The following is a 55,301-nucleotide window of genomic DNA, read 5'->3' as shown; positions in this document are numbered from 1 at the left end:
CCACCAGCGACAAAATCAGCAACGCCCAGGGAAACGCCATCGCGCCCACCCGGTCCAGCAGCAGACCACCGAACAGTCCGCCCCCGGCAATGGCCACGTTCCAGGAAGTCGTCAGCATCGCCTGCACCACATCAACGTTCTCGCCCGCAGAATCTGCAGCCGCCGTCAGCAGCAACGTTGCCGACCCGCCAAATGACAGCCCCCACACCGCCATGCAGCCATACACCACCCAGGGCGACGACGCAGCCATGGCCAGCACCAGCGCGGTAAGCGAAAAAACCGCGAGGCTGATCAGTGCCAACCGGCGCAACCAACGGTCCACCAGCAGGCCAATCACCCAGATACCCACCAGCGAACTGACACCGAACACCAGCAGCACCAGGTCCACCCGTTCACCCAGGCCCGCCTGGGTCAGGAACGGATCGATATAGGTGTACAGAATGTTATGCCCCAGCATCCACGTCAGCACCACAAACAACACAGGACGCACGCCCTTCATGCTGAACACCTTGGCCAGGGGCAGGCGCTCGGTGTCGGGCTGGCCGGGACGGTCAGGCACGGCGACCATGATCCAGGCCGCCAGCAGCAACGCCAGGGCCGACATGATGCCGAACGAGGCGCGCCAGCCGATCAGGTTACCCAGCCAGGTCCCGGCAGGTGTGCCGAGCGACAACGCGACCGGGGTGCCAAGCATCGCGATCGCCAGCGCCCGACCTTGCAGGCGCGGGGTGACCAGCCCCCGGGCGTAACCGGCCATGATGCCCCACGCCAGGCCCGCCGCCATGCCCGCCAGGAAGCGCGACACCAGGGTCAGCCCGTAGTGACTGGAGAACGTCGTGACTGTGTTGAACAACAGAAATCCGCACACCGTCATCATCAGCACTCGCCGACGCCGCCAGCCGCGAGTCGCCACAGTCAGCGGAATGGCCGCCACGATCGAGCCCAGGGCATAGAGCGTAACCAGCTGGCCGGCCCACACTTCACTGACCTGCAACCCAGCGCCGATCTGCGTCAGCAACCCGGCCGGCAGGGTTTCGGTGAGCACGGCGATAAAACCGGTCATGGCGAACGCCAGCAGCGCAGCGTAAGGCAGCTTCTCGCTCTGGGCAGAGTGTTCGGTGCGCGCACGCTCGACGGCGGCCTGGTCTGTCATGACGGTTGCAGCTCCCTTTCAAGCGACATCGATTGTATACAACTTAACACTGTAACTGACTCGGATCACTGCACCGGTAAAAAATTCAGAAACAGCAGGCTCTGCGCGTAGTTCAGGCCGATCCGTCGATATCGCTCGTCGAGCATCTGGGTCAACAGGTCCAGGCGCGCAACGATCTTGCCGAATTCCACGGCGAAACTCAGGTTGCTGCCTTCCTCCGAGATCTCGTTGGAAAACAGCAAGGGTCCGCCCTGGGGGTTCTGCCGCTGACTGAGGATCCAGGTGGCTTTCTCGATGTTGCGCGCGGCGTTGTTGACGAAGGTCGGATTGATCGCATCCGTCATGTAGAACTCCAGCCGGTCGCCGTGGGCAGTCACCAGCATGCTGCCGATGGCATAGATGAACGCACCGACCCGGTCGCCGAGGAACTCCGGACTCATGGCATAGCTCAGCGCCGCCAGGTCCTTTCTGCCCCCCAGGGTGGGCAGCGGTTGCTGTTGCTCGATCGCCATGCGCACCTGTTTTTCGGCGATTCGAGCGTCGAGAAAGCCGGACTTTTTCAGCTCGTCGGGGTTGCGCAGGTACAGCTTGTTCATCAGCAGGTAGAGGCTGTCGAGGTTGTCGCGCATGGTCAGGGTGGCCATGCGGTCGACGCTGGTCTGGAGAAATTCCTGGGGTTTGCCTTCGCGAAACTGGCTGATGACGTCCCGTCCCTGCTGCTGGCTGCAACCGGTGACGAACAGCAGCGCCATGCAGGCGAGTAGCCGGCGTTGGCCGCGGATGTGCGCGGTGATGAGGGACAACAATTGGGCCATGAATTTTGCGACTTGGGCATTGGCCGGCGGTGGGGATCGCCGCGGGCAGGCCATGGATAGAGCCGCGAATGCTGAAAAAGTGCAGTGCCGACGGTCCGTAAACCTGCACGAAGGATGCGCCACTCAACAACGTCCACTGGCTGCGGTAGCCTGGAGCCTTGCAGCAATGAACCTCATGCCGTTCATGCTGCCGAACGTACACCAGCGGATTTTTCAGGAGGTTTGAATGCGCACTTTGCAATTGGCCGGCGTCGAGGTACCGGTCATCGGCCAGGGCACCTGGCGCATGGGCGAGGATTCGTCGCAATACGCCAGCGAAGTCGCGGCCTTGCGCCAAGGCATCGAGCTGGGCATGACCCTGATCGACAGCGCCGAAATGTACGCCGAAGGCGCAGCAGAGGAAGTGGTGGGCGAGGCGATCGCGGGTCAGCGTGACAAGGTCTTCCTGGTCAGCAAAGTGTACCCGCACAATGCCAGTCGCCAGGGCGTTCCCTTGGCGTGCGAGCGCAGCCTGAAGCGCCTGCGCACCGATTACATCGATCTGTATCTGCTGCATTGGCGCGGTCAGTATCCGCTGGAGGAAACTGTCGAAGCCTTCGAGCGCTTGCGCGAGGCCGGCAAGATCGGCCGCTGGGGGGTGTCCAATTTTGATCTGGATGACCTGCACGAACTGGCTGCACCGGCCTGCGCCACCAATCAGGTGCTGTACAACCTGGAAGCGCGCGGCATCGAATTCGACCTGCTACCGTGGTGCCAGCAACAGAGGCTGCCCGTCATGGCCTACTGTCCCATTGGCCAAGGTGGGCATATGCTGGCCCACGCCACCCTCGGACAAGTGGCAGCCCGTCACGCCGCGACACCGGCGCAGGTGGCACTGGCATGGATTCTGCGGCAGGACGGGGTAATCGCCATCCCCAAGGCGGTCCGGCCCGAGCACGTCAAACTCAATGCCCAAGCACACGACATACGGCTTGAACCCGGGGATCTGGAGGCGCTGGACCAAGTGTTTCGTGCGCCACAACGCAAACAGCGACTGGCCATGGTCTAGGCCATCGGTTTCATCAGAGGGCTTCTACATGAGAAGCACCGACCCGCTGGACTCCTTTAACCTGGACCGCTTCCTCCAGGCGCAGGACCCGGTGTTCGACTACGTCCTCGAGGAACTGGCTGCCGGCTGCAAGCGCCGGCACTGGATGTGGTTCATCTTCCCGCAGATCGCCGGACTGGGTGGCAGCGAAATGTCGCGGCGCTTCGCTATCCAGTCGGCCGCAGAAGCGATGGCCTATCTGGATCATGCAGTGCTGGGTGCACGGCTGCGGACCTGTACTCAATTGGTGCTCAACATCAAGCATCGGTCCATCGGTGACATTTTCGGTCACCCCGACAACCTGAAGTTTCACTCCTCCATGACCCTGTTTACGCAGTTCAGCCCCGGGGACAGTCTGTTCCATCAGGCCATGGACCGTTACTACCACGGCATTCCGGACGAGTGGACCCTGTCGCTACTGGACTCAAAAGAGCCCCAGTTGCCCTCCAATCAGGGTTGAAAAGTCGTCATCTACAAACGGCAGGATGGCGTCCGCGATCGGTTGCAGTTGCCGCGTGACGTAATGGTCATAGTCGACGGGCGCGCTGCGCACCTCCAGCGGCTCAGGCCCGGCTACGGTGATCAGGTAACTGATCCAGCCGCCGTTCTGGTACTGCCGAGGCCGGCCCTGCTGGTCGTTGTAGGCATCGGCGATGCGCGCCGCCCGCACATGTGGAGGCACGTTGCGCTCATAGTCGTCGAGGGTGCGGCGCAGGCGTTTGCGATAGACGAGGCGCTCGTCGAACTCGCCGGCCAGGGTCTTGCGCACGTAGTCGCGCACATAATCCTGATAGGGCTTGCGGTGGAATATCAGCGAATAGAGTTCCTGCTGGAATTGGCGGGCCAGCAGTGACCAGTCGGTACGCACCGCTTCAAGGCCCTTGTAGACCATCTCGTCGGTACCATCGGCACGGCGGACCAATCCTGCATAACGCTTTTTACTGCCCTCCTCCGCACCGCGAATGGTCGGCATCAGGAACCGCGTGTAGTGGGTTTCATATTGCAGTTCAAGCACGCTTTGCAGCCCATACTGCTGCTGCACGTGCCCACGCCACCACTGGTTCACGTGATCGACCAGGGCCCTGCCGATCTGCGCGGCTTCTTCCTGGCCATGGGCCCGACGCAGCCAGACGAAGGTCGAGTCGGTATCGCCGTAAATCACCGTGTGCCCCTGCGCCTCGATCAGCTGACGAGTGCGCAGCATGATCTCGTGCCCGCGCAAGGTGATCGATGAGGCCAGGCGCGTGTCGAAGAACCGGCAGCCGCTGGACCCGAGCACGCCGTAGAACGCGTTCATGATGATCTTCAGGGCCTGGGACAGCGGCGCGTTGTGCTCACGCTTGGCGGTTTCCCGGCCCTCGGCCACCCGCGAGACAATCGCTGGCAGGCAATGCCGGGTCCTGGAAAACCGCGCGCCGCGGAAACCGGGGACCGAGTCGTGGTCGTCCGGGTGCTTGAGGCCTTCGATCAGGCCGACCGGGTCGATCAGGAACGTGCGGATGATCGAGGGGTAGAGGCTCTTGTAGTCGAGCACCAGCACCGATTCGTAGAGCCCCGGCTGTGAGTCCATGACAAAACCGCCAGGACTGGCTTGCGGTGGCCGCCCGCCGAGGTTCGGCGCAACAAAGCCCTGGCGGTGCATCAGCGGCATGTAAAGGTGGGTGAAGGCCGCTACCGAGCCGCCGCTGCGGTCCGCCGGCAAACCTGTAACGCTGGCGCGCTCGAGCAGGAAGGTCAACAGCTCGGTTTTGGCGAAAATCCGCGTGACCAATTCGCAGTCCTTGAGGTTGTATTTGGCCAGGGCCGGCTTGTCCTCGGCGAACATGCGGTTGATTTCGTCCATGCGCTGGTAAGGCGTGCTGATCGCCTTGCCCTCCCCCAACAGGGTCTGGGCGACGTTCTCCAGGCTGAACGAGGGGAAACTCCAGGTCGCTGAGCGCAGGGACTCGATGCCGTCGATGATCAAGCGGCCCGCCGCTGCCGCAAAAAAGTGATTGCGGCTGCCATGTTCACGCCACTGCATCTCTTCGCCACCACGCCCCAGCTTGAGCGGCACCGCCAGGCGCCGGGCATGCTCGTGGAGCACCCGCAGGTCGAACTGCACGACGTTCCAGCCGATGATCGCGTCCGGGTCGAAACGGGCAAACCATTCGTTGAGTTTCTTCAGCAACAGGGTGCGTGACTCGCAGTATTCAAGTTGGAAGTCCACCTCGCTGTCGTCACCGTTGGGCGGACCAAGCATGTACACCTGACGCTCGCCACACCCTTGCAGCGCAATCGAGTAAAGCTCGCCCCGGGCGGTGGTTTCGATATCCAGGGACACCAGCCTGAGCGTGGGCCGGTAAGCCGGATCAGCTTTCATCTGCGCGTCGAGCACCAGTCCTTCGGCATTCGGCGTGCCACCGAAGACCACCGGTGCGGTGATGAAGCGCTCCATCATGTAGCGTTCGGGCGGTCGCACATCGGCTTCGAACATCTCGACGCCGACCTTGCGCAGGGCGGTTTCCAGGCGCATCAACTGGCCGTGCAGCTGACAGTACAGGCCGAGCACCGGGCGATGCTCGAAGTCCAGCAGCGCCAGGGGCCGTAGCTCGACGTTTTTTTCACCCTGTAGCACCTGCTCTGCCTGTTCCCGCTGTTCGGCGGGAATGAACGCCACCGACGGTTGATGGGGCAGGCGAATGCGCCGGGGACCGTTGTCGGTCGCCAGCCAGAACTCGACTTCCGTACCGGCCGGGGTGTCACGCCAATGCCGGGTCAGGACAAAACCCTGCTGTAGATCCACCAGTGCAGCCTCGATAACGATTCAGGTGGGGATTCTACGCGTATCCTCGTCACAGCTGCCGAGCCAGCGAGGTTATGTGGAGTTGGAATGGGAAAATGTATAAAAAAACAGCCAAATGACGTTTTTTGCATGATATCCGCCGCTTTGCGTCTTGCCCTCAACGCCCGGGTCTATGATTCTTCTAGAACAACGACAACACCAGAGTACCCACCATGAAAACCGTCGCCCAACTGCTCAAGTTGAAAGATCAGAAGAACCAGGAAGTGCACCAGATCAAGCCCGACCACATGGTGCTAGAAGCGTTGATGAAGATGGCCGAGAAGAACGTCGGCGCCCTGCTCGTGGTGGAAAATGACCAGGTGCTGGGGATCATCAGCGAACGGGATTACGCGCGCAAACTGGTGTTGCATGGTCGTTCCTCGGTGGGTACGCCGGTGCGCGACATCATGGTCTCGCAAGTGATCACCGTGGACACCCACCAGACCGTGGACACCTGCCTGGGCATCATGTCCGATAAACGGCTGCGTCACTTGCCTGTGGTCGAGAACGGCAAGCTGATCGGCCTGCTGTCGATCGGCGACCTGGTCAAGGAAGCCATTGCCGAACAGGCCGAGCTCATTCGGCAGCTGGAGCAGTACATTCGCGGCGAATAGTTTGGGTTCCCACCGTGGGTGATCCCGCTCGCGATGGAGTGTCAGTCGACCTCATTGGATCTGACATTCCATCGCAAGCAGGCGCGCTCCCACAGTATTGTTCACGTTGGCCAATGCCGGGCAAACACCGGTGCCAATGTCGGATGCCGATCGATTCGCTCCAGCCACGCATAAAATCCTGGCCGGGTGATGCGCAGATGTTCGCGGCTACCCGCCCAGCGACTGACCACGGCGGCCAGAACGTCCAGAGCGCCTGGCGCCTCGTCGCCCAGGTACAACTCGCCGGAAAACTGGTCGGCGAACACCTCCCAACTCCAGTGCAGGCGCTGGCGCGCGCCGGCTATGAGGTTCTGTCGGGACTTCTCATCCGACTCGTCCAGCCAGCGCTCGGGGTAGTCGATGATGCCGATCGCCGCATAACAATTGCTGACAATGAACGCCAGGCCGCGAATGGCCTGATCGCGTTCGGCGACGTCATCCGGCAGCAGGTTCGACTGGGGAAAGGTCAGCCCCAGGTGGATGAGGATCGCGGCGCTCTCGGTCAGGACGCTGCCGTCGGGCAATTGCAGGGTTGGTATCTGCTTCAGCGGATTGAGTTTCTCCAGGGCCTGCGCCGACTCTGGTGAGGCCTCGACATCGATAAAACGATAGGGAATCTCGCAGAGTTCCAACGCCGCCTCAATCGCCGCAGCGCCGGAGTTCCTGTGTCCGTAGAGCTGGTACATACACACCTCCTTTGCAGTTCTCTCTTTGTAGCAGCTGACTCGGCTCCTGCGGAAAAATTTCTTTTTTCGCCTCTGCATCCAAATCGCCCGGTGGCGGGTAGTACCTGTAGCAGCGCTGATGCTGCACAGCGGATTACCCACTTTCGGAGTGCTATCAATGAACGCCAAACAGCTGATGTGCCTTGCCGGTTTGCTTGCCACCACTACCGCCGCCTTCGCCCAGACCGGGTTGCCCGACAGCATCAAGGTGCCGGACGGGCACAAGGTAGCGATGGAGACCACCGGGGTCGGCGAGATCACCTATGAGTGCCGCGACAAGGCCAACGCCGCCGGCATGACCGAGTGGGTTTTCGTGGGGCCCAAAGCGGTGCTTAACGATCGCAGCGGCAAACAGGTCGGCACCTATTTCGGCCCGCCGGCCACCTGGCAGGCGAAGGACGGCTCGAAGGTCACCGGTACCCAACTGGCCGTCGCACCATCGACACCGGGTAACCTGCCGTACCAGTTGGTCAAGGCCAATCCGGCCGAAGGCAAAGGCGCGATGAGCGGCGTGAGCTACATCCAGCGCGTGGCCCTTAAGGGCGGCGTGGCACCGGGTACCGAATGCACCTCCGCCAACAAGGGCAAGCAGGAAGTGGTGAAGTACCAGGCGGATTACATTTTCTGGGCCGCCAGCTGATTCCGGCCCCCATCTCTAATCTCTAATAGACGCCTGGAATACTGCAATATTCTGGAACACATGCATGACCTGTGATCTGGGACACCTGCAATTTCTGTTACCTGGAACAGCTGTAGCAGCTGTAGCAGCTGTGGCAGCTGTGGCAGCTGTGGCAGCTGTGGCAGCTGTGGCAGCAAGGCTTGCCCTCGATGGCTTTCGGTCAGCAGACACAACATTTGCTGACAGAAAACCATCGCGGGCAAGCCTTGCGCCTACAGGGGGTATGTTTGTTTGCTAGATTGCATGCCAGGTCCCAACAATGGCTGAGCACAGTGTCCTTGCCCGAACCCTTATTCGATTACGAAGCACATCTGGCCGCCTGCGGGCGAGGCGATCGGCAGGCCTTGCGCGATTTATACGTGCAGGAGAGTTCGCGCCTGCTGGGCGTGGCCAAGCGCCTGGTACGCGACACCGCGCTGGCCGAAGATATTGTCCACGATGCATTTCTGAAAATCTGGAACGGTGCCGCGCGATTCGATCCCGCGCGAGGTTCGGCGCGGGGCTGGATGTACAGCGTAACGCGGCACCTGGCGTTGAATTTCCTGCGCGACCATCGGCGCGAAAGCCACGACGAGACCGAAGTGCCGGACGTTACCGAAGCTTTCGATGACCAGGCCGATTCCGGACGCATCCATCACTGCCTGGAGCAATTGGAACCGGCACGGCGCACTTGCATCGTGCATGCGTACGTCGACGGTTATTCCCACGCCGAGATATCACACAAGCTCGGCACCCCGCTGGGCACGGTCAAAGCCTGGATCAAGCGCAGCCTGACGGCGTTGCGGGAGTGCATGGGATGATCAGCAGACCTTTGAACGAAACCCCTGAAGAGCGCGACGAACTGGCCAGCGAGTATGTACTGGGCACGCTCTCGGGCGAGTTGCGAGCTCAGGTGCGCCTGCGCCTGGAGGGCGACGCCGAGTTGCGCACGGCGGTCGACAGCTGGGAACGTCGCCTGCTCGGCTTGACCGACCTCGTCGAGCCGGTGCTTCCTTCTACCCAATTGTGGCCGCGAATTGAGCGCAGTGTGCAGGTCCTGGAGCCCAAGCACCGGTTACCTGCCGCGCGCGCGCCCTCCTGGTGGAACCTGCTGCCCTTATGGCGCGGGCTGGCCGGTGCCGGGCTGGCGGCCAGCCTGCTGCTCGGTGCATTGCTGTTGACGCAGACCACGGCCAAGCCGACCTACCTGGTGGTGTTGGTCGGCCCTCAGGACAAGGCGCCGGGCTGGGTCGTCCAGGCGAGCAACCCAAGGGAGCTGCAATTGATTCCGCTGGGGGTGGTTGAAGTTCCAGCCGACAAGGCGCTGGAATTCTGGACCAAGGCAGACGGTTGGCAAGGGCCGGTATCCCTGGGTCTGGTCAAACCGGGGCAAACCCTGTCGGTGCCGCTGGATAAACTGCCGCCACTGGTTCCTGATCAACTGTTCGAGCTGACCCTGGAGAACCCCAATGGCTCGCCAATCGGCAAGCCGACCGGGCCGATTCAGTTCATCGGCCGGGCAGTGAAGGTCATTTGATTGAATTTACCCTGGGCCGTCTGATGCAAACAAACGCCCGCTCCCACTGAGGCCTGGGCCCGCTCAGCGGGCTCGGGCCATGCAACGCTGATAGCGCTCATCCACCCGCTTGGCGAACCAGGCGGTGGTGAGTTTTCGGGTAATTTTCGGGCTTTGCAGAACGATTCCCGGCAATACCGCCCGGGGCAATGACCGGCCTTCAGCCTGCTCCGCCAATTCGAACACCCGCTGATACAGTTTCGTTTCCTCGAACTCCAGGCTCTTACCCTTGTCCAGTTGAGCGCGGATGGTCGGATTGCGCATGTCCAGTTGCTTGCCAAGGCTGCGCACGGCCAGCTCGGTGGTGCCCGGCATGATTGCGTCGTAGCGCACCAGATCACCGTCCAGCGCCAGCGGGATGCCAGATGCGCGACTTACGGCATTCTGAAAGGCTGCATTGCGACTGGCGTACCAGCCGGCGTTGAAATCGGCAAAGCGGTACAGGGGCTGTTCGTAGCTCACCGGGTAACCCAGCAGGTGGGCGATGCCGAAATACATGCCGCCGCGACGAGTGAACACTTCACGGCGAATCGTGCCCTCGACCGGATACGGGTACTGTCGCGCATGCTGTTCGGCGAAATCGATGCTGACCTGCATCGGCCCACCGGTATGCACCGGGTTGAATCCGCCGAACAGCGTCTGCCCCATTGGTACCATGCCGATGAAATCATCGAAGATCGCGCTTAGCTCCTTTTCACTGCGTGCGGCATTGAGCCGCGTGCTGTAGCTCTTGCCGTTGGGCGAGTTGACCTGCAGCGCGCCACTGACCAGCAGGCGGGGGATATGCACCTTGGCGGCCCGGCGGTCGATTTCTTCACGGGCGATCTTGCCTAGCCCGGGCACTGGCGGGTCCACTTGGAACGTCGACTCCTGCTCGGTGACGGCGAGCACCGAGCAGAGGTTTTGCGTGCTCGGATAAATGCCCTGCGCGGCGAATGCGGCATAGATGTCCGTGGCCCAGCCCTGGCGATCGGCTGTTTTTGCCGGCAACAGGCGCACCAGTTCAGCCTTGACCTCTGCGGGCTTGCGCGCAGGCGGTTCCGGTGTCCTTTGCGTGGCGCAACCGGCGAGTACCAGTAGCGCGGTGACGCTTGTGATCAATCGATTGGCTTGCATGGTGTTCCATCAGATTCTTCGGGACGGTTAACCATACGATCAATGGCATGGCGCAGGCTATGACTCTTGCCGCCGCTAACTGTTCCCCCGCCTAAACCGGGTGTGATTTGCGCGGGATCTGCATGCAATCCGGGTAGGAGCTGTCGAGAGAAACGAGGCTGCGATCTTTTGATCGGAACGCCGTCCCCAGCAGGCATGCTTTTACCAGAGGGCTTTTTCCGTTGGGCAGGCCGTCTGGACGCGGTTTCGAGCTGGACCATACTTGAGCAACACGGCGAGGAGACCAGCCCCATGAATCGAAGCGATGTGCTGATTGTCGGCGCCGGCCCCACTGGACTGGTACTGGCGCTGTGGTTGAGCAAACTGGGGATTCGGGTGCGGATCATCGACAAGACCTCGGCGCCCGGCACGACCTCCCGGGCGTTGGCGGTGCAGGCGCGCACCCTTGAACTGTATCGCCAGCTCGACCTCGCCGACGCCGTGGTGCAGAGCGGTCATCGCGTTGCCGCGGCGAATTTCTGGGTCAAGGGCGGGCCTGTCGCGCGCTTGCCCCTGACGGCCGTCGGCGAAGGCCTCACGCCCTACTCTTTCCTGGAAATATATCCCCAGGACCAGCACGAGCGACTATTGATAACCCGCCTCGAAGCCTTTGGAATCAAGGTTGAACGCAGTACCGAACTTGAAAGTTTCGAGGAAACCGGCGACGGCGTCAGTGCGCAATTGCGCTTGCCGGACGGCCAGCAGGAAATTTGCCAGGCGTGTTACCTGGCCGGGTGTGATGGCGCCCGATCGATCGTGCGCAAGGCCCTCGATACCGATTTTCCCGGCGGCACCTACCAGCAGATTTTCTACGTGGCCGATGTGCATGCCAGCGGCGAGGCCCTCAATGGTGAATTGCACGTGGACCTGGATGAGGCCGACTTCCTTGCGGTGTTTCCCATGGCCGAGCAAGGTCGCGCGCGTCTGATCGGCACAGTGCGCGATGAGCGCGCCGAACAGTCGGAAAACCTGCGGTTCGAGGATGTCAGCAATCACGCGATCCAGAGCATGAACGTGCAGATCGAGCGGGTGAACTGGTTCTCGACCTACCGCGTGCATCATCGGGTGGCGGATCACTTTCGCACCGGTCGCGCGTTTCTGCTGGGGGACGCCGCCCACGTCCACAGTCCGGTCGGCGGCCAGGGCATGAACACCGGGATCGGTGACGCCATCAACCTGGCGTGGAAACTCGCCGCCGTGTTGAGTGGCGGTGCCGAAACGCGGTTGCTCGACAGTTATGAACCGGAACGCATCGCTTTTGCCCGCAAACTGGTCGCCACCACCGACCGGGTATTCAGTTTGGTCACCGCCCAAGGCCCCATGGCCGACCTGCTGCGCACCCGCCTGGCGCCGTTGCTCATTCCGAAAATGGCCGCGTTCGAAACATCCCGCGAATTTCTGTTTCGCACGGTTTCGCAGATCACTCTGAATTACCGGACGATGGCATTGAGTGGAGGCGTAGCCGGGCATGTCCATGGCGGGGATCGACTGCCTTGGGCGCACGATGGCGAAGGCGACAATTATGAATCGCTCAAGCAGCCGGTCTGGCAGGTGCATGTGTATGGCGACACCAGCGACGAAATGATCGCCTGGTGCCTGGAGCATCACCTGCCGTTGCAGGTATTTGCCTGGCGGCCTGCGTTCGAACCGGCGGGCCTTGGACGTAACGGGTTCTACCTGTTACGACCGGATACCTATGTGGCGATCGCCGAGAACAGCTCGGATCCGAAGGTGATCGAACGCTATTTCCGTGATCACGGGATTCGTACGTTTTTCACCAACCCCTGACACCCCACACAACAAACATGTGGGAGCGGGCTTGCCCGCTGCCACAGGCAGGTTGCTGTTGGTTAGATCCCGGCCAGCGCCAGGTCCATCGCGAAGTAAGTGAAAATCAGATCGGCACCGGCGCGTTTGATCGCCCCAAGGCTTTCGCGGACCACCCGGTCTTCGTCAATGGCCCCGGCCTGGGCGCCGAACTTGATCATCGCGTATTCGCCGCTGACCTGGTACGCCGCCAGCGGCAGGCGCGAGGCCTCGCGGATGTCGCGGATGATGTCCAGGTACGCGCCGGCCGGCTTGACCATCAGCGCATCCGCGCCTTCCTGCTCGTCCAGCAACGACTCGCGCACCGCTTCGCGGCGGTTCATCGGGTTCATCTGGTAGCTCTTGCGATCGCCCTTGAGGGCACTGCCACCGGCTTCACGAAACGGGCCATAAAGCGCCGAAGCGAACTTGGTCGAATAGGCCATGATCGGCGTGTGGGTGAAACCGGCGGCATCCAGCGCCCGGCGAATCGCCTGGACCTGCCCGTCCATCGCCGCGGAAGGAGCGATCACATCGGCACCGGCCTGGGCTGCGGCAACGGCCTGCCGGCCGAGGTTGACCAGGGTCTGATCGTTGTCGACTTCATGGTTGTGCATGACCCCGCAGTGGCCGTGGTCGGTGTACTCGCAGAAGCAGGTGTCGGACATCACGATCATGTCCGGCACTGCATCCTTGGCGATGCGCGACATGCGCGACACCAGCCCGTTTTCGTTCCAGGTATCGCTGCCGTTGCTGTCCAGGTGGTGGGACACGCCGAACGTCATCACCGAACGGATGCCGGCACGGGCGTAGCGCTCGATCTCGCCGGCAAGTTTAGATTCGGGAATGCGCATCACGCCCGGCATGCTCTTGATCGGCACGAAGTCGTCGATTTCTTCCTCGACGAAGATCGGTAGCACCAGGTCATCGAGACTGAACTCGGTTTCCTGGAACAGGCTGCGCAGGCTCGCATTGCGGCGCAGACGGCGTGGACGTGCTTCGGGGAACTGACTGGACATGGAGGTTCCTGGGACAAGACAAAAGTCGTAGGGGGCGAAAGCTTATGCGTTGTGCGGCGTACCGCACAAACGCTTGTTGACCAAGAGTGCGTTACCGGTCCGGCAATAATCACCAGACGGCACGGTCGGTCTAGAGGGTCAAAGTGCCGCTGATGCAGGTCACGACGGGGCCGCCGACCCAGATTTCGTCGCCCACTTGCTCGACCTGGATGCGCCCGGCGCGACCCATGGTCACACCCTGGCTGACCACATAGCTCGGCGGTGCCAGCCCTTCCATGAGTAGCCACTGCGCCAGCCCGGCATTCAGGCTGCCGGTGGCCGGGTCTTCAGGCATGCCGTCGCCGCTGATAAATGCACGCACTTCGAACTGCGCGGCATCGCCATCGCGTGCCGGCTGCCAAGGCGCAACGACCCCGACCGCGAGGCCGAGCATTTGCCCATGGTCGGGCTGCAGGTCCAGCACCTGCCGGCGATCCGCCAGCATCACCGCCAGCCAGCCGGCGCCATTATCGACCCACTGACTGCGCAGGATCGCGCCGCGCTCCAGGCCCAACCCCAGACGCACCCGTTCTACAATCCCGGCATCCACCGGCCCGGTCCTGATCAGCGGCGGCGCCAGGAAGGCCAGCTCCGCGCCCTGGCGACGAATGCGCACAAGCCCGACTCCGCACTCCTGAATCACCTCCTCGGCCATGGGCACGCCGCCGGCTTCCAGCCAGGCATGACAAGTCCCCAGGGTCGGATGACCGGCGAATGGCAGCTCCTTGAGCGTGGTGAAGATCCGCACCCGGTAGTCGGCCCGCGGGTCACGGGGCTGGAGGATGAAGGTGGTCTCGCTGAGGTTGGTCCAGGCGGCAAACGCCGCCATCCGCTCGTCGCTCAGTTCATCAGCAGCGAACACCACCGCCAGCGGATTGCCCTTGAGCGGGCTGCGGCTGAACACATCTACCTGCTTGAAATCAAATGAATGCATGGCCTTTCCCTGGTCTTGTTGAATGGACTACTTCGGAATTTCCAGCCCGCGCATGACTGCCGGCCGCGCCAGGAAGCGCTCAAGCACCCGCGTCACGTTTTTGAAGTCGTTGATGCCTACCAGGTCGCCCGCTTCATAGAAGCCGATCAGGTTGCGCACCCAGGGGAACGTGGCGATGTCGGCAATGGTGTAGCGATCGCCCATGATCCAGTCCCGCCCTTGCAGCCGGGTATCGAGCACCTTGAGCAGGCGCTTGCTTTCGTCCACATAACGACCCAGTGGGCGTTTGTCCTCGTAGTCCTTGCCGGCGAATTTATTGAAGAAGCCGAGCTGGCCGAACATTGGCCCGATGCCTCCCATCTGGAACATCAGCCACTGGAGCGTCTCGTAGCGTGCCGCCGATTCCTGGGCCAGTAACTGCCCGCTCTTGTCGGCGAGGTAGATCAGAATCGCCCCGGACTCGAACAGCGCCAAGGGTTGATCGGCCGGACCATGGGGATCGAGGATCGCCGGAATCTTGTTGTTAGAGCTCAGCGAAATGAACTCCTGGGACAGTTGGTCATTGGTTTCGAAGCTGACGCGATGGGGCTCGTAGGGCAGTCCGATCTCTTCGAGCATGATCGAGACCTTGACCCCATTGGGTGTCGGCAGGGAATACAGCTGGATCCATTCAGGGTACTGGGCCGGCCATTTTTGCGTGATGGGGAACGCGGACAAATCAGTCATGGGAGCATCCAAAGGAAGATGTAAGCCGATCATAATCCGTAGGGGCTGCCGAAGGCTGCGATCTTTTGATCGTGATCCTGATTTTTCAAGGTTGCTGAACATCAAGAGCAAAAGATCGCAGCCTCCGGCAGCTGCGACGACAAGTTGTAACATCCTGTCGGTAACTTTTCCTACATCCGAGAAAGCATCCCGGTAGAGTGCGGCGCACCTGTCGGGATCGAACCAAATGGGCTTCAGGCACTCTGATCCTTGCCCCTTCGGAAACGGACCGGCTCAACGACATGGAAATCACCCGACGCTGGAAGCTCGCGGTGTAAAGGTTTGTCAGCCTTAACCGAATGCGCTGAAGAACCCCTTATTCGATGAAATTCTTGAAATTTGCCAATCGCTTCAAGCATCGCGCCTATCTTTTTCTGCCGGCACTGCTCGCCACCAGTGCGGTGTTCCTGTCGCTGGAATCCAGTGAAAGCCGCGCCCAGCCCGCTGACGGTACCCAGACCCTGGTGTTCCTGCGCCATGCGGAAAAACCCGAGGGCGGCCTGGGCCAGCTCAACTGCCAGGGCCTCAATCGCGCCATTGACCTGGCGACCCTGCTCCCGGAAAAATTCGGCAAGGCCGACTATGTGTTTGCGGCCAACCCGACCCGCAATGTCGAGGAAGGCGAGCTGGATAACTCCTACAGCTACATCCGTCCCCTGATGACCATCAGCCCGAGTGCGATCAAGCTCGGCCTGCCGGTGAACATCAACTTCTCGGCCAACGATACCAGCGACCTGGCCGACGAACTGCTCCATGACAAGTACCACAACTCGGTCATCTACACCGCCTGGTCCCATGGCTACCTGCCTGAGCTGATCAACAAGGTGGCGGGCGACGCCCTGGGCAAGAAGCAGAAGATTACCGAAGACTGGGAATCGAGCGATTACGACTCGTTGTATGTGCTGACCCTGACCTGGCACAACGGCAAGGCCAGCCTGGAAAGCCACACCTACAAGCAAGGCCTGGATAACGGTCGCGAGACCTGCCCAACGTAAGTACCTGCGCCGGGAGGAGGAGCTGGGCTATCATGAACCCTTTCCTTCTTGCCCCGGAACCTCCCCATGTCACTCTCATCCACAGCTGCCCCCTCCAGGGGCTGGTCGTTCTGGTGGAAACCTGCGCTTTTTGTCCTGGTCGCCTGTATTGGCCTGTATTACGTCAAATGGTCGCCCTACTACGCCAAGGCTTTCCTCGCCGCTGACAACCACAGCATCGGCGCCTCCATCCTCAACGACGCCCAGACCGCTCCCCTGGCCGCTGCACTGACCTATGCCAAGGTGTATTTCCTGGCGATCTGGAAAGCTGCAGTGCTGGCAGTGATTCTCGGCTCGTTGCTGCAGGTGTTGATCCCCCGCGACTGGCTGCTTCGCCTGTTCGGCCGCGCCGGTTTTGCCTCGACCTTGCGCGGCGGCCTGTTCGCCCTGCCGGGCATGATGTGTTCATGCTGCGCGGCACCGGTAGCGGCCAGCATGCGTCGCTCCAATGTGTCGGTCGGCGCCGCGCTGGCGTTCTGGATCGGCAATCCGGTGCTCAACCCGGCCACGCTGGTGTTCATGGGCTTCGTGCTGGGTTGGGGCTTTACGGCGCTGCGCCTGGTGGCGGGTATCGTGCTGGTGTTTGGCGTGTCCTGGGTGGCGCAGCGCATGTCCGGCCCTCAGGTGCTGCCTGAAGCGGCTGTGGAAGCAGTGAGTGAAGCGAGCACGGTGGATGTGCAACCGTTCCTGGTGCGCTGGGGCCGCACGCTCTGGCAATTGTTCTGGAGCACTATCCCGATTTACATCCTGGCAGTGCTGGTGCTCGGCGCAGTGCGGGTCTGGGTGTTTCCGCACATCGATGGCGCCACGGCCAACAGCCTGATGTGGCTGGTGCCGTTGGCGATCATCGGCACTTTGTTCGTGATTCCAACGGCAGCGGAAATCCCCATCGTGCAAACCATGATGACCCTCGGCATGGGCACCGCCCCCGCCGTTGCGCTGCTGATGACCCTGCCGAGCATCAGCCTGCCGTCGCTGCTGATGCTGCGCAAGGATTTCGATGCGAGGGTGCTGGTGAGTGTGGCGCTGATGACCATGGGGATTGGTGTGGTTAGCGGGTTGATTGGGGCGGCTTTGCTGTAGATTTTGTGGCGCCCGTGAGGGCGCCATCGCGGGCTCAGGTAACATCATCCCCGCTGAACAGCACGCTCCAGCAGATACTCGAGCACCGCATCCCGCTCCCCGGCAAACTCGATTCGCGCGCCCTTTTTCTCGCGCTGGAACGCATACATCGGGTCGTAATACTCGCTCAACAAGCCCTCGATCCAGGCCCGGTGCAGGTCCACCGAGCCGCTGCGTGCCTGTTCCGCCAACGCATCCTCCATCAACAGCAGCATGCGCCGGTGCCGTTCGCCACCCAGGCGTTTTTGCACATTATTGAGGCTTTCCAGCAACCGCTCGGAGAACAGCGCAAACCCGACTTCGCCATGCACAGTGATGAATTCCGCGCACAGGTCTACCACGTAATCGCGCAGGATCCGCTCGACCCGCCCTTGCAGGCTGTCTTCCAGCCAGACCATCGGATACTGCTGCATGCCCTGGAACAACGGCAGCGGCAAGGCGCAGCTGCCGACCGTGCGGCTCTCGTCTTCCAATACGAAGCGCTCGATGCCAACCGCACGTTTTTTCAAGATGTCCACGGCCAGGCGGTTTTCAAAATCGATGTTGGAGGGCTGGTCAGTGGCGCGTTTGCCGAAACTGGAGCCGCGGTGATTGGCATGGCCTTCCAGGTCCAGACCGTTGCTCAACTGCGTGAGCACCTCGGTCTTGCCGGTACCGGTCATGCCGCCCAGCAACACGAAATCACACTGCGTCACTGCCTGGTCGACCGTGTCCAGCAGGAACGAGCGCATGGCCTTGTAGCCGCCACCGACTCGTGGGTACTCGATGCCCGCCTCGTCCTTGAGCCACTGCTGCACAAGCTGCGAGCGCAAGCCACCGCGAAAACAGTACAGATAACCTTCAGGATGGGCCTGGGCAAAATCGGCCCAGGCCTGGATACGTTCGGCCTTGATCGCACCGGACACCAGTTGGTGCCCGAGGGTGATCGCTGCCTCCTGCCCATGTTGCTTGTAACAGGTGCCGATGCGCTGGCGCTCGTGGTCATTCATCAGCGGCAGGTTGACCGCGCCGGGAAACGAGCCCTTGGCGAATTCCACCGGCGCACGAGCATCGAGCATGGGTCGGTCGTTGAGGAAAATGGCGCGGTAGTCGGTGCAGTCGATTGGCATCAGAACACCTCGACCGCATGGGTCTGTCGCTCAACCAGCTCACCGATGGGCTCAAGGGTCAGTCCCAGTTCGGCGGCCACGCTCAGAAACTGCGGGTTGCCTGCCGGAGTGACCGCTATCAGCAGGCCGCCGCTGGTTTGCGGGTCGCACAGCACACGCTTGTGCAGTTCCTGCAGACGTCCCAGTTTGCTGGCATAGCTGTCGAAATTGCGCAGGGTGCCGCCGGGTACGCAACCTTGTTCGAGGTAGTACTCGACCCCGGCCAGGCGCGGCACGCGGTCGTACTCGATACGCGCGGTCAGGTGGCTGCCGTCGGCCATTTCCACCAGGTGCCCGAGCAGGCCGAACCCGGTGACGTCGGTCATCGCGGTCACGCCCTCAAGCTTGCCGAAACGGCTGCCAGGCTTGTTCAGGGTGCACATCCAGTCGCGGGCCAGGCCGATATCGGCATGGCGCAACTTGCCCTTTTTCTCGGCGGTGGTGAGGATGCCGATCCCCAGGGGTTTGGTGAGGTACAACAGGCATCCGGCGGTCGCGGTGTCGTTGCGTTTCATGTGGCGTTTTTCCACCAGCCCGGTCACGGCCAGGCCGAAAATCGGCTCGGGCGCGTCGATGGAGTGCCCGCCGGCCAAGGGAATGCCTGCTTCATCACAGATCGAGCGACCGCCACGAATCACCTCCCGGGCGATTTCCGGGGCCAGCACGTTGACCGGCCAGCCGAGAATGGCGATTGCCATCAGCGGATCGCCGCCCATGGCGTAGATGTCGCTGATGGCGTTGGTGGCGGCGATGCGACCGAAGTCGAACGGGTCATCGACGATCGGCATGAAGAAGTCGGTGGTCGAGACCACCCCACGTTCTTCGTCGATGGCATAGACCGCCGCATCATCACGCGAGGCATTGCCGACCCACAGATTCGGGTCCAGGTTCTGCGCCCCGCTGCCTGCCAGGATCACTTCCAGCACCTGGGGGGAAATCTTGCAGCCGCATCCTGCGCCGTGGCTGTATTGGGTCAGACGAATCGGCTCGCTCATGGGGGGCACCTTGTGAAGTCAGGTCGACAATCGTACAGCAATCACCTGGACGATCAGAGCCGGCCTGTGATCTTTGGGCCTTCAGGCCAAAAAACCACCGTGCAGGTTCCCTCAGCTATAGTCAGTTTCAGGTTGGGGGCCCATCCCAACTCGCTGCCGTCTGACAATCCGACTGAATTTTCCGGCCCGCCCATGATCCTTCTAATACCACAGGGAGAATCACGGGCTTTATGAACAACGCAAAATTATTCGTCATTGAGTACACCCTTCATGGCGCCCCCAAGTCTTTCATTATCCGTCTGGACAAGATGGACAACGCAGAGGCTTGGCATTGGGCAAGCTGTGACGCCGGTGTGGGTCGGATCCCGCGCTTTGGCCGGGAGAAGGTGCAGAAGACCAGCAAACCGATGGCCGAGAAATTCGGCGTCGAGAACGTGACCTGGCGGCCGGCTGGCTGACCCGCGAAGCATGGTTTGCCCAAAACAACAGTGGAGCCTGAAAAGGCTCCACTTTGTTTGGGTGACCGGTTACTGGGTGACCGGTTAACTGTGCGCGCACTTGCAGCCTTTGGATGAACACTGTTCGCCATGCTCGTGGTGCTTGGCGCACGCTTCGCAGCAGTAATGCTTGCCGTGTCGAGCGATCGGGTGCTCACCCAGCTCGCACTTGCATTTGGGGCAGTCGCAGGTATCAGTCCTGGTTACGGTCATGGTCTTGACTCCATCGTTATGGTCGTCCGGATGCAGCGGATGCCCACCCGTGATTACAGTGTAGGACCATCAACCATCGACGTTACGCCTGCCGCGTATTACTGCGATACATGAACACCAGCGCCAGCGCCAGGCACACCATCGCCAGGATCCGGCTGCCCGACAACTCGATTGCCGGGTTGCCCAGCCAGCCGAAATTGTCGATCAGCATGCCCATGCCCAACTGCCCGACGATAACCGCCACAGTGGCGACAGCAGCCCCTACCCGTGGCACTGCGCCGACCATCACCATCATGTAGACCACGCCGAAGAGGGCGCCGCTGAGCTGCCATTTCGGCACGTCGAGCAGACTCACCGCATGGGCCGGTTCGAAGAACAGGATCAGCAGGCCGGTGACCACAGCGCCGACCACGAAGGTCAACAGACTGCTGCGCAACACGCCCACCGTTTCACCCAGGCGTCCATTGATCGCCGCCTGCACACTCAACACCGCACCGGCCGCTACGACCACCGCCAACAAAATAAACAGACTCATCATCAACCCCTGGCAATCAGAACAAGTGCGGCAACAATCAACACCAACGCCAGCCAGCGTTCACCGTTGACCTTTTTGCGCGTTGCGCCGAACCAGCCGAAATGGTCGATCAGCACGCTTTTACCGACCTGCCCTGAAAGAATCGCGATCATCGTCATGGCGATGCCGATATGCGGCGTGGCCAGCGTCAATACGATCACGTACACGGGGCCCAGGAAACCGCCGATCAGTTGCCAGCGCGGCAAGGTGTTCAACGCCGGCCCCTGTTGCGGGCCGCTCATCAACAGCAGCAGAAACAAGATGGCCGAGCCAACGCCAAAGATGCTCAAGGTCGCCCACAGATGCCCGACCTGAACCCCCAGCGGCCCCAGCAACCCGGCCTCCACGGAAAGCCCCATGCCGGCCAGGATCACCAGCGGCAACAGCAGCAGCCGTAGCCCCGGTTTGGTGGCAGGCGTCGCAGCGACCTGTTCGATTGAAGATTGCATAAAGATAACCTGTGGTCAGTTAACACAAACCCATGTGGGCGCGAGCCTGCTCGCGAAAACGCTGCTCGGGTCGGCAACAAGCGGGTGAGCGATGATTTCGCGGGCAGACTTGCGCCCCACGGGCGAAGGAGGCGTGCATTATCGGCTGGCTTCCCTTTGCAATAAATGGGAGCATCCGGACAACACTTTTGCGCATTACGCACAGCAGGATTGATCATGCAGGGTCTCAACGAATTTGGATTCAAGGCGCTCAGGCTGTTTGTCGCGGTGCTGGACCATGGCAGTTTCTCTGAAGTCGCCCGTCGCGAAGGCCTGGCACCCTCCTCCATTTCGCGGCAGATCCAGCTGATGGAACAGGCCCTGAGCCAACAACTGCTGTACCGCCACACGCGCGCCGTCACCCCTACCGAGGCCGGGCGCATGCTGGGGCACCATGCGCGGTTGGTGCTGGTGCAGCTCGAGGAAGCCGAACAGGCGCTGCAGGAGCAGCGAAGCGAGCCGAGTGGACTGGTTCGGATAAACGCCCCGGTGGTCTTCGGGCAACGGCACCTGACGCCCTGGCTTGGCCAGTTGTGCGAGCGCTACCCGAAGCTGCAACTGGATATCCAGCAGACCGACAGCTACGTCGATCCGCTGCAGGAAGGTGCCGACCTGCTGTTCCGCATCGGCCCCCTGCACGACTCGAGCATGCAGGCGCGAATTCTGGCGCCCCATCGTTTCCAGGTGGCGGCCAGCCCGGCGTATCTTAAGCGTCGCGGCACCCCGAGGCGTCCCGACGAGCTCGTCGCCCATCAGTGTCTGGCCTACAAAGGCGTGGCCGGTCAGCAGCGCTGGTTCTTCCGCAAAGATCAGCAGGACTGGGTGGCTTACTCGGTGAAGGGGCCAATCACCGGCAACCATGCCGACACTCTCACTCAAGCGGCGGAACAGGGCCTGGGGCTGGTGATGTTTCCGTCATGGCTGATTGGCGAAGCGGTGCGTAACGGCACGCTGGTGCCCGTGCTGGAGGAGTATCAGGTATCCAATAGCCTGGAACCGCAGCAGATCGCCGTCCTGTGGCCCGGTAGCCGACGGTTGTCGGTAAAGGTCAGGACGGTGATCGATTTTTTTGTCGAATGCTTCGGGGCGGTGCCGTACTGGGACCGACCGTAGCTGGCGAGGCAGGCAGTGCGCTATGGCACCATCCTGGAGCAGGCAAGCTGCCCCCCTCGCCACAGGAGCTCAATTGCCACAGACGTGTAAAGGCCACCAAAAACGTCAGGCGTCAGATACGGAACTGCCCAACCAGTCCGCCCAACCGTTGCCCCAGGTCTGCGAGGCTACGGGTGGTTTGTGCGCCGAGCTGGGTTTCGTCAGCGACGCTGTCCACGGCTGCCGCAATCTGATGCACGCTGCGGTTGATCTCTTCGGCCACGGCCGTCTGCTCTTCGGCGGCGCTGGCGATCTGCGCGTTCATCGAGTTGATCGTGCCAATCAACTGCGCCATCGCATCCAGCGAAGCGCCCGCCTCGTTGGCCTGGGCGCTGGTGCCGTCGCCGGCCTCACTGGAGCGACGCATCGCCTCAACCGCTGACTGCGTGCCCGCCTGCAAACGGTCGATCATGCCCTGGATTTCCTGGGTGCTGATTTGCGTGCGACTGGCCAGCGCCCGCACTTCGTCCGCCACCACAGCAAAGCCGCGGCCCGCCTCGCCGGCGCGAGCCGCTTCGATCGCGGCATTGAGGGCCAGCAGGTTGGTCTGGTCAGCAATCGAGCGAATCACCCCGAGCACGCTGACAATCGACGACACGTCCTGCTGCAAACTGTCCAGCGACACGCCGCTGCTGCGAATGTCGTCCACCAGTGCATGAATCTTCACGATGCTGCCAGCCACTACCCGCTTGGCCGCCTGGCCCTCTTCATCCGTCTGCTGAGCCGCTACCGCAGCGTTCTGCGCGCTTTTGGCAACTTCCTGGGCCGCCGCCGACATTTCATTGATCGCCGTGGCCACCTGATCGGTCTCGTGACGCTGGCGCTCCATCGCCTGGTCCGAACGCTGGGCCTGAGCGGATACCTGAGTCACCAGGCCGGTCAGCTGCGAAGTCATTTCAGTGATCTGGCGCACCAGCCCATGGATCTTGTCGACAAAACGATTGAACGAGCCCGCCAGTTCGCCAAGTTCATCCTGGCTGGTAATGGTCAGGCGGCGAGTCAGGTCACCCTCGCCTGCCGCGATGTCATCGAGGTTGGCCTTCATCAGGTGCAGTGGACGCAAGATCGTGTTGGACAGCAACACGCCAGCAGCGGCGATCACCAGCAAGACCACGGCAGCGATGCCGACAATGCTCCACACCACCCCTTCCATGCGCGCCTGTACCTTGGCCTCGACCAGCGCCACCTGCGCCTCAATGCCGTCGAGATTCACCGACGTACCCACCGCCATGTCCCATTTGGCCAGGTACTCGGTGTAACCAAGCTTGGGCACCAGCACCTGGGTGTTGCCCGGCAACGGTGAACTGTATTGCAGGTAATGGGTGCCGTCCTTCGCGACTTTCACCAGGTCGCGGTTGACGTACACGCCGTTCGGGTCGCGGTTGTCCTTGAAGCTCTGGCCGACGCCTTCCGGGCTGTTGGCCTTGAACAGGCGCACGGTGTTGGAGTCATAGCCGAAGAAATAGCCGTCCTTGCCATAGCTGATGCTCGACAGCAATTTGATCGCCTGGGCCCGCGCGCCATCGTCGCCGGGGGCGGCGGCTTCGTAGAGAGGTTTGATCGTGGACACGGCCACGGCCACGTAGCTTTGCAAGGTGGCCTTGGCGTCAGAGAGCAGGCGTTGCCGGGTTTCCTCCACTTCGTTGCGCGCCTGTTGCTGCAGGATAAACAGCGTGGTCAGACTGATGACCAGCGCAAAGAGCAGCACCGGGAGGACGGCGAGGGACAGGACTTTAGCCTTGAGGCTCATGCGCATGACATTCACTCTTTTGATTTATTGGCGTGCCTGGAAGCTTTAACGGCACGCCGGAGCAAAAGTTGAATATCACCCACTGTAGGCGTGAGCCTGCTCGCGATAGCGGAGTGTCAGCCAACATCAATGCTGAAAGTCAGGCCGTCATCGCGAGCAGGCTCACTCTCACAGGGGAGATCAGTGAGGCGTGGGGATCACAACACCATCGCCGCCACCCAGCCGAAGGCCAGCAGCGGCAGGTTGTAGTGCAGGAAAGTCGGCACCACAGTGTCCCAGATATGGTGATGCTGGCCATCGACGTTCAAGCCGGAGGTCGGGCCGAGGGTCGAATCGGAGGCTGGGGAGCCCGCATCCCCGAGTGCACCTGCAGTGCCGACGATGCACACGATCGCCAGCGGGCTGAAGCCCAGCTGCACGCACAGTGGCACGAAAATCACCGCCAGGATCGGCACCGTCGAGAACGACGACCCGATGCCCATGGTCACCAGCAACCCCACCAGTAACATCAACAAGGCACCAATGGCCTTGCTGTGACCGATCCAGGAAGCGGCGGTTACGACCAGCGACTGCACATCTCCAGTGGCCTTGATCACTTCGCCAAACCCCGAGGCGGCGATCATGATGAAGCCGATCATCGCCATCATCTTCATGCCTTCGGTGAACAGATCGTCGGTATCACGCCACTTCACAATTCCCGACACCGAGAAAATCAGAAACCCTGCCAGGGCGCCAATGATCATCGAGTCGAGCAGCAGCTGGATCACGAACGCGGCGATGATCGCCAGGCCCGCGACCATCAGGCTCAGCGGGTTGTATTGCACCGCCACCTGCTCGACCTGCTCGATCTTGCCCAGGTCGTAGACGCGCTTCTTGCGGTAGCTGAAAAACGCAATCGCCAGGCCAAACACCATGCCCAGCGCCGGGATACCCATCGCGTGGGTGACATTGATGCCGCTGATATCAACGCCGCTGCGGGCGACGTTGGCCAGCAGGATCTCGTTGAGGAAGATGTTGCCAAAGCCCACCGGCAGGAACATGTACGGCGTGATCAGCCCGAAGGTCATGACGCAGGCGATCAACCGTCGATCCAGTTGCAGCTTGGTCAGCACGTACAAAAGCGGCGGCACCAGCAACGGAATAAAGGCGATATGTATCGGCAAGATGTTTTGCGAGGCGATGGCCACGACCCCCAGCAGGCCGATCAGCAACCATTTGACCCGGCCGCCACTGCTGGCGTGCTGGCGATCAACCATGGCCAGCGCCTTGTCTGCCAGGGCATGGGCCATCCCCGACTTGGCAATCGCCACCGCGAACGCCCCCAGCAAGGCATAGGACAGCGCAACGGTAGCCCCGCCCCCAAGGCCGCTGTTGAACGCTTTAAGCGTGGCGTCGATGCCCAGGCCGCCGGTCAGGCCACCGACCAGCGCGCCCACGATCAGCGCGATCACTACGTGTACGCGGGACAGGCTGAGTATCAGCATGACGCCGACCGCAGCAATTACTGCATTAATCATCGTTACCTCAAGGCAAGCAGAATGAGCTCAGCCGGCAGTCTGCGAAGAGCCGCCAGCGGATTTTAGAACGGGTTTTATTAGAGGGCGCGCACTGTGCCGCAGCACTGCCAGCTTGTCAAAGCCAACACGATCCCGTACGAGCTGCCGCAGGCTGCGATCTTTTGAGCTTCTGGCGTCATCAAGAACATTGAAAATCAAAAGATCGCAGCCTTCGGCAGCTCCTACCGGGTGAAATTCGATATTCGGTAAACACCATCAAGAATCCCGAGTAACGGCCGCTACAGTACCAAGCCGCAGATATTTATCGAATAAGGACGTCTCCATGTCGCTCAGACAACTTTCCATTCAATGGAAAATCACCCTGCTGGCCGGGCTTTGCCTGGCGGGTATCGTGACCCTGCTGGTGGGTCTTTCGCTGTATCGCATGGAGCACAGTTCCGCCTTGGTGAAGGCCTCGAGCACGGAGATGCTCAATGAAGCCGCCCAGGCACGTATTCAATCCCAGGGTGAAAACCAGGCGCTGGTCATTCGCCAGCAGTTCATGGACGCCTACCAATACGGCCATGGCTTCTCGCGCCAGGTGCTGTTCCTGCGCGACCAGGCGGAAAAGCGCTTCCTCGACGCCTTCGACCTGCGCGAAGACCTGACCCGCCAGGTCAAGTCGGCACTGCAGGCCAACCCGGAACTGCTCGGCCTGTCACTGGTGTTCGAAGTCAATGCCCTGGACGGCAAAGACGAACTGTTCGCCGGCCAGGCCGAGCTGGGCAGCAACGACAAGGGCCGCTTCGCCCTGTACTGGTCGCAGCCCACTCCGGGCCAGGTAACGTCCATGGCGTTGCCGGAAAGCGACATGGCCGACACCAATGCCGGCCCCAGCGGCGAACCGGCCAACGCCTGGTTCACCTGCCCGCGCACCTCGCTCAAGCCGTGCGTCATCGAGCCGTACTTCTACAAGATCGACGGCCAGGACGTGTTGATGACCAGCATCGTCTTTCCGCTGATGGTCAACGGCAAGGTCATCGCTTCGCTGTCGGTGGACATCAACCTCAACAGCCTGCAATCAATCAGCCAGGCGGCGAGCAAGAAGCTCTACGACGGCCAGACCCACGTCAGCATCATCAGCCCGGTCGGCCTGCTGGCCGGCTACAGCCCGGACTCGAGCAAACTCAGCCAGCGCCTGGACAGTGTCGACAAGAGCAGCGGCGCCGAGCTGATTCGTTTGCTGGCGACCAGCGACAAGACAGCCAGCCTGCACAGCGACCAACAGCTCAAGGTGCTCGCACCCTTCGAGCCGATCCCCGGTGGCAAATCCTGGGGCGTGCTGCTGCAAGTGCCGGAAAAAGTCCTGGTCGGTCCTGCCGAAGCCCTGGAACGACAACTCGATGAGAGCAACACCACTGGCACCCTGGTTGAACTGGGCCTGGGCGTGCTGGCCGCGTTGATCGGCCTGCTGCTGGTGTGGCTGATGGCCCGCAGTGTGACCAAACCGATCCTCGGGGTGGCGCGCATGCTCGAAGACATCGCCAGCGGCGAAGGCGACCTGACCCGCCGACTGGCCTACGACAAGCAGGACGAACTGGGCCAGTTGGCCGGCTGGTTCAACCGCTTCCTGGACAAGCTGCAGCCAATCATCGCCGAAGTGAAACGCTCGGTGCAGGATGCGCGCAGCACGGCTGACCAATCCTCCGCGATCGCCACTCAAACCAGCGCCGGCATGGAGCAGCAGTATCGCCAGGTGGACCAGGTTGCCACCGCGTCCCACGAAATGAGCGCCACCGCCCAGGACGTCGCCCGCAGTGCAGCGCAAGCCGCCCAGGCCGCCCGCGACGCGGACCATGCGACTCGCCGTGGCCTGACCGTGATCGACCAGACCACCACCAGCATCGACAACCTTGCCGCCGACATGAGTGCGGCGATGGTGCAGGTCGAAGGCCTGGCAGCCAACAGCGAGAAAATCGGCTCGGTGCTGGAAGTGATTCGCGCCATCGCCGAACAAACCAACCTGCTGGCCTTGAACGCCGCCATCGAAGCCGCTCGCGCGGGTGAAGCCGGTCGCGGCTTTGCCGTAGTGGCCGATGAGGTGCGCAACCTGGCGAGACGTACCCAGGAGTCGGTCGAGGAAACCCGCCTGGTGATCGAGCAGCTGCAAAGCGGTACACAGGAGGTGGTGGGCTCGATGAGCAACAGCCATCGCCAGGCCCAGGGCAGCGTCGAGCAGGTTGGCCAGGCCGTGACCGCCCTGCGCCAGATCGGCGAAGCGGTGACGGTGATCAGCGACATGAACCTGCAGATCGCCAGTGCGGCGGAAGAACAGAGCGCCGTGGCTGAAGAGATCAACAACAACGTGGCGACGATTCGCGACGTCACGGAGTCGCTGTCGGGGCAGGCGAATGAGTCGGCGCGGGTCAGCCAGTCACTTAACAGCCTGGCGAATCAGCAGCAGAGCTTGATGGATCAGTTTCGCGTGTGAGCCACTCCACAGCGCACGGGTGAGCCAATGTGCAAGAGCCAATGTGGGAGCGAGCCTGCTCGCGATAGCAGAGTGTCAGGCAACTAGATGTCGACTGACATACCGCTATCGCGAGCAGGCTCGCTCCCACAGGGAGTGTCAGGCAACTAGATGTCGACTGACACACCGCTATGGCGAGCAGGCTGGCTCCCGCAGGGACTTTGGGGCAGTTTCAGGTCTCAGCGCCTGGGCAGTTCAATCACCACCCGCAACCCGCCCCACTCACTCTCTTCCAGGCGCAACACCCCGCCCCACGTGTCGACGATATCGCGCACGATCCCCAGCCCCAAGCCGTGCCCATCGGTTTGCTCATCCAAACGGGTGCCGCGGCTGAAGACCTGGGTCCGTTGATCCTCGGGTATTCCCGGCCCGTCATCCTCCACATCCAACTCAAACCCTGCCGTCGTCTCCACCACGCTCAAGCGCACCTCGGCATCCGCCCATTTGCAGGCGTTGTCCAGCAGGTTGCCGAGCAGTTCCAGCAGGTCTTCACGATCCCAGGGCAGTTGCAGCCCCTGGGGCGCGCGGTAGCTCAGGTGCAAATGTTCACCGTGGATCATGTTCAGCGTCGCCAGCAACCCCGGTAACTCGCCAGCGCAATCGAACAAGGCGCCCGGCAGCGCATCGCCGGACAACCTTGCGCGATTGAGCTCTCGATTGAGCCTTTGCCGGACCTGCTCCAGCTGCTCCTTGAAGATCCTGCGCAATTCGGGGTGGTCATCGAGTTTTTCACTCGAGGCCAGGCTCACCAACACCGCCAGCGGGGTTTTCAAGGAGTGACCAAGATTGCCCAGGGCATTGCGCGAGCGCTTGAGGCTGTCCTCGGTGTGCGCCAGCAGATGGTTGATCTGCGCCACCAACGGCTCCAGCTCTACCGGGACCTGATCGTCCAGCTGCGAGCGCTGCCCCTGTTGCAACTGGGCGATCTGCTCGCGGGCCTTTTCCAGGGGACGCAATGCTCGACGTACGGTGACCCGTTGCAGCACCAGAATCAGCAGCAGCCCCGCCAGTCCCAGCCCGAGGCCGACCTGTTGCATGCGCAGAAAACTGTCGCGCACCGGGGTGTAGTCCTGCGCCACGCTGATGGAAATCGACTGCCCCAGCCGCCGATAGTCGGAACGCAACACCAGCAACTGCTGGCCCTCGGGCCCCAGTTGCAGGTTGCTGTGCAGCCCCGATTCAGTGAGTTGGGGAAACTCCTGGTCCCACAGGGATCGCGAGCGCCAATGTTTGTCGGCGAAGTCGATGCGGAAGTAGTGCCCGGAGAACGGCCGCTGATAGGCCGGCGCCAGGTGCCGCTCCTCCAGTTGCAAACCCTGGGGCCCACGTACCAGTGCCACCAGCAGGTTCTCGCTGTCGTTGCGCAGGCCCGCCTCAAGGTAGCGCTGCAAGCCCATTTCGAACAGCCACAGGCTGGTCTGCGCCAATACCAGGCCGACAATCACCATCACGCTGATCAGGCCCAGGCTCAAGCGGCGCTGGATCGACCTCACTTGGCTTGCCCGCCGAACAGGTAACCCTGGCCGCGACGGGTTTCGATCACGCTGCGGCCCAGCTTGCGTCGCAGATGATTGACGTGGACCTCCAGCACGTTGGAATCACGCTCTGTTTCACCGTCGTAGAGGTGCTCTGCCAAGTGGCTCTTGGACAGGATCTGTTCGGGGTGCAGCATGAAATAGCGCAGCAGGCGAAATTCCGCAGCGGTGAGCAAGATGTCGGCACCGTCCCGCGTCACACATTGGCGGCCTTCATCCAGATGCAGGCCCGCCGCCTTGAGCGTCGGCTGGTTGGCCTGGCCGTGGGAGCGGCGCAACAGCGCCTGGACGCGCAAATGCAGCTCTTCGGGGTGAAAGGGTTTGGTCAGGTAATCGTCGGCGCCGGCCTTGAGGCCTTCGATGCGTTCGGACCAGGAACCGCGCGCGGTCAGGATCAGCACGGGTGTCGACAGACCACCGGCGCGCCATTGCGCCAGCACCTCAAGCCCGGGCAAACCAGGCAGGCCAAGGTCGAGGATGATCAGGTCATAAGGCTCGCTGCTGCCCTGGTACACCGCATCGCGGCCGTCGGCCAGCCAGTCCACGGCATACCCCTGGCGGTTCAGACCGGCCATCAATTCGTCGGCCAGGGGCACGTGGTCTTCCACGAGAAGCAAGCGCATCGGTCAATCTTCCTTGTCTTTCAGTAACTGGCCAGTGGTGGCGTCGAGGTCCAGCTCGCGGACTACGCCTTCGGCGGTCAACAGTTCGACTTCATAAATGTAGACGTCGTGTTTTTCTTCAAGCTCGGCTTCCAGCAATTTGGCCCCTGGATAGCGATCCAGGGCCTGCTGCAGCAGCTGCTCCAGGGGCATGATCACCCCTTGCTGGCGCAGGCGCAGGGCTTCGTCCTGATCCAGGTCGCGGGCCATCACCACAGAGCAGAAGACCAGCAGCGCCAGCCCCACTCGGAGGCTGGCGCGCGTGCCGGACAAAAAATGCACCTTCATTACGTATCCTGTTGATCCTTGAGAACCTGCCCGCTGACAGCGTCCAATTCCATGTCCCAATCGATACCCTGTGGGTCACGCATCTCCACCTGGTAGACGAACTTGCCGTACTCTTCTTCCAGCTCGGTCTCGGTGATGGTGGAGCCCGGGTGTTTGGACAGGGCTGTAGCATTGAGCTTCTCGAAAGACACAATGGTACCAGCGTCGCGCAGCCGCAGGGCTTCATCAGGGCCCAGGTCCCGGGCATGGGCGAGGCTGGCGGTCATGGCGATGAGGGAAGCAGTGAACAGGGCAGTCAGGGTTTTCATCGGTGTCTCCGAATTTTTTGGGTGTTGCTTACGGGAGCCACCTTAACGATTCGAACTTAACTGAAACTGAATGGCCATCATGCATTGCGCAAGGGTTTGACGTTCAAATCTCTTATAATCGCTCCCGCTTGCCAGAATCGAGATCCGGTATGACCGCCATCCACATCAAGTTCCCCGCCCTGACCCTCAAAGCCGGCCCTCGCGCCTTTGCGCGCATCCGTGAACAAGGGCTGAGCGCCGCCGACGTCGGCACGCTGCCCGGCGCCGCCGGTGGTCCCAAAGCCCTGGGGATTCAGGGACTGGACCTGGCGTTGTTCGGTGAGTGGTTGCCGGCCGCCCCGCGGGAGCGCTCGCTGATCGGCGCCTCGGTGGGCTCCTGGCGTTTCGCCAGCGCCTGCCTGCCGGACGCCGCCGAGGGCATCCGGCGTCTCGGCCGGCTGTACACCGAGCAGGATTTCAACAAGGGCGTGACCATGGCACAGATCAGCCAGAGCTCGCGGCGCATGCTCGAGGAGCTGCTCGACGGCCGCGACTCGGCGATTCTCGATAATGCGCATTATCGGCTGAACATCATGGTGGTCAAAAGCCACGGCCGGCTTGCGCAAGACCATCGTGGTCACCTGGGCCTGGGGTTGTCGACGGTGATCGCCGACAACCTGCGCAACCGCTCGCGCCTGTCGCGGCATTTCGAACGGCTGATCATCCACGATCCACGTCTCGCCCCGCCGGTGCACCCACTGACCGATTTCCCCTCGCGCTTCGTCGCATTGAACGCCGCCAACCTGCGCCAGGCACTGCTCGCATCCGGCTCGATCCCCATGGTCATGGAAGGTGTTCGGGACCTGCCGGGCGCTGGCGCCGGAACCTTTCGCGACGGCGGCCTGCTCGACTACCACCTCGACCTGCCCTACAGCGGCAATGACATCGTGCTGTACCCGCACTTCACCGACCGGATCATTCCCGGCTGGTTCGACAAGCCCCTGCCCTGGCGCCGCGCCTGTTCGACGCGGCTGCAGGACGTGCTGTTGCTGGCACCGTCAAGGCAATATCTGGCGCGCCTGCCCTTCGGCAAGCTGCCCGACCGCAATGACTTCAAGCGCTTCATGGGCGATGCGCCAAGCCGGCAGAAGTACTGGCGCGCGTCGATGGACGAAAGCCGTCGCCTGGGCGACGAGTTCCTCGAACTGGCCGCCAACGGTCGCCTCGGCGAACGCTTGCTGACCCTTTAGTCAGGACAAGCTGTTAAACTCGCCGCCTGCCCCTATCGCTGCGGCGATCGCCACCTGACAGAGCTCAAGACACTGTGGAAATCTTCAAAGAGTTTACGTTCGAATCCGCCCACCGCCTGCCCCATGTCCCGGACGGCCACAAATGCGGCCGCCTGCACGGTCACTCGTTCAAGGTGGCGATTCACCTCAGTGGCGACCTTGATCCGCATACCGGCTGGATTCGCGATTTCTCCGAGATCAAGGCGATCTTCAAGCCGCTGTATGAGCGACTGGATCACAACTACCTCAATGACATTCCTGGCCTGGAGAATCCGACCAGTGAAGTGCTGGCCAAGTGGATCTGGGGTGAGTTGAAGCCATTGCTGCCGGAACTCAGCGCGATCCGCATCCATGAAACCTGTACCAGTGGCTGCATCTATCGCGGCGAATAACCCAGAAAAACACATCCCCTACTGTAGGAGCGAGCTTGCTCGCGAAAAACCTGAGAGCGCCGCTGGATGCCAGACTTCCAGCGTTATCGTTGAAGACCATCGCGAGCAAGCACGCTCCTACAGATTGACGACATGCGTTTCGTCAGTGAAACACCCGAACAGCCTCCTGGGCTGTTTTTTTATGCCTATGCTTTTGGCCTCTTTCCCACCAGGAGGACATGGGCATGACTGACTGGCCGCTGCCCCAAACCTATCGCTTCAACGGACACGCCATCCGCTTCGCCGTACGCGGCGACGGCCCGCCGCTGGTGTTCGTGCATGGCACGCCCTTCTCGTCCCATGTCTGGCACCGCATCGCGCCGCATTTCATTGCCTCCCACCGTGTGCACTACTTCGACCTGCTGGGCTACGGGCAGTCGGAGAAGATCGACGGCGATGTGTCACTGGGCATTCAGAACGAGCTGCTGGCGCGACTGCTGGAACATTGGGGGCTGGACCGCCCGGATGTGGTTGCCCATGACTTCGGCGGCGCCACCGCGTTGCGCGCGCACTTGCTCAACGGCAAGGATTACCGCAGCTTGACGCTGATCGACCCGGTGGCGCTCACGCCCTGGGGCTCACCTTTCGTGCAGCACGTGCGCCAGCATGAAGCAGCGTTCAGTGGCTTGCCCGATTACATCCAGCGCGCCATCGTGCCGGCTTATATCCGTGGAGCGATCAAGCGTGATATCCCCGATGAGGAACTCGCGCCCTATGTAAAGCCGTGGCTGGGCGATCCGGGGCAGGCAGCGTTCTATCGACAAATAGCGCAGATGGACGAGCGTTACACCCAAGAAGTCGAAAACCAGTACCCGAACGTTCGGTGTCCCGTGCAGATCCTGTGGGGCGAGGACGATCAGTGGATCCCCATCGACCGCGGGCGTGCGCTGCACCAGATGATTCCAGGGTCGCAGTTTCATCCGATCGCCGATGCCGGGCACCTGATGCAGGAAGATGCCCCGGAGGCCATCGTCGCGGCGCTATTACGTTTCCTGCCATTACTCCCCTGAGCCCAGACCCGCGACATTGGCACGACCACTGCAACCCTCCTCGCGTCCTCCCTCCAGCAAAGGAACGCCTCATGACGCAAAACGCCCCCGGCAACGACTATCCCCTCAGCGAAGTCCCCCTGCACGCGCGCAAAGGCCTGGCCTCCACCGCCATGGTGTTACTGGGCTTCACCTTTTTCACCGCTACCATGTTCGCCGGCGGCAAGCTTGGCGTGGCGTTCAGTTTCGGCGAGATGATGGCGGTGATTCTTGTCGGTAACCTGCTGTTGGGGCTATACGCCGCAGCCCTGGGATACATCGCCTTCAAGAGCGGTCTCAATTCGGTGCTGATGGGGCGCTTCTGTTTTGGCGAAGTGGGCAGCAAGCTCAGCGACCTGATCCTGGGATTTACCCAGATCGGCTGGTACGCCTGGGGCACCGCGACCGCCGCCGTGGTGCTGGGCAAATACTTCGGCCTGGGCGACGGCCCCGTGCTGGGCTTGATGGTGCTGTTCGGTCTGGCCTTCTGCGCCACCGCGTATGTGGGTTATCGCGGCCTGGAAATTCTTTCCTACATTGCCGTGCCCGCCATGATGCTGCTTCTGATGCTGTCGATGTGGGTGGCCACGGTGGAAGTTGGCGGCATCGACGGCCTGCTGGCCGTCGTGCCCACGGGGACGCTGGATTGGTCGACCGCCATCACGCTGGTGTTCGGCACCTTCGTCAGCGGCGCTACCCAGGCGACCAACTGGACACGCTTCTCGCGCTCGGCGCGGGTGGCGGTGCTGGCGAGCCTGATCGGTTTTTTCATCGGCAATGGCCTGATGGTGTTGATCGGCGCCTACGGGGCCATCGTCTACCAGCAACCGGACGTGGTCGAAGTGCTTTTGCTGCAAGGTTTTGCCATGGCCGCAATGGCGATGCTGCTGCTCAACATCTGGAGCACCCAGGACAACACCATCTACAACTTCGCGGTTGCCGGCTGCAACCTGCTGCGCACCGGTCGACGCAAGACCGTGACCCTGGCCGGCGCAGTGATCGGTACGGCGCTGGCCCTGCTGGGCATGTACGACATGCTGGTGCCCTACCTCATCCTGCTCGGCACGGTGATTCCGCCGATAGGCGGGGTGATCATGGCGGACTTTTTCTTCCGCTATCGCGGTCAATATCCACGACTGGCCGAAGCGCGCCTGCCGGCGTTCAACTGGCCCGGGCTGGGCGCTTATGCGGTCGGCACCGTGGCCGCTTTCAGTTCGCCGTGGGTCGCGCCTCTGGTAGGGATTGCCGCTGCCGCGCTAACGTATGTGCTAATGACCAGTGTACTTGGCGCCCGAGTCGCCAACGCACCACTACAAGATCTCTAGAAGGATTCGCCTGATGCATATCATCAATGCCCGCCTGCGCAACCAAGAAGGCCTGCATGAGCTGCACCTGGAAAACGGCCTGATCAGCAATATCGCCCGGCAGACCGAAGCCCCGACCCTGGGCCCCGAAGACCTGGACGCTGGCGGCAACCTGGTGATCCCGCCCTTTGTCGAACCGCACATTCACCTCGACGCCACCCTCACCGCCGGCGAACCGCGCTGGAACATGAGTGGCACGCTGTTCGAAGGCATCGAGTGCTGGAGCGAGCGCAAGGTCACCATTACCGAAGAAGATACCAAGACCCGCACCCGCAAAACCCTGCAGGCCCTCGCAGCCCATGGCATCCAGCATGTGCGCACCCACGTCGATGTCACCGATCCGCAGCTCACTGCGCTGAAGGCGATGCTCGAAGTGCGCGAGGAAAGCCGGCACCTGGTGGACATGCAAATCGTCGCGTTCCCCCAGGAAGGCATCGAGTCCTATCGCAACGGTCGCGAGTTGATGGAAGAAGCCATTCGCATGGGCGCCGACGTGGTGGGCGGCATTCCGCATTTCGAGTACACCCGGGACCAGGGTGTAAGCTCGGTGAAGTACCTGATGGACCTGGCCGAGCGCACCGGCTGCCTGGTGGATGTGCACTGCGACGAAACCGACGACCCGCATTCGCGCTTCCTTGAAGTGCTGGCCGAAGAGGCCCGTAGCCGCGACATGGGGTCGCGCGTCACGGCCAGTCACACCACGGCCATGGGCTCCTACGACAATGCCTACTGCGCCAAGCTGTTCCGCCTGCTGGGCCATTCGGGGATCAGTTTTGTTTCCTGCCCGACCGAAAGCATTCACCTGCAAGGCCGCTACGACAACTTCCCGAAACGTCGCGGGGTGACACGGGTCAACGAACTGCTCGAAGCGGGCATGAACGTGTGCTTCGGCCAAGACTCGATCGTCGACCCCTGGTATCCGCTGGGTAATGGCAACATCCTGCGGGTACTGGAGGCCGGGCTGCACATCTGTCACATGCTCGGCTACCGCAACCTGCAAAGCGCCCTGGACCTGGTGACCGACAACAGTGCTAAAGCGATGGCCCTGGGTGACCGCTACGGCCTGGAACGCGGGAGGCCAGCGAACCTGCTGATCCTGTCGGCAGACAGCGACTACGAGGTGATTCGCAGCCAGGGTTTGCCTTTGTATTCGGTGCGCAATGGCAAGGTGCTGATGAAGCGGACGATGCCGCAGGTTGAGTTGTTTGGTCCGCGTTGAGTGATGGGTTGACTGCAACGCCTGCGCCACGATGTGCCCCTGCCTGACCGAACCTCACAGGACAGTCGCTGTCCCTTGGGGACGCGACGTTTTAACCAAGGATTGCAATGAGTAACCTCAACACCCCCACCACCTTCATCCCCGGACGCCTGGAGCAGATGTCCACGCGGGTCGCTTTTTTCATCGCCGGTTTTGGCATCGCCGCCTGGGCGCCCCTGGTGCCCTATGCCAAGGCCAGGGCCGGGCTGGATGAGGGCACGCTGGGGCTGCTGCTGTTGTGCCTGGGGGTGGGCTCGATCCTGGCGATGCCAATGGCCGGGATCCTGGCCACGCGCTTCGGCTGTCGGCGAGTGGCGGTCGGCGGCACGCTGCTGATTTGTGCGGCGCTGCCATTGCTGGCAACGGTGACGTCGATACCGGCGCTGATCGCCGCCCTGTTCATGTTTGGCGCAGGCCTGGGCACGGTGGATTCGACGGTCAACCTGCAAGCGGTGATCGTCGAACGCGCCAGCGGCAAGACCATGATGTCGGGGTTCCATGGGTTGTTCAGTCTGGGCGGGATCGTCGGCGCAGCAGGGGTCAGTGCCCTGCTCGGCTTTGGCCTTACGCCGCTGACGGCGATGCTGGTGGTGGTGGTGATGCTGCTGGTCGCGCTGTGCAAGGCTGCCCCTCACATGCTGCCTTACGGCAGCGAAAGCTCCGGTCCGGCGTTCGCCATTCCTCATGGCATCGTGCTGTTCATTGGCGGGATGTGCTTCATCGTGTTCCTCGCCGAGGGCGCGGCGCTGGACTGGAGCGCGGTGTTCCTGGCGCAGGAGCGCGGCATCGACACGGCCTATGCCGGGTTGGGTTACGCGGCGTTTGCCTTGACCATGACCGTGGGCCGCTTGACCGGTGACCGAATTGTCCGGCATCTGGGCGCCACCCGGGTGATTGTGTTTGGCGGGCTGACGGCGGCAGCGGGGTTGTTCCTGGCGACCTTTGCACCCAACTGGGAGTTTGCCCTGGTGGGGTATGCGCTGCTGGGCGCGGGTTGTTCGAACATTGTGCCGGTGCTTTACACCGCGGTCGGTAAGCAGACAGTGATGCCCGAGAGCGTCGCGGTGCCGGCTATCACTACCCTGGGTTACGCAGGGATCCTTGCGGGGCCGGCGGTGATCGGGTTTATCGCCCATGGCAGCAGTTTGAGCTTTGCGTTTGGGTTGATGGCGGTGTTGCTGGTGGCGGTGGCTATTGGCGGGAAGGTGTTGAAGGTTTGACTGCTGTTTTCAGGTTTGGGCCCATATCCGTTTCTGCGGTCTCGGCGCTCATGGCTCCGCGCCTACGGCATCTGATGTTTCCTGTAGGAGCTGTCGTAGGAGCTGTCGAGTGAAACGAGGCTGCGATCCTTTGATCTTGCTCTGCGTACATATCCATTGAAGCGGTCAGGGCGGCTTATGGTTCCGCCCTTACGGCGGGTTACACCGTTTCTTCTGTAGGAGCTGTCGAGTGAAACGAGGCTGCGATCTTTTGATCTTGCTCTGCGTACATATCCGTTGCTGCGGTAACGGCGGGTTATGGTTCCGCTCTTACAGCGGGTTACTTGGAAAAGCGCCAAGTAACCAAGCGCTTTCTGCCCCACCACTCGGCACCTCGCCTAGGCTCGGTGTGCCCTCACTCCGGCAGTGCTCCGCGGGTCGCCGCGATGGGCCATCCCTGGCCCAGCGCGGCTAAACCGGCATCCTTGCCGGTTTCCCCGCTACGCAATGCCTGCGTTCGGCCAGCGTGGTTAACGGGGCGCCTGCGATCAAGAACTTCGCCGTGGCGGCCTTCGGGCCGACCAAGGCATCAAGCCGGCGCGCTGCGCGCGTTTGTGCGCACATCCCGAATTGAAATGAACACCTATGGGCGGTGATAACATTGGGAGCAAAGCTTGATCCGGACGGCGTTCCGACGATGCAGGTCAACGATAACGCCCAATTCTTGGCTAAACCCAACACATTAATTTGATCTCAAAACCCAACACTACCCTGCACAAAAAACGTCCGCGGTGCCCCCACATACATGCCCGCATTATTGTCGCTGGAACGGGTGAAGTACTGCTTGTCGAAGACGTTCTTCACCCCCGCCCCCAGCTTCAGGTTAGACAGCGTCGCGCCAAAGTCATAGCCGCCACGCACGTTCCAGGTGACGTACCCCGGAATGTCGCCGTACTGACCATCCGCGGTGCCTTCGGTGATGTAATTGCCGCTGAAACTGCCATCGGCGTTCACTGCCGTACCCGGTGAGCGCTGTTTTGACTGGGCGAACGCGTCCACGTTCCAGGTCCAGCGATCGACGTCGTAGCGCAGCCCGGCGGTGGCTACCTGACGCGAATAGAACGGCAAGTCGCGCCCCTTGAAGCCTGGAATTTCTCCTTCATACACCGCCCGGGTGTAGGTGAAGCCGGCGTTGGCCGTCAGGCCATCGAGTCGTGGGTCCAGCGCGGCAAGGTCGTAATGCACCGAGGCTTCGAGGCCCTGGTGAGTCGTCGCACCGAGGTTGGTCCAGCCCGCGTCATTGCTGATGTACTGCAGTTCTTTATCGAAGTCGATGTAGAACAGCGTCACCTCCCCGCCCCACACGTCATCGTTGTAGCGAGTGCCGATCTCATAGGTCTTGGCCTTTTCCGGGTTCAGGCCGTTGGCCGTCTCGTCACCGGTGCCGCCCTGGCCGAGCTGGAAATATTGCAGGCTGCCAAAGGACGTTTCGTAGTTGGCGAACAGCTTCCAGGCGTCGGAAAGGTGGTACATCACACTCAGCGCCGGCAGCGGTTCGTTGCTGTCGATGCTGCGGTTTTTTTCCGCTACCGGCCTGCCCGCCGTGTCCAGTACCGGGCGATCGTGCCAGTCGGTGCTGATGTGTTCGAAGCGGATGCCCGGCGTTACGGTCCACTTGCCGACGTCGATCTTGTTGTCCACGTAGACCGAGTTGGCCTCGGTGCCACCCGTGCGGTCCTGGTACACATGCCCGTCGGCGCCCGGACTCACCACCGGCTCGTTGCTGTCGTTCAGCCCCAACCGGCTGGCCGATTCGTGCATGCCCTCCTTGAGGTAGCGATAACCGACACTGACTTCCTGGGTGGTCTGGCCGAGGTCGAACACATGAGACACCCGCGGCTCGATGCCGAAGGTGTAGTAGGTGCGCGGGAAGGAACCGAGGGTTTTCTGATCGCGCGCGGCGATTTTGCTGCCACGAAAGCTGTCGTAATAGTAAGTCAGCACTTCAGCCTGGGTGCGGTCATCGATCTGCCGCGCCCACTTGAACGACACCTCCTTGCGACGTCCAGTGAAGCTGTCGTTGTTGCGGTCGGACTGGAAAGGATTGGCGTCGTACTGCGCCTGGGTCAGACCGCCGGGCATATCGGCACTGGCGTCGTAGTAATGCAGATTGAGGCTGAAATCATCCACATCGGTGGGCGCCCAATGGGTCTTGAGCATCACGTCATCGATGTCGTTGCCATTGTTGCGCTCACGGTAACCGTTGCCGTTGACGCCCGAATACAACAGCGCCACGCCCATGCCGTTGTCCGCCGTACCGCCGAAGAACGCCGTATCGATGTGCTTCCAGCCACCGTGCCGGGAGGTTTCCAGGGTGGTGCCTATCTCGGCGGACGCTTGTTCAGGGATCGCCCGGGTGACGAAGTTGATCACCCCGCCCACGTTCTGCGGTCCATAACGCACCGAGCCGGCGCCACGCACCACGTCGATGCTGTCGAGGTTGCCGGAGGAGATCGGCGCCATCGACAGTTGCGGCTGGCCATAGGGCGCGAAGGCTGCCGGTACGCCGTCAATCAACACGGTGGAGCGTGGCGACAGGCGCGACGTCAGGCCGCGCACGCCGACGTTCAGGGAAATATCGCTGCCACCGGTGCCGTTGGCATCCTGTACCTGCACGCCCGGTACCCGCTTCAACACGTCGCCGACCGTCATTGCGCCTTGCTCGACCATGGCCTCGCGACGGATCACCGTGCGTGCGCCGGCGTGGTTCTGCACCACGGCTGCATCGGCATCGCCGAGCCAATTGCCGACCACCTTGATATCCGTCACGCCGAGCTCCAGCGGCCCTTCCTGGGCGGAAGTCGGTGTGGGGGTCAGGGTCACCGAGCCTGCATCGATCTGATAATCCAGGCCGCTGCCCTGCAGCAGCTGGCGCAAGGCCTGCTCGGGGGAAAGTTTACCGTCTACGGCCGGTGCCTGTTTGCCGGCGACCAGCTCCGGGCTGAAAAAAACCTGCAGCGAAGTCTGCTGGCCCAGCTGACTCAAGGCCTGCCCCAACGGCTGCGCCTCGATGTGGATGGCGTCCGCAGCAAATGCCTGGGGCAGCGCGCAGTTGACGGCCAAGGCCAGGGCCAGCGGCAACCAGGGTGATTTTTTGTTATGGGCGATGGTTTTTTTCACGTCGAAACTTGTCCTGTGAATCGCAAGAGCATGCGTTTGTTAATGCAAACCAGTTGCAGTTGGACAAGAAGACGAAGAACTCGAAAAAAACCTGAATCTATTTTGAAATTATTTCCTGACTGCCGTCATCGAGGGTGCGCACGGCTACCGGGAGAATGCTTGGCAAGGCCTTCAACAGGGCATCGGTGTTGTCAGATTTGAACACGCTGGTCAGGCGTAGATTGGCCACTTTGTCGTTGGCGACCGTGATCGGCTTGTCACGATAACGGGAGGCTTCGGCGGCCACTTCGCTCAGGCTCGCGTTATTGAACACCAGCTTGCCGCTGCGCCAGGCGGTCAGCTGCGCTGCATCCACCGCATACGCCGCGGCGACCTTGCCCTGGAGATCGACACGGGTGCCCATGCCGGCGACGAGGTCGATGGAGGGGCTATCGGCAACGTCCCGTCCCTGGACCTTGACGGTGCCCTGCTCGACCACCACGCGGGTTTCGCCGGCGTCGCGGCGCACATCAAAACGGGTGCCTGTCACCGTGACTCTGCCACTGCCCGACTCCACCACGAACGGACGATCGGCGTCGTGCTCGACGCTGAACATCGCCTCGCCTTCGGTCAGCTCGACGGCGCGACGGTGCTGCGCAAAATGCACTTGAATACGGCTGCGACTGTTGAGGTCGATCGTCGAACCGTCCGGCAACGCCACTTGCTGACGCTCGCCCAGCGCCGTGGAGAACTCGCCAGTGTAGGTAGCCGGCTGATCCATCGTGGTGAACCAGCCCAGCCCCAGAGCCACGGCCAGCACGCTGGCGGCCACGGCATAACGCAAGATTGGCCGACGTGTGCTGCGCGCTGGCGGCACGTCACACAAGGCCTGCAGACGCGCCGCCGGCAGCAGGTCAGCCGCCGACCACATGCCTTCAAGTACCTGGAATTCATAATGGTGCTGCGGGTGCTCGGCCAACCAGGCTGCAAACTGCTGACGCTCCAGGACATCCACCACCGGCTCCTGCAAAACCACGAACCAGCGCGCCGCCTCATCGCGAACCGCCGTGGGTCCGCACGCGCAATCACGAGTATCCATCATGGAAGTTCCTGTTTGGCGGAGAATGGAAAGACGCGACCGATCATGATTGCAACCCATCCAGGCGATCGCGCAGATGCCGCAGCGTGCGGATCATATACTTTTCCACCATGTTCTTGGACAGTCCCAGGCGTTCGGCGATCTCGGCCTGGGTCAGACCTTCGATCTTCTGCCACACGAACACCTTGCGGCAATTGACCGGCAACTCGGCCAGCGCGAGTTCGATGGAATCGGCCAACTGGATCGCCTGCACGAAATGCTCCGGGTCGCCGCACGAGGACACACTGTGATCGATCGCCCCCGACTCCATGGCGCCTCGTCGATCCTCGCGACGATAGCCGTCCACTGCAATATTGCGCGCTGTCTGATGCAGATATGCACGAGGCTGCTCCACCGCCGCCGGATCCGACTCAAGCACCCGCACAAAGGTATCGTGGGCCAGATCCTCGGCCTGCTGACGATTTCTCAGGCGACGGGTCCAGGTGCCAACCAACTCTTCGTAATGCTCGAAAAAGCCGGGCCTGCGGGGCAGCTTGGGGGTCATTGCGGCGTGCTGTGGAGACGGGACGTGAATAGTAATGCTTCCTATTAAACCTAAGCAATGGATTCCCGGCCATTGCCCACGGCGGGCATGGCGAAATGGTGCCGTTGCAGGCGGGCCGTGAGGCGTTTGGCGCGACGGTGAAATGGGGCGATCGTGCAGGGTTAGCCGATCATGTTGGCGGCTGCGATCTTTTGACTTTCAATGCTGGCGCAACCACTCGATAAACAACGCAAACAGCTCTGACTGCGAACCCACCTCCAGCTTCAGATACAAATTCTTGCGATGCATGCGCACTGTCTCCGGCGATATGCCAAGTTCGCTCGCCGTGGACTTTACCGAGTGCCCCCTGAGCACCATGTGCGCCACTTCGCGCTCGCGTTCGGTCAGCACGTTGCCGCCGAAATGCTCGAAGGCCCACTGCACCCGTTGCTTGAGATTGTCTCCTGCTGCAGCATCCTGCGGCCTCTGGACGGCCGTAATCCGCTGCATGCCACGCTGGCTGAACTCACTGATGAACTCACACACCAGCGGCTCGACCGCGCGCAGCAAATTCAACTGTTCGCCCCGCAGGCATTCGCCACCGAAACCCTGGAACAGGCTCACAGAAATCTTCGTGTCATTGCCGGTATCGACAATGTAATAACTGTCTTCCGAGCACCCCGCCTTCAGGTAATAGGTGCGGTAATACTCACTGTCGAAAAAGTCATCCGGTGCGATTTCCTCCAAGTGGTAAAAGCCCTGCGCCAGGCCTTGCTCCACTGCCAGGCAGAAAGGATCAAGCAAATAACCGCCGGAGAAATAGCGATCGAGAATCGACACCTGGTACTGCTGGGCGATGCCGCGCTGATACAACAGCTGCGGTGGCCGATCGCGGTGCTCCAGGCTGATCATCACCGACTCGATACCCACCAGATGCTCCAGGGCAGACGCCAGGTCAGCCAGTGCATCAGGTGCGTCCACATGGGCAAACGCCTCGCGCATTTGCCCGTGCCATTTGTGCAGGGCCCCGAAGGGCAGTGCGATCAGCGTATCGTCGTCTGGTTTGCTCATGCCCCGCAGTCTAGCGGGTGAGCGGGTTCCTGGTAACAGCCTGTTCGACGCAATCATTGGCCCTGGTACTGCCCGCTCGCCTGGAGCTCGGCCGCCACCTCAAGAATACACTCGCGCAGGGTCTCGACGATTTCATCGACCTGGGCGCAGGTCAGGATCAACGGCGGCGACATGACATTGAGGTGCATGATCGGGCGTACCAGCAAGCCCTTCGACTGCGCCCGGGAATGAATCCTCTCGCCAATGTTGATCTCGTCGGCAAACAACGCCTTGCTGCGCTTGTCAGCCACGAACTCGACGCAGGCCATGAACTTCTGGCAGCGCACATCCCCAACCAGCGGCAGCTCGCCGAGGGTCGCCAGGCGTTCTTCCAGATACGCGCCGACTGCATCGACGTGCTCCAGCAGCTGTTCGCGCTCGATGATTTCGATGTTCTTCAGCGCTGCCGTACAGCACACCGGATGCCCGCTGTAAGTGAAACCGTGACTGAAGCAACGGCCCTTGGCCGGCTCGGCGATAACCTTCCAGATGCGCTCGGAAAAAATGCAGGCGCCCAGCGGCAGGTAAGCTGACGTCAGGCCCTTGGCGGTGGTGATGATGTCTGGTTGCACGTCGAACAGATCCCACGAGGCGAAAAACTTGCCCAGCCGTCCGAACGAGGTCACCACTTCGTCGGCGACGAACAGGATGTCGTAGCGTTGGCAGACTTCCCACATACGCTTGAGGTAGCCCTTGGGCGGAATGATCACCCCGCCCGAGCCCATGATGGGCTCGGCGAAAAAACCCGCCACCTGGTCGGCGCCGATGGCGAGGATCTTGTCTTCGAACTCCTTGACCAGGAACTCGAGGAACTGTGCCTCGTCCATGCCGTCAGGTGCGCGGTACGGATTGGGGTTGGACACGTGGTGAATACGCTCGTGGGCGTAGTCGAATTCCGGGACGCGGTCGGCGGCCTTGTTACCGATCGACATGGTCAGGGTGGTCGAGCCGTGATAAGCGTTGTAGCGAGCAATGATGTGCTTTTTTTCCGGCTTGCCACGGCAGTTCTGGTAGTACTGGATCAGCCGGTAGGCGGTGTCCACGGCGGTGGAGCCGCCCGTGGTCAGGAACACGTGGTCGAGATCGCCCGGGGCCAGGCTGGCGAGTTTCTCGCAGAGCTGGATTGCCACGTTGTTGGACATGTCGCAGAACGGGTTTGAATAGGCCAGCTGGCGCACCTGGTCGGCTATTGCCAGGGCCATTTCTTCGCGTCCCAGGCCAATGTTGGTGCACCACATGCCGCCCACTGCATCGAGAAAACGGTTGCCCTGGGTGTCGTAGATATAAGCGCCATCACCGGCGACGATGTTCAGCGAGCCCTGCTCGGCGTGTTCGTCGAACATGTGATAACCGTGCATGTAGTGGGCTTTGTCGGCCTTGACCAGCCGGGACTCTTCAGCAGCGGAAAAAATGTGTTGAGTTTGGGTAGCCATAGGAAAAACCTCGAACCGAATAGTTGAAAGCTCAAATCCCGCTTTTCACCGTGCTCCAGACTCGCGTCATCGCGCGCATGTCCTTGGCGTCCTGGGTCTTCTGTGGAAACAGCCGCGCGCGGGTCTCGTCATCGGGATAAATCGCCAGGTTGTTGCGCACTTCGGCGTTCACCAGGGGCGTGGCAGCCGCGTTGCTGTTGGCGTAGTGGATGTAATCGGTGACATCGGCCATCACCTGAGGCTGCATCAGGTAGTCGAGGAACTTGTGCGCATTGGCGACATGCGGCGCATCGGCCGGGATGTACAGGTTGTCGAACCAGATCAGCGAACCTTCCCTGGGGATGAAGTACGCCAGGTTGATCTTCAGCTTGGCCTCCTCGGCGCGCGCCATGGCCGTGGCATAGTCGCCGGACCAGGTCATGGCCATGCACACATCGCCATTGGGCAGGCTGGTCAGGTAGTTGACCGAGTCGAACTTGCGAATGAAGGGGCGCACCGACAACAGCAGTTCCTGCGCGGCCTTCAGGTCCGCCGGCGCGGCACTGCGCGGGTCGCGGCCGAGGTACTTCAGGGCCAGGGGAATCACTTCGGTCGGGGCATCCACCAGGGTCACGCCGCAGTCGGCGAAGCGCGAGACAATCTTGGGATCGAAGATCATTGCCAGCGAGCCGATCGGCGCATCCGGCATGCGCTCCCTGATCTTGTCGACGTTGTAGGTGATGCCGTTGCTGCCCCAGGTGTAGGGCGCGGAATACTGCGTGCCGGCGTCGAATCCCTGCAGGTCCTGCAGCACCTTGGGGTCAAGGTTGTTCCAGCCCGGCAATAATTTCTTGTCCAGCGGCTGGAATACTTTCGCCTGGATCAGGGGCGGCGCGAGGGACGCGTTGAGCACCACCAGGTCATAGCCGGAGTGCCCGGTGAGCAGCTTTGCCTGGACCGTTTCGTAGGCATCGAAGGTGTCGTATATGACCTTGATGCCGCTGGCTTTTTCGAAGTCGGAAAGGGTTTTCTCGCCAATGTAATCCGCCCAGTTGTACAACCGCAGCGTTTTCGCACCGTCGACTTCGGCGGCGTGCACATTGAGTGACAAAGGAACCAGGATCACACTGAACATCAACTTGAAAGCCTTGCGCATGGCAAATTCACCTTCTCAAGCGTTCTAAATGAGCGGATGCAGCCACTATTGAGCGATCAGGGCGGCGGCACCATACCCCGAATGGGTGTGTCGCCAATCTCACGGCCTTGCAACATGGCAAAAAGAAGCAGGTGCGTTGACCCGTTTTGTCATAGATCCGGTGCAGGTCCCGCGCTTAGAGTGGCCGATGCATCGAACAACAGAGTCGCTTATGAACGATCTGATCAAACAGGACCGCGACGCCGGCGTACTGACGCTGACGTTTGACCGTCCCGACAAGCTCAACGCGCTGAACAACGCCATGTACACGCAGCTCGCCGACCTGTTGCAGGCCGCAGACGAGGACCCGGCTATCGGCGTGGTCATCATCACCGGTGGCGACAACTGTTTCACCAGCGGCAATGACCTGGTGGATTTCCTGCAGTACCCGCCCACTCACCTGGACAGCCCGGCATTTCACCTGATGAAGGTGGTGACCCAGTTGCAAACGCCATTGATCGCGGCGGTGTGTGGCGCGGCCATTGGCATTGGCACGACCTTGCTGCTGCACTGCGATCAGGTGGTCGTCAGCCGTAATGCCAAGTTGCGCATGCCGTTCGTGAACATCGGCCTGTGCCCGGAATTCGGCGCCACCCTGCTGTTGCCGCGGTTGCTTGGCCACGCCCGCGCTGCTCGTTTGCTGCTGCTGGGAGAAACCCTGGGCGGCGCCGACGCCGTGCAGTGGGGCCTGGCCAACGAACTGTGCGAGGACGGCCCGCAATGCCTGACCGCCGCGCGGCAACTGGCCCGACGTCTGCTGGCGTTGCCGCAAGGTGCATTGCGCCAGTCCCGGCAATTGCTCAAGCAGGCCTCGCTGGCGGAACTGCAAGCCACGATCCGCCAGGAAAACCTGCTGTTTATCGAACGCCTGAACACCCAGGAAGCGCAAACAGCGCTGAGCGCCCTGCTCAATCGCAGCACTGAAAAGAATCCGTCGAAAGGAACACCCCCATGAACACTCCAGAAGTTTTTGTCGTCAGCGCCGCCCGCACCGCCATTGGTACTTTTGGCGGTTCGCTCAAGGACGTGCCACCGGCCGATCTGGCGACCACTGCGGTCAAGGCCGCCCTGCAACGCTCCGGCGTCGATCCGGCGCAGGTCGGCCATCTGGTGATGGGTAACGTGATCCCCACCGAAACCCGCGACGCCTACATTTCCCGTGTAGCGGCAATGAACGCCGGCATCCCCAAGGAGACGCCCGCCTACAACGTCAATCGCCTGTGCGGCTCTGGCTTGCAAGCCATCATCAGCGCGGCCCAGACGCTGCTGCTCGGCGATGCCGAAATCGCCATCGGCGCCGGTGCCGAGTCCATGAGCCGCGGGCCATACCTGCTGCCGTCAGCGCGCTGGGGTGCGCGTATGGGCAACGTGCAGGCCGTCGACTACATGCTGGGTATCCTGCATGACCCATTCCACGGCATTCATATGGGCATCACCGCCGAGAACGTCGCGGCGCGCAACGGCATTACCCGCGAAATGCAGGACGCCCTCGCCCTGGAGGATCAAAAGCGCGCAGCCTTTGCCATTGCCAACGGGTATTTCAACGAACAGATCGCGACAGTAGAAATTCAGGGGCGCAAGGAAACCATTCTGTTCAACGTCGACGAACACCCTCGGGCGACCACCCTGGAACAGCTGGCGCAGATGAAGCCGGCGTTCAAGAAGGACGGTTCGGTAACGGCGGGCAACGCTTCGGGGTTGAACGATGGCGCTGCGGCATTGGTGATGGCCACCGGGGACGCGGTGCAGCGCAACAGCCTGCGCCCGCTGGCGCGACTGGTCAGCTATGCCCATGCGGGTGTCGAGCCCGAACTCATGGGCCTGGGCCCCATCCCCGCAACGCGCCTGGCGCTCAAGCGTGCGGGGCTCTCAGTGCAGGATATGGATGTGGTCGAGGCAAACATCGCCTTCGCCGCCCAGGCTTGCGCAGTCAGTCAGGAGCTTGGCCTTGATCCGGCCAAGGTCAATCCAAATGGCTCGGGCATTGCGCTGGGGCACCCTGTAGGCGCGACGGGGGCAATTATTGCGACCAAGGCCATTCATGAGCTGCACCGCATCAACGGCCGGTATGCGCTGGTGACGATGTGCATTGGCGGCGGCCAGGGCATTGCAGCGATATTTGAGCGGGTCTAAGTACCTCTTGCACGGCTCCCACACTGCGCCCGAGCCGGGCGAATATCCAATGTGGGAGCCACTTTCTTCCCCAGTCACATCAATGTTGAATGTGCAGACGCCATCGCGGGCAAGCCCGGCTCCCACAGAGACGCGCGCCGTACGCAAATGCTGCATCCACCACCAATACCCTGTGGGAGGGAGCCTGCTCGCGATGGCAATCTCCCTGCCACATCAATGTCGAATCCGCAGACGCCATCGCGGGCAAGCCCGGCTCCCACAGTGATCTGCGCCGAACACAAATGCTGCGCCTACCACCAATCCCCTGTAGGAGCGAGCTTGCTCGCGATGGTCGTTAACGATGACACTGGTCACCTGACACCCCGCAGCGCCCTCCGGTCTTTCGCGAGCAAGCTCGCTCCTACAAAAGTCCTGACTGCCTGCTTAAGGCGTTGCTCAGTCCTGCGGCATCTTGCGAAAGCCTACCGCCAGGCGGTTCCAGCTGTTGATTGTGGTAATCGCCACAGTCAGGTCGACCATTTCCCTGGCGCTGAACTCGGCGGCCAGTTGTTCGTAGTCTTCATCCGGCGCATGGGTCTGGCTGAGCAGGGTCAGGGACTCGGTCCAGGCCAGTGCGGCGCGTTCGCGCGGGGTGAAGAACGGGGTTTCACGCCAGGCCGACAGCGTGTACAGGCGACGCTCGGCTTCGCCGCCTTTGCGCGCATCGGCGCTGTGCATGTCCAGGCAGAAGGCGCAGCCGTTGATTTGCGAGGTACGTAGCTTGACGAGTTCGATCAGGGTCTTTTCCAGCGGCAGTTTCGAGACGGCGGTTTCCAGCGCGATCATGGCTTTGAGTGCGTCTGGGGAAGCGGTGTAGAAATCGATGCGAGGTTTCATGACGGGCTCCGGGAACAAGTGAAGGTGGAGCTACGTTAAACCCGTCGGTGGGTTGCTCAAATAGCCAATATTTCAGAAGTTGGGTAGGCCATTGGTGAGTGTGCCGTGGCGGTGATGGCCTCATCGCGAGCAGGCTCGCTCCCACAGGAGGGACGGGGTGACGGGAGAAACGCGGTCAACTGTGGGAGTTAGCATCAGTACAGGCACTGAGAGCGCCAGCTAGCTTTCGCTACGGCGCCGCAGCCATTGCAGGAACCCTTTTTTCTCCACCGCCTTGGGCGTTTCCATGGTCAGGGTTCGGGCTTTGTTCAGGCGGTAATCCAGCAGCGCCGTCATGGCCTCGCTGATGTCATGGCGCGCGTCAAGGCAGGGTTTCAGGTAGTCCTTTTCGATGCGGTACAGGCTGCAGAAGGTCTTGGCGGTGAAGTCCGCCGGCAGCGCGGTATCGGAGAGTATCCCGCCTTCGCCGATTACTTCACCCGGCCCCATGCGCCCGGACTCGAACCTGACGCCATCACGGCTCAGCTCGACCGACACCACGCCGGATTCGATGATGAACAGATGATCGCTGACCTCACCCGCCGGAAGGATCAGTTCGCCGGCGCGGAAGTTCTGCAGCTTCATGTTCTGGCTGAAGGTCTCCTTTTCGTCCTGACGCAGGGTCGAGAAGATGCTCGAGCTGTCCAGCAATGCCAGTGGCCGTGACAGGCCGGCAGGCGCATTGGATTCGACGCTCGACAGCAGGCTTACACCCGAGGCCTGCAAATGGCGGAACGCCAGGTCGAACAGCAGATTGCGCACCATGCGCTTGTGCTCCATCGACGCCACGAAGCCGCTGATCTCGTACTCCACGCCGGCGGCACTGGAAACTTTGAGCGCGACGCACGGTGCCGGTTTGGCCAACAAATAGCGGCAGCCCTGCATGGCTCGCTCCAGGGCATCGATGATTTTCTGCGGGCGCGCGTGCGGGCTCAATTGCAGGCTGATGGAGACGCCAAACATGTCAGTGGGCCGGCTGAAATTGATGATCTTGGCCTTGGCCGCCAGCGAATTGGGAATCACCGCCATGCTGCCCTGGGAGGTCTGCAGGCGGGTGGCGCGCCAGTCGATGTCGGTCACCCGGCCTTCGGTGCCGTCAATGGATATCCAGTCATCGAGTTGATAGGGTTTGGTGGTGTTGAGGACGATCCCGGAGAACACGTCGCTCAAGGTGCTTTGCAACGCCAGGCCGACGATGATCGCCAGGGCGCCAGAGGTGGCCAGTACACCCTTGACCGGCAAATCCAGCACGTAGGCCAGGGCGGCGATGATGGCGATGAGAAAAATCACTGCCCCAAGCAGATCCTGAAGCAGGCGACCGGTGTGCCCGACCCGCTGCATCATCACCGCGCCAATCAATACCGTGAGCGTGCGTGCGCCGAACAGCCACCAACCGATCTGCAAGCCAGTTGCGGCCAGGTGCAACGGCACATTGTCGGCCCAGGGCGCCGGTTCCAGCGGGTTCAAGCCTTCGTTGAACAGCAGGACGCTGAACAGCGAAAAGATCACCAGCCGCGCCACGAGTTTCCACTGGCTGCCATTGGCACTGATCAGGCGCCACAACCCCAAATCGATGAGGATCAGGGCCAGCGCACAGAACAACGGGTGATCGGTGAGCAATGACAGCATCGAGTGGCTCCGGCTGGGACTCATTTACGCAACCATCGCACGCATTGCAGGAGCTGGCGAAGCTTGCGATCTTTTGGAATCTCGAAAGATCAAAAGATCGCAGCCTTCGCCAGCTCCTGCAAGGGGCGATGGACGCGCTTACTTGCTGGTCAGCGTGTTGTAGCTGGTCATGAGGTTGCGGTAGTCCGGGATGTGGTTGGAGAACAGAGTGGCCAGGCCTTCCACATCGTTGCGCCAGTCGCGATGCAGCTCGCAGGCCAGGCCGAACCAGGTCATCAACTGCGCGCCGGAGGACGACATGCGATCCCAGGCCGATTGCCGGGTCAGTTCGTTGAACGTGCCGGAAGCGTCGGTCACTACGAAAACTTCAAAGCCTTCAGCCAGGGCCGACAGCGCCGGGAACGCCACGCAGACTTCGGTCACCACACCGGCGATGATCAACTGCTTCTTGCCGGTCGCCTTGATCGCCTTGACGAAATCTTCATTGTCCCAGGCGTTGATCTGGCCAGGACGAGCGATGTAGGGCGCGTCGGGGAACAGTGCCTTGAGTTCTGGCACCAACGGGCCGTTCGGGCCGGTTTCGAAGCTGGTGGTCAGGATGGTCGGCAGCTTGAAGTACTTGGCCAGGTCAGCCAGGGCCAGCACGTTGTTCTTGAAACGATCCGGATCAATGTCGCGCACCAGCGACAGCAAGCCTGCTTGATGGTCGACCAACAGAACCGCGGCGTTATCCTTGTCGAGACGTTTGTAGGAAGTAGTCATGGGGTAATCCTCGCTATTTATCGATGCCGATCAATCCGGCGCAGTGATTTCGGTTTTTTTGTTTACATCGCGGTCAGGCAAGCGTAGTCACACGACCCGGCCGCGCCACAGCGGTGCAGCATTGAGTTCAACCGCTCATCCGGCCGAAGCGGCCCGATTGAAAATCGGCAAAGGCCTGGTGGATTTCCTGCTCGCTGTTCATCACGAACGGACCCTGGCCGACGACGGGTTCGTCGATGGGCTCGCCGCTGAGCAGCAACACCACCGCGTCGCTATTGGCTTCCAGGCTGAGCTGGTGACCATCGCGGCCAAACAGAACAAGCTGGCCTTCTCGGACCCGTTCCTGGCCGTTGACCTGAACCGTGCCGCGCAACACCACCAGCGCCGTATTGCGGCCTTCATGCAGGTCCAGGGTCAGCGGCTTGCTCGCCTTGAGGCGCAGGTCCCACACGTCGATCGGGGTGAAGGTGCGCGCCGGGCCGGTGTGGCCGTCGAATTCCCCGGCGATCAGGCGCAGGCTGCCGGCATCGTTCTTCAGCGCAATGGCCGGGATGTCGCCGTCAAGAATCGTCTGATAACCGGCGTCGGCCATTTTGTCCCTGGCCGGCAGGTTGACCCACAGCTGCACCATTTCCAGGGTGCCGCCGCTTTTGGCAAAGGCTTGGGAGTGAAACTCTTCATGGAGAATCCCCGAAGCCGCAGTCATCCATTGCACGTCACCCGGACCGATTTTGCCGCCACTGCCAGTGGAATCACGGTGTTCCACTTCGCCCTTGTAGACGATCGTCACGGTCTCGAAGCCGCGGTGCGGATGCTGACCAACGCCACGGCGCGCCGTGGTCGGGCTGAATTCAGCAGGACCGGCGTGATCCAGCAGCAGAAACGGGCTGATGTGCTTGCCCAGGTTGTCATAGGAAAACAGCGTGCGGACCGGAAAACCGTCACCGACCCAATGACCGCGCGGGCTGGTGTAAATACCGATGATGTTTTTCATGTGGCCTCCGAATCTGCGGTTTGCTGCGATGGATAAAGCTTAAAAGCGAAGCCTTTGGTGCGCTAGACTGCAAAAATCAGTCATAGCGTTCTATTTGGAGAACGATGATGGAAGATCTCAACACCCTTTATTACTTCACCCAGGTGGTGGAGCATGGTGGGTTCGCTACGGCCGGACGTGCACTGGACATGCCCAAGTCCAAGCTCAGCCGGCGCATCGCCGAGCTTGAAGAGCGCCTGGGTGTGCGCCTGCTGCATCGCACCAGCCGGCATTGTTCGCTGACCGAAATCGGCCAGGCCTATTACCAGCGTTGCCTGGCCATGCGGGTGGAAGCGGAGAGTGCTGCCGAACTGATCGAGCGCAACCGCTCCGAACCCCAGGGCCTGGTGCGCATCAGCTGCCCTACCGCCCTGCTCAACTCCTGGGTCGGGCCGATGCTGACCCGCTACATGCTCAAGTACCCGCTGGTCGAGCTGTTCATCGAAAGCACCAACCGCCGGGTCGACCTGATTCACGAGGGCTTCGACATCGCCCTGCGCGTGCGCTTCCCGCCACTGGAAAACACCGACATGGTGATGAAGGTGCTGGGCAACAGCACTCAGTGCCTGGTGGGCAGCCCGGCCTTCGCCGAACGCCTGTCATCCCCTGCCACCCCGGCGGACCTCAGCGGCTTGCCGAGCGTGCACTGGGGCGCGGCGCAGCGTGATTACCAGTGGGAGCTGTTTGGCGCAGAGGGCGCCAGCGCGTTGATCCGGCATGCGCCGCGCATGGTCACTGACGACTTGTTGGCCTTGCGCCATGCGGTGCTGGCAGGCGTCGGCGTGGCGCATTTGCCCAGCGTGGTGGTGCGCGACGACATTGCTGCCGGGCACCTGATGGAGCTGGTGCCAGGATGGGCGCCGAAGTGCGGAATCGTCCACGCGATTTTTCCGTCACGTCGCGGTTTGCTGCCGTCGGTGCGGGCGTTGATTGATTTTCTTGGGGAGGAGTTCAGTCATGCGGATATTGCTTAGGGGAAAGGCCTTCAAACCTGAGCGAGGCTGATGTCCAGGCGCTGTATGCCTGTTGCCAGGCGACGCCCATGCAGGAAGACGTTCACTCAGATCAGGCGGTTGCGCAGGGCGAAATCCCGCAGGTGGACCGCCGATTTGACGTCGAGTTTTTTAATCAGCCGCGTCTTGTAGGTGCTCACGGTCTTGTGGCTCAGGTGCAGGTTTTCGGCGATCTGCTTGTTTGATATGCCCATGGCCAGGTAGCGACAGATGGTCAGTTCACGACTGGACAGGCCATCTATCCGCTGCTTTTCACTGCATTGCGATGCACTGAGCGAAACCGAGGTCGAGAGCTGGGCAAAATAGGTGTAGCCGACCGTAACCGCGTGTATGGCCTTGTGCAAATGCTGCAAGTCATTCGACTTGGCGACGTAGGCCGCAGCACCGGCGCGAATGCATCGGTCCTGGAAGAGCATCGCCTCGTGGGCGGAAAAGACCACCACCGGGCATCGCTCGCCACTGTCGTGAAGCCTTGCCAGTACTTCCAGCCCGTCGAGCTTGGGCAGGGAAATATCCAGCACCACCACGTCCGGTTGGTGCTCGCGGACCATCGCCATGACCTCGCTACCGCAATTGGCCTCGTAAATCCGCTGAAAACCTTCCTGTTGGAGCACGATTTTGACTGCGGCGCGAACCACCGGATGATCGTCCACAATCAGTGCTGACTTCATCACAACTCCATGTACAAAACACGACGATTGAAACTACCTGACAGAAATGCCTGTCCCGACGGACGGTAGGCGACGATCGATCAGCGACATCAGGCGGCTGATCGAAGCCAGATCCGGCAGGGATGTGTGGCTGACCTGGATGTTCTGCTGATCACCGTCGGAAGTCGGCGGAAGCTCTGCACGCTGGCCTTCATAGATGAAGGCGTGGCGAACCTGGGCATTGTCACGAAAGAAATCCAGCAGGTCCAAGGCATCACCTGCCATCGAAGCGTTGATCACCACCAGGTCGAACGGCTCGCAACCGTACTCGACCAGCGTCAGCAGTTCCTCAAGGCTGTGAACCGGTGCGACCCGGTAATAGTTGAGCTGATTGAACAGCCGTTCGATTCTCATGCGCTGAAAATGCTGCTCGTCGGCAATCAGGATACGCAAGGCTTTGTTCGACAAAGTAGGCCCCCAGCAGGGTGTCAAATTCGAGATGACGCAAGGCTACGCATGCGAGACGGAGCTTTATGTAGGACTTTTCCGAAACTCCCACTCCATTTGTCAGCGCATCGCCATCAGCGACCGCCCGGGAGTTGGCCGCGCAGCTGCAACCAGGCCAGCAAATCCTCGCCACTCATGGGACGGGCAAACCAGTAGCCCTGCCCCTGAACGCAGCCGAGCGACATCAGGTGCAGGCGCTGCGCATCGGTCTCGATGCCTTCGATGACCACCGACATGCCCAGACTGTCCCCCAGCGCCAGGGTGCTGATGATGGCCGCCCGACAGCGCGGCTCGTGCGCTAGGCCGCGGACGAATTCGGCGTCGAGCTTGATCTCGTTGAAAGGCATCTGGCACAGGCGCTGCAATGAAGAGAACCCGGCACCGAAGTCGTCGATGGACAGCCGGCAACCCATCATTCGCAGGCGCACCAGGTTCTCCAGGCTGGTGGCAGGGGCCTGCAGCAAACCGCTTTCGGTGAGTTCGAAGGTCAATCCGGAGCCCGGCAGGCCATGGCGGAGCAAGAGACGCCGGATGCTGGCCGTCAGTTCGCTGTCGGCCAGTTGCGTGCTTTGCAGGTTGAACGCCATGTTCAGGGTAAAACCGCGGCTTGCT

At 61.5% G+C, this 55,301-nt stretch carries 53 protein-coding genes and 2 pseudogenes (2 of these 55 cut by a window edge); 22 read left to right on the top strand and 33 right to left on the bottom strand.

Features of this window, described 5'->3' with window-relative positions:
• A protein-coding gene (locus AAEZ05_RS20810; RefSeq protein WP_350648647.1) for an MFS transporter crosses the window boundary here: on the bottom strand, positions 1 to 1,153 show its 5' portion. It extends 62 nt beyond the left edge of the window; 1,153 of the gene's 1,215 nt are visible here — the first part of the coding sequence; its start codon is at positions 1,151 to 1,153; the stop codon falls past the left edge of the window.
• 65 nt (positions 1,154 to 1,218) lie between these two features.
• The gene (locus AAEZ05_RS20805) at positions 1,219 to 1,905 is read right to left on the bottom strand and encodes a hypothetical protein (protein WP_414704645.1); all 687 of its coding nucleotides are present in this window, start codon (positions 1,903 to 1,905) and stop codon (positions 1,219 to 1,221) included.
• A gap of 289 nt (positions 1,906 to 2,194) precedes the next feature.
• On the opposite strand from AAEZ05_RS20805, the gene AAEZ05_RS20800 reads away from it, so the two are divergent.
• Together AAEZ05_RS20800 and AAEZ05_RS20795 are read left to right on the top strand one after the other, a co-directional pair.
• Complete coding sequence (locus AAEZ05_RS20800; protein ID WP_350600350.1) at positions 2,195 to 3,016, top strand: aldo/keto reductase; 822 nt, start codon at positions 2,195 to 2,197, stop codon at positions 3,014 to 3,016.
• Between the two features lie 28 nt (positions 3,017 to 3,044).
• A complete protein-coding gene (locus AAEZ05_RS20795) occupies positions 3,045 to 3,515 on the top strand; it encodes a DUF1810 domain-containing protein (protein ID WP_045060959.1) in 471 nt (156 codons plus the stop codon).
• Here the strand turns inward: AAEZ05_RS20795 and AAEZ05_RS20790 are convergent.
• On the bottom strand, positions 3,480 to 5,840 hold the full coding sequence (locus AAEZ05_RS20790; RefSeq protein ID WP_177328577.1) for a DNA polymerase II: 2,361 nt from the start codon (positions 5,838 to 5,840) through the stop codon (positions 3,480 to 3,482). The genes AAEZ05_RS20795 and AAEZ05_RS20790 overlap by 36 nt on opposite strands.
• A 212-nt stretch (positions 5,841 to 6,052) precedes the next feature.
• Between AAEZ05_RS20790 and AAEZ05_RS20785 the strand changes: the two genes are divergently transcribed.
• Positions 6,053 to 6,493 carry a CBS domain-containing protein gene (locus AAEZ05_RS20785; protein ID WP_045060957.1) on the top strand — a complete coding sequence of 147 codons (441 nt, stop codon included), beginning with the start codon at positions 6,053 to 6,055 and terminating at the stop codon, positions 6,491 to 6,493.
• Positions 6,494 to 6,594: 101 nt separating this feature from the next.
• Here AAEZ05_RS20785 and AAEZ05_RS20780 read toward each other — a convergent pair whose 3' ends face one another.
• A complete protein-coding gene (locus AAEZ05_RS20780) occupies positions 6,595 to 7,218 on the bottom strand; it encodes a glutathione S-transferase (RefSeq protein ID WP_350648645.1) in 624 nt (207 codons plus the stop codon).
• A gap of 157 nt (positions 7,219 to 7,375) precedes the next feature.
• On the opposite strand from AAEZ05_RS20780, the gene AAEZ05_RS20775 reads away from it, so the two are divergent.
• The 3 genes from AAEZ05_RS20775 to AAEZ05_RS20765 all read left to right on the top strand — a co-directional run bounded on the left by AAEZ05_RS20775 (position 7,376) and on the right by AAEZ05_RS20765 (position 9,452).
• Positions 7,376 to 7,897, top strand: coding sequence for a DUF3455 domain-containing protein (locus AAEZ05_RS20775; protein ID WP_045060955.1), 522 nt, complete (start codon positions 7,376 to 7,378; stop codon positions 7,895 to 7,897).
• A gap of 311 nt (positions 7,898 to 8,208) precedes the next feature.
• Positions 8,209 to 8,736, top strand: a complete 528-nt coding sequence (locus AAEZ05_RS20770) for a sigma-70 family RNA polymerase sigma factor (protein ID WP_045060954.1) — start codon at positions 8,209 to 8,211, stop codon at positions 8,734 to 8,736.
• The gene (locus tag AAEZ05_RS20765; protein WP_350648643.1) at positions 8,733 to 9,452 is read left to right on the top strand and encodes an anti-sigma factor; all 720 of its coding nucleotides are present in this window, start codon (positions 8,733 to 8,735) and stop codon (positions 9,450 to 9,452) included. The genes AAEZ05_RS20770 and AAEZ05_RS20765 overlap by 4 nt, the downstream gene beginning before the upstream one ends.
• Positions 9,453 to 9,515: 63 nt before the next feature.
• On the opposite strand, the gene AAEZ05_RS20760 is transcribed toward AAEZ05_RS20765, so the two are convergent.
• A complete protein-coding gene (locus tag AAEZ05_RS20760; protein WP_045060952.1) occupies positions 9,516 to 10,607 on the bottom strand; it encodes a DUF1615 domain-containing protein in 1,092 nt (363 codons plus the stop codon).
• Between the two features lie 291 nt (positions 10,608 to 10,898).
• Between AAEZ05_RS20760 and AAEZ05_RS20755 the strand changes: the two genes are divergently transcribed.
• Positions 10,899 to 12,434: an FAD-dependent oxidoreductase gene (locus AAEZ05_RS20755; RefSeq protein ID WP_350648641.1), complete on the top strand. Its 1,536-nt coding sequence runs from the start codon at positions 10,899 to 10,901 to the stop codon at positions 12,432 to 12,434.
• Positions 12,435 to 12,496: 62 nt separating this feature from the next.
• On the opposite strand, the gene hemB is transcribed toward AAEZ05_RS20755, so the two are convergent.
• The 3 genes from hemB to AAEZ05_RS20740 all read right to left on the bottom strand — a co-directional run bounded on the left by hemB (position 12,497) and on the right by AAEZ05_RS20740 (position 15,170).
• Positions 12,497 to 13,471, bottom strand: coding sequence for a porphobilinogen synthase (gene hemB, locus AAEZ05_RS20750; RefSeq protein WP_045060950.1), 975 nt, complete (start codon positions 13,469 to 13,471; stop codon positions 12,497 to 12,499).
• A 130-nt stretch (positions 13,472 to 13,601) separates the two neighbouring features.
• Positions 13,602 to 14,444, bottom strand: coding sequence for a PhzF family phenazine biosynthesis protein (locus AAEZ05_RS20745; protein WP_045060949.1), 843 nt, complete (start codon positions 14,442 to 14,444; stop codon positions 13,602 to 13,604).
• Between the two features lie 27 nt (positions 14,445 to 14,471).
• The gene (locus AAEZ05_RS20740) at positions 14,472 to 15,170 is read right to left on the bottom strand and encodes a glutathione binding-like protein (RefSeq protein WP_350648638.1); all 699 of its coding nucleotides are present in this window, start codon (positions 15,168 to 15,170) and stop codon (positions 14,472 to 14,474) included.
• A 362-nt stretch (positions 15,171 to 15,532) separates the two neighbouring features.
• Between AAEZ05_RS20740 and AAEZ05_RS20735 the strand changes: the two genes are divergently transcribed.
• Positions 15,533 to 16,204 carry a hypothetical protein gene (locus AAEZ05_RS20735; protein ID WP_045060947.1) on the top strand — a complete coding sequence of 224 codons (672 nt, stop codon included), beginning with the start codon at positions 15,533 to 15,535 and terminating at the stop codon, positions 16,202 to 16,204.
• Positions 16,205 to 16,270: 66 nt separating this feature from the next.
• Positions 16,271 to 17,326 carry a permease gene (locus AAEZ05_RS20730; RefSeq protein WP_350648636.1) on the top strand — a complete coding sequence of 352 codons (1,056 nt, stop codon included), beginning with the start codon at positions 16,271 to 16,273 and terminating at the stop codon, positions 17,324 to 17,326.
• A 44-nt stretch (positions 17,327 to 17,370) separates the two neighbouring features.
• On the opposite strand, the gene mnmH is transcribed toward AAEZ05_RS20730, so the two are convergent.
• A complete protein-coding gene (gene mnmH / locus AAEZ05_RS20725) occupies positions 17,371 to 18,474 on the bottom strand; it encodes a tRNA 2-selenouridine(34) synthase MnmH (protein ID WP_045060945.1) in 1,104 nt (367 codons plus the stop codon).
• Positions 18,474 to 19,508 (bottom strand): selenide, water dikinase SelD, encoded by a 1,035-nt coding sequence (gene selD / locus AAEZ05_RS20720; protein WP_045060944.1) that lies wholly within the window; start codon positions 19,506 to 19,508, stop codon positions 18,474 to 18,476. Before selD ends, mnmH begins: the two co-directional genes overlap by 1 nt.
• Before the next feature lie 230 nt (positions 19,509 to 19,738).
• On the opposite strand from selD, the gene AAEZ05_RS20715 reads away from it, so the two are divergent.
• Positions 19,739 to 19,966: a DUF6555 family protein gene (locus tag AAEZ05_RS20715; protein ID WP_045060943.1), complete on the top strand. Its 228-nt coding sequence runs from the start codon at positions 19,739 to 19,741 to the stop codon at positions 19,964 to 19,966.
• Positions 19,967 to 20,050: 84 nt separating this feature from the next.
• Here the strand turns inward: AAEZ05_RS20715 and AAEZ05_RS20710 are convergent, their stop codons facing one another.
• The 3 genes from AAEZ05_RS20710 to AAEZ05_RS20700 form a co-directional block, all read right to left on the bottom strand.
• The gene (locus AAEZ05_RS20710; RefSeq protein WP_350648634.1) at positions 20,051 to 20,218 is read right to left on the bottom strand and encodes a metallothionein; all 168 of its coding nucleotides are present in this window, start codon (positions 20,216 to 20,218) and stop codon (positions 20,051 to 20,053) included.
• 82 nt (positions 20,219 to 20,300) lie between these two features.
• Positions 20,301 to 20,753 carry a DMT family transporter gene (locus AAEZ05_RS20705; RefSeq protein WP_045060942.1) on the bottom strand — a complete coding sequence of 151 codons (453 nt, stop codon included), beginning with the start codon at positions 20,751 to 20,753 and terminating at the stop codon, positions 20,301 to 20,303.
• A gap of 2 nt (positions 20,754 to 20,755) precedes the next feature.
• On the bottom strand, positions 20,756 to 21,241 hold the full coding sequence (locus tag AAEZ05_RS20700) for a DMT family transporter (RefSeq protein ID WP_045060941.1): 486 nt from the start codon (positions 21,239 to 21,241) through the stop codon (positions 20,756 to 20,758).
• A 216-nt stretch (positions 21,242 to 21,457) separates the two neighbouring features.
• On the opposite strand from AAEZ05_RS20700, the gene AAEZ05_RS20695 reads away from it, so the two are divergent.
• Positions 21,458 to 22,393: a LysR family transcriptional regulator gene (locus AAEZ05_RS20695; protein WP_045060940.1), complete on the top strand. Its 936-nt coding sequence runs from the start codon at positions 21,458 to 21,460 to the stop codon at positions 22,391 to 22,393.
• 112 nt (positions 22,394 to 22,505) lie between these two features.
• Here AAEZ05_RS20695 and ctpM read toward each other — a convergent pair whose 3' ends face one another.
• Both ctpM and AAEZ05_RS20685 read right to left on the bottom strand, forming a co-directional pair.
• Positions 22,506 to 24,182, bottom strand: a complete 1,677-nt coding sequence (gene ctpM, locus AAEZ05_RS20690) for a methyl-accepting chemotaxis protein CtpM (protein ID WP_502947781.1) — start codon at positions 24,180 to 24,182, stop codon at positions 22,506 to 22,508.
• 197 nt (positions 24,183 to 24,379) lie between these two features.
• Positions 24,380 to 25,696, bottom strand: coding sequence for a Na+/H+ antiporter family protein (locus AAEZ05_RS20685; RefSeq protein WP_177328578.1), 1,317 nt, complete (start codon positions 25,694 to 25,696; stop codon positions 24,380 to 24,382).
• A 325-nt stretch (positions 25,697 to 26,021) separates the two neighbouring features.
• On the opposite strand from AAEZ05_RS20685, the pseudogene AAEZ05_RS30815 reads away from it, so the two are divergent.
• Positions 26,022 to 27,311, top strand: a pseudogene (locus AAEZ05_RS30815) (methyl-accepting chemotaxis protein); the annotation flags it as partial.
• Positions 27,312 to 27,413: 102 nt separating this feature from the next.
• Complete coding sequence (locus AAEZ05_RS30810) at positions 27,414 to 28,169, top strand: methyl-accepting chemotaxis protein (RefSeq protein WP_412072549.1); 756 nt, start codon at positions 27,414 to 27,416, stop codon at positions 28,167 to 28,169.
• A gap of 218 nt (positions 28,170 to 28,387) precedes the next feature.
• Here the strand turns inward: AAEZ05_RS30810 and AAEZ05_RS20675 are convergent, their stop codons facing one another.
• Genes AAEZ05_RS20675 through AAEZ05_RS20660 form a run of 4 tightly spaced genes read right to left on the bottom strand, consistent with a single transcriptional unit; the run spans position 28,388 to position 31,001 of the window.
• Entirely contained in the window at positions 28,388 to 29,701 is a 1,314-nt protein-coding gene (locus AAEZ05_RS20675) for an ATP-binding protein (RefSeq protein ID WP_205892467.1), read from the bottom strand.
• On the bottom strand, positions 29,698 to 30,366 hold the full coding sequence (locus AAEZ05_RS20670) for a response regulator transcription factor (RefSeq protein ID WP_045060935.1): 669 nt from the start codon (positions 30,364 to 30,366) through the stop codon (positions 29,698 to 29,700). Before AAEZ05_RS20670 ends, AAEZ05_RS20675 begins: the two co-directional genes overlap by 4 nt.
• Before the next feature lie 3 nt (positions 30,367 to 30,369).
• Positions 30,370 to 30,693, bottom strand: coding sequence for a PepSY domain-containing protein (locus AAEZ05_RS20665; protein WP_045060934.1), 324 nt, complete (start codon positions 30,691 to 30,693; stop codon positions 30,370 to 30,372).
• Complete coding sequence (locus AAEZ05_RS20660; protein WP_350648631.1) at positions 30,693 to 31,001, bottom strand: PepSY domain-containing protein; 309 nt, start codon at positions 30,999 to 31,001, stop codon at positions 30,693 to 30,695. The genes AAEZ05_RS20665 and AAEZ05_RS20660 overlap by 1 nt, the downstream gene beginning before the upstream one ends.
• A gap of 149 nt (positions 31,002 to 31,150) precedes the next feature.
• Between AAEZ05_RS20660 and AAEZ05_RS20655 the strand changes: the two genes are divergently transcribed.
• Together AAEZ05_RS20655 and queD are read left to right on the top strand one after the other, a co-directional pair.
• Positions 31,151 to 32,230, top strand: a complete 1,080-nt coding sequence (locus tag AAEZ05_RS20655; protein ID WP_350648629.1) for a patatin-like phospholipase family protein — start codon at positions 31,151 to 31,153, stop codon at positions 32,228 to 32,230.
• Between the two features lie 74 nt (positions 32,231 to 32,304).
• The gene (gene queD, locus AAEZ05_RS20650; RefSeq protein ID WP_028621713.1) at positions 32,305 to 32,661 is read left to right on the top strand and encodes a 6-carboxytetrahydropterin synthase QueD; all 357 of its coding nucleotides are present in this window, start codon (positions 32,305 to 32,307) and stop codon (positions 32,659 to 32,661) included.
• A gap of 19 nt (positions 32,662 to 32,680) precedes the next feature.
• Here queD and AAEZ05_RS20645 read toward each other — a convergent pair.
• Positions 32,681 to 32,761, bottom strand: a pseudogene (locus AAEZ05_RS20645) (outer membrane lipoprotein carrier protein LolA); the annotation flags it as partial.
• Positions 32,762 to 32,885: 124 nt separating this feature from the next.
• On the opposite strand from AAEZ05_RS20645, the gene AAEZ05_RS20640 reads away from it, so the two are divergent.
• The 4 genes from AAEZ05_RS20640 to AAEZ05_RS20625 all read left to right on the top strand — a co-directional run bounded on the left by AAEZ05_RS20640 (position 32,886) and on the right by AAEZ05_RS20625 (position 37,570).
• Positions 32,886 to 33,710 (top strand): alpha/beta fold hydrolase, encoded by an 825-nt coding sequence (locus AAEZ05_RS20640; RefSeq protein ID WP_350648627.1) that lies wholly within the window; start codon positions 32,886 to 32,888, stop codon positions 33,708 to 33,710.
• Positions 33,711 to 33,781: 71 nt separating this feature from the next.
• Positions 33,782 to 35,053, top strand: coding sequence for a cytosine permease (gene codB, locus AAEZ05_RS20635; protein ID WP_350600366.1), 1,272 nt, complete (start codon positions 33,782 to 33,784; stop codon positions 35,051 to 35,053).
• Between the two features lie 13 nt (positions 35,054 to 35,066).
• Positions 35,067 to 36,311, top strand: a complete 1,245-nt coding sequence (gene codA, locus AAEZ05_RS20630) for a cytosine deaminase (RefSeq protein ID WP_240889150.1) — start codon at positions 35,067 to 35,069, stop codon at positions 36,309 to 36,311.
• Positions 36,312 to 36,418: 107 nt separating this feature from the next.
• On the top strand, positions 36,419 to 37,570 hold the full coding sequence (locus AAEZ05_RS20625; protein WP_045060872.1) for an MFS transporter: 1,152 nt from the start codon (positions 36,419 to 36,421) through the stop codon (positions 37,568 to 37,570).
• Between the two features lie 732 nt (positions 37,571 to 38,302).
• Here AAEZ05_RS20625 and AAEZ05_RS20620 read toward each other — a convergent pair.
• From AAEZ05_RS20620 to AAEZ05_RS20595, 6 genes are all read right to left on the bottom strand, one after another.
• Positions 38,303 to 40,729: a TonB-dependent siderophore receptor gene (locus tag AAEZ05_RS20620; protein ID WP_350648624.1), complete on the bottom strand. Its 2,427-nt coding sequence runs from the start codon at positions 40,727 to 40,729 to the stop codon at positions 38,303 to 38,305.
• 97 nt (positions 40,730 to 40,826) lie between these two features.
• Positions 40,827 to 41,810, bottom strand: coding sequence for a FecR family protein (locus AAEZ05_RS20615; RefSeq protein ID WP_045062646.1), 984 nt, complete (start codon positions 41,808 to 41,810; stop codon positions 40,827 to 40,829).
• A 40-nt stretch (positions 41,811 to 41,850) separates the two neighbouring features.
• Complete coding sequence (locus AAEZ05_RS20610) at positions 41,851 to 42,351, bottom strand: sigma-70 family RNA polymerase sigma factor (RefSeq protein WP_045062644.1); 501 nt, start codon at positions 42,349 to 42,351, stop codon at positions 41,851 to 41,853.
• 198 nt (positions 42,352 to 42,549) lie between these two features.
• Positions 42,550 to 43,458: a LuxR C-terminal-related transcriptional regulator gene (locus AAEZ05_RS20605; RefSeq protein WP_045062642.1), complete on the bottom strand. Its 909-nt coding sequence runs from the start codon at positions 43,456 to 43,458 to the stop codon at positions 42,550 to 42,552.
• Complete coding sequence (locus AAEZ05_RS20600) at positions 43,455 to 44,873, bottom strand: aminotransferase (RefSeq protein ID WP_045062639.1); 1,419 nt, start codon at positions 44,871 to 44,873, stop codon at positions 43,455 to 43,457. The genes AAEZ05_RS20605 and AAEZ05_RS20600 overlap by 4 nt, the downstream gene beginning before the upstream one ends.
• Positions 44,874 to 44,904: 31 nt before the next feature.
• Positions 44,905 to 46,008, bottom strand: coding sequence for a polyamine ABC transporter substrate-binding protein (locus tag AAEZ05_RS20595; RefSeq protein ID WP_045062637.1), 1,104 nt, complete (start codon positions 46,006 to 46,008; stop codon positions 44,905 to 44,907).
• Positions 46,009 to 46,219: 211 nt separating this feature from the next.
• Here AAEZ05_RS20595 and AAEZ05_RS20590 point away from each other — a divergent pair, with 211 nt between their 5' ends.
• Both AAEZ05_RS20590 and AAEZ05_RS20585 read left to right on the top strand, forming a co-directional pair.
• Entirely contained in the window at positions 46,220 to 47,002 is a 783-nt protein-coding gene (locus AAEZ05_RS20590; protein ID WP_045062636.1) for an enoyl-CoA hydratase-related protein, read from the top strand.
• Positions 46,999 to 48,180 (top strand): acetyl-CoA C-acyltransferase family protein, encoded by a 1,182-nt coding sequence (locus AAEZ05_RS20585; protein ID WP_045062634.1) that lies wholly within the window; start codon positions 46,999 to 47,001, stop codon positions 48,178 to 48,180. Before AAEZ05_RS20590 ends, AAEZ05_RS20585 begins: the two co-directional genes overlap by 4 nt.
• Positions 48,181 to 48,615: 435 nt before the next feature.
• Here AAEZ05_RS20585 and AAEZ05_RS20575 read toward each other — a convergent pair whose 3' ends face one another.
• The 4 genes from AAEZ05_RS20575 to AAEZ05_RS20560 form a co-directional block, all read right to left on the bottom strand.
• Positions 48,616 to 49,056 (bottom strand): carboxymuconolactone decarboxylase family protein, encoded by a 441-nt coding sequence (locus tag AAEZ05_RS20575; RefSeq protein WP_045062631.1) that lies wholly within the window; start codon positions 49,054 to 49,056, stop codon positions 48,616 to 48,618.
• Positions 49,057 to 49,275: 219 nt separating this feature from the next.
• On the bottom strand, positions 49,276 to 50,724 hold the full coding sequence (locus tag AAEZ05_RS20570) for a mechanosensitive ion channel domain-containing protein (RefSeq protein WP_045062629.1): 1,449 nt from the start codon (positions 50,722 to 50,724) through the stop codon (positions 49,276 to 49,278).
• A gap of 138 nt (positions 50,725 to 50,862) precedes the next feature.
• Positions 50,863 to 51,486, bottom strand: coding sequence for an isochorismate family cysteine hydrolase YcaC (gene ycaC / locus AAEZ05_RS20565; RefSeq protein ID WP_122838692.1), 624 nt, complete (start codon positions 51,484 to 51,486; stop codon positions 50,863 to 50,865).
• A 127-nt stretch (positions 51,487 to 51,613) separates the two neighbouring features.
• Positions 51,614 to 52,480: a pirin family protein gene (locus tag AAEZ05_RS20560; RefSeq protein WP_350600380.1), complete on the bottom strand. Its 867-nt coding sequence runs from the start codon at positions 52,478 to 52,480 to the stop codon at positions 51,614 to 51,616.
• A 104-nt stretch (positions 52,481 to 52,584) separates the two neighbouring features.
• Between AAEZ05_RS20560 and AAEZ05_RS20555 the strand changes: the two genes are divergently transcribed.
• Positions 52,585 to 53,493: a LysR substrate-binding domain-containing protein gene (locus AAEZ05_RS20555; RefSeq protein WP_350648620.1), complete on the top strand. Its 909-nt coding sequence runs from the start codon at positions 52,585 to 52,587 to the stop codon at positions 53,491 to 53,493.
• Positions 53,494 to 53,579: 86 nt separating this feature from the next.
• Here the strand turns inward: AAEZ05_RS20555 and AAEZ05_RS20550 are convergent, their stop codons facing one another.
• The 3 genes from AAEZ05_RS20550 to AAEZ05_RS20540 form a co-directional block, all read right to left on the bottom strand.
• Entirely contained in the window at positions 53,580 to 54,203 is a 624-nt protein-coding gene (locus AAEZ05_RS20550; protein ID WP_205892455.1) for a response regulator transcription factor, read from the bottom strand.
• Between the two features lie 33 nt (positions 54,204 to 54,236).
• Entirely contained in the window at positions 54,237 to 54,650 is a 414-nt protein-coding gene (locus AAEZ05_RS20545) for a PleD family two-component system response regulator (RefSeq protein ID WP_045062618.1), read from the bottom strand.
• 113 nt (positions 54,651 to 54,763) lie between these two features.
• Positions 54,764 to 55,301: the end of an EAL domain-containing response regulator gene (locus AAEZ05_RS20540; protein ID WP_350648617.1), read on the bottom strand. 668 nt of this gene lie beyond the right edge of the window; only the last 538 of its 1,206 coding nucleotides appear in the window; the start codon falls outside the window, past its right edge; the stop codon is at positions 54,764 to 54,766.

It is taken from the genome of Pseudomonas sp. HY13-MNA-CIBAN-0226 (assembly GCF_040310305.1).
Taxonomy (GTDB): Bacteria; Pseudomonadota; Gammaproteobacteria; order Pseudomonadales; family Pseudomonadaceae; genus Aquipseudomonas; species Aquipseudomonas gregormendelii.
Note: the sequence above shows the minus strand (reverse complement) of the source record. Positions and strands in the feature narration are given on the sequence as shown.

Excerpts from the sequence above, each read along its gene's own strand:
- AAEZ05_RS20805 (WP_414704645.1), bottom strand. The coding sequence starts at position 1,905 with ATGGCGCTGCTGTTCGTCACCGGTTGCAGCCAGCAGCAGGGACGGGAC.
- AAEZ05_RS20800 (WP_350600350.1), top strand. The coding sequence starts at position 2,195 with ATGCGCACTTTGCAATTGGCCGGCGTCGAGGTACCGGTCATCGGCCAG.
- AAEZ05_RS20795 (WP_045060959.1), top strand. The coding sequence starts at position 3,045 with ATGAGAAGCACCGACCCGCTGGACTCCTTTAACCTGGACCGCTTCCTC.
- AAEZ05_RS20785 (WP_045060957.1), top strand. The coding sequence starts at position 6,053 with ATGAAAACCGTCGCCCAACTGCTCAAGTTGAAAGATCAGAAGAACCAG.
- AAEZ05_RS20780 (WP_350648645.1), bottom strand. The coding sequence starts at position 7,218 with ATGTACCAGCTCTACGGACACAGGAACTCCGGCGCTGCGGCGATTGAG.
- AAEZ05_RS20775 (WP_045060955.1), top strand. The coding sequence starts at position 7,376 with ATGAACGCCAAACAGCTGATGTGCCTTGCCGGTTTGCTTGCCACCACT.
- AAEZ05_RS20765 (WP_350648643.1), top strand. The coding sequence starts at position 8,733 with ATGATCAGCAGACCTTTGAACGAAACCCCTGAAGAGCGCGACGAACTG.
- AAEZ05_RS20760 (WP_045060952.1), bottom strand. The coding sequence starts at position 10,607 with ATGCAAGCCAATCGATTGATCACAAGCGTCACCGCGCTACTGGTACTC.
- AAEZ05_RS20755 (WP_350648641.1), top strand. The coding sequence starts at position 10,899 with ATGAATCGAAGCGATGTGCTGATTGTCGGCGCCGGCCCCACTGGACTG.
- hemB (WP_045060950.1), bottom strand. The coding sequence starts at position 13,471 with ATGTCCAGTCAGTTCCCCGAAGCACGTCCACGCCGTCTGCGCCGCAAT.
- AAEZ05_RS20745 (WP_045060949.1), bottom strand. The coding sequence starts at position 14,444 with ATGCATTCATTTGATTTCAAGCAGGTAGATGTGTTCAGCCGCAGCCCG.
- AAEZ05_RS20740 (WP_350648638.1), bottom strand. The coding sequence starts at position 15,170 with ATGACTGATTTGTCCGCGTTCCCCATCACGCAAAAATGGCCGGCCCAG.
- AAEZ05_RS20735 (WP_045060947.1), top strand. The coding sequence starts at position 15,533 with ATGAAATTCTTGAAATTTGCCAATCGCTTCAAGCATCGCGCCTATCTT.
- AAEZ05_RS20730 (WP_350648636.1), top strand. The coding sequence starts at position 16,271 with ATGTCACTCTCATCCACAGCTGCCCCCTCCAGGGGCTGGTCGTTCTGG.
- mnmH (WP_045060945.1), bottom strand. The coding sequence starts at position 18,474 with ATGCCAATCGACTGCACCGACTACCGCGCCATTTTCCTCAACGACCGA.
- selD (WP_045060944.1), bottom strand. The coding sequence starts at position 19,508 with ATGAGCGAGCCGATTCGTCTGACCCAATACAGCCACGGCGCAGGATGC.
- AAEZ05_RS20715 (WP_045060943.1), top strand. The coding sequence starts at position 19,739 with ATGAACAACGCAAAATTATTCGTCATTGAGTACACCCTTCATGGCGCC.
- AAEZ05_RS20710 (WP_350648634.1), bottom strand. The coding sequence starts at position 20,218 with ATGACCGTAACCAGGACTGATACCTGCGACTGCCCCAAATGCAAGTGC.
- AAEZ05_RS20705 (WP_045060942.1), bottom strand. The coding sequence starts at position 20,753 with ATGAGTCTGTTTATTTTGTTGGCGGTGGTCGTAGCGGCCGGTGCGGTG.
- AAEZ05_RS20700 (WP_045060941.1), bottom strand. The coding sequence starts at position 21,241 with ATGCAATCTTCAATCGAACAGGTCGCTGCGACGCCTGCCACCAAACCG.
- AAEZ05_RS20695 (WP_045060940.1), top strand. The coding sequence starts at position 21,458 with ATGCAGGGTCTCAACGAATTTGGATTCAAGGCGCTCAGGCTGTTTGTC.
- ctpM (WP_502947781.1), bottom strand. The coding sequence starts at position 24,182 with ATGAGCCTCAAGGCTAAAGTCCTGTCCCTCGCCGTCCTCCCGGTGCTG.
- AAEZ05_RS30810 (WP_412072549.1), top strand. The coding sequence starts at position 27,414 with ATGGAGCAGCAGTATCGCCAGGTGGACCAGGTTGCCACCGCGTCCCAC.
- AAEZ05_RS20670 (WP_045060935.1), bottom strand. The coding sequence starts at position 30,366 with ATGCGCTTGCTTCTCGTGGAAGACCACGTGCCCCTGGCCGACGAATTG.
- AAEZ05_RS20665 (WP_045060934.1), bottom strand. The coding sequence starts at position 30,693 with ATGAAGGTGCATTTTTTGTCCGGCACGCGCGCCAGCCTCCGAGTGGGG.
- AAEZ05_RS20660 (WP_350648631.1), bottom strand. The coding sequence starts at position 31,001 with ATGAAAACCCTGACTGCCCTGTTCACTGCTTCCCTCATCGCCATGACC.
- AAEZ05_RS20655 (WP_350648629.1), top strand. The coding sequence starts at position 31,151 with ATGACCGCCATCCACATCAAGTTCCCCGCCCTGACCCTCAAAGCCGGC.
- AAEZ05_RS20640 (WP_350648627.1), top strand. The coding sequence starts at position 32,886 with ATGACTGACTGGCCGCTGCCCCAAACCTATCGCTTCAACGGACACGCC.
- codB (WP_350600366.1), top strand. The coding sequence starts at position 33,782 with ATGACGCAAAACGCCCCCGGCAACGACTATCCCCTCAGCGAAGTCCCC.
- codA (WP_240889150.1), top strand. The coding sequence starts at position 35,067 with ATGCATATCATCAATGCCCGCCTGCGCAACCAAGAAGGCCTGCATGAG.
- AAEZ05_RS20625 (WP_045060872.1), top strand. The coding sequence starts at position 36,419 with ATGAGTAACCTCAACACCCCCACCACCTTCATCCCCGGACGCCTGGAG.
- AAEZ05_RS20615 (WP_045062646.1), bottom strand. The coding sequence starts at position 41,810 with ATGATGGATACTCGTGATTGCGCGTGCGGACCCACGGCGGTTCGCGAT.
- AAEZ05_RS20610 (WP_045062644.1), bottom strand. The coding sequence starts at position 42,351 with ATGACCCCCAAGCTGCCCCGCAGGCCCGGCTTTTTCGAGCATTACGAA.
- AAEZ05_RS20605 (WP_045062642.1), bottom strand. The coding sequence starts at position 43,458 with ATGATTGCGTCGAACAGGCTGTTACCAGGAACCCGCTCACCCGCTAGA.
- AAEZ05_RS20600 (WP_045062639.1), bottom strand. The coding sequence starts at position 44,873 with ATGGCTACCCAAACTCAACACATTTTTTCCGCTGCTGAAGAGTCCCGG.
- AAEZ05_RS20595 (WP_045062637.1), bottom strand. The coding sequence starts at position 46,008 with ATGCGCAAGGCTTTCAAGTTGATGTTCAGTGTGATCCTGGTTCCTTTG.
- AAEZ05_RS20590 (WP_045062636.1), top strand. The coding sequence starts at position 46,220 with ATGAACGATCTGATCAAACAGGACCGCGACGCCGGCGTACTGACGCTG.
- AAEZ05_RS20585 (WP_045062634.1), top strand. The coding sequence starts at position 46,999 with ATGAACACTCCAGAAGTTTTTGTCGTCAGCGCCGCCCGCACCGCCATT.
- AAEZ05_RS20575 (WP_045062631.1), bottom strand. The coding sequence starts at position 49,056 with ATGAAACCTCGCATCGATTTCTACACCGCTTCCCCAGACGCACTCAAA.
- AAEZ05_RS20570 (WP_045062629.1), bottom strand. The coding sequence starts at position 50,724 with ATGCTGTCATTGCTCACCGATCACCCGTTGTTCTGTGCGCTGGCCCTG.
- ycaC (WP_122838692.1), bottom strand. The coding sequence starts at position 51,486 with ATGACTACTTCCTACAAACGTCTCGACAAGGATAACGCCGCGGTTCTG.
- AAEZ05_RS20560 (WP_350600380.1), bottom strand. The coding sequence starts at position 52,480 with ATGAAAAACATCATCGGTATTTACACCAGCCCGCGCGGTCATTGGGTC.
- AAEZ05_RS20555 (WP_350648620.1), top strand. The coding sequence starts at position 52,585 with ATGATGGAAGATCTCAACACCCTTTATTACTTCACCCAGGTGGTGGAG.
- AAEZ05_RS20550 (WP_205892455.1), bottom strand. The coding sequence starts at position 54,203 with ATGAAGTCAGCACTGATTGTGGACGATCATCCGGTGGTTCGCGCCGCA.